52 protein-coding genes and 1 pseudogene (1 of these 53 only partly in view) are annotated in these 55,461 nt (G+C 71.6%); 27 read left to right on the top strand and 26 right to left on the bottom strand.

Features of this window, described 5'->3' with window-relative positions:
- Positions 1-172: 172 nt before the first annotated feature.
- Positions 173-547, top strand: a complete 375-nt coding sequence (locus AB0J40_RS16445; RefSeq protein WP_364453683.1) for an HAD-IA family hydrolase — start codon at positions 173-175, stop codon at positions 545-547.
- Between the two features lie 3 nt (positions 548-550).
- Here AB0J40_RS16445 and AB0J40_RS16440 read toward each other — a convergent pair whose 3' ends face one another.
- Positions 551-1,312 carry an RNA methyltransferase gene (locus tag AB0J40_RS16440; RefSeq protein WP_364453216.1) on the bottom strand — a complete coding sequence of 254 codons (762 nt, stop codon included), beginning with the start codon at positions 1,310-1,312 and terminating at the stop codon, positions 551-553.
- Positions 1,313-1,346: 34 nt separating this feature from the next.
- Here AB0J40_RS16440 and AB0J40_RS16435 point away from each other — a divergent pair, with 34 nt between their 5' ends.
- From AB0J40_RS16435 to AB0J40_RS16420, 4 genes and pseudogenes are all read left to right on the top strand, one after another.
- Positions 1,347-2,753, top strand: a complete 1,407-nt coding sequence (locus AB0J40_RS16435; protein WP_364453214.1) for a wax ester/triacylglycerol synthase family O-acyltransferase — start codon at positions 1,347-1,349, stop codon at positions 2,751-2,753.
- Positions 2,750-3,241: a hypothetical protein gene (locus AB0J40_RS16430; RefSeq protein ID WP_364453213.1), complete on the top strand. Its 492-nt coding sequence runs from the start codon at positions 2,750-2,752 to the stop codon at positions 3,239-3,241. The genes AB0J40_RS16435 and AB0J40_RS16430 overlap by 4 nt, the downstream gene beginning before the upstream one ends.
- A 152-nt stretch (positions 3,242-3,393) precedes the next feature.
- Positions 3,394-3,952 (top strand): annotated as a pseudogene (locus tag AB0J40_RS16425) (IS110 family transposase).
- Complete coding sequence (locus AB0J40_RS16420) at positions 3,949-4,500, top strand: transposase (protein WP_364453208.1); 552 nt, start codon at positions 3,949-3,951, stop codon at positions 4,498-4,500. Before AB0J40_RS16425 ends, AB0J40_RS16420 begins: the two are co-directional and overlap by 4 nt.
- Positions 4,501-4,752: 252 nt before the next feature.
- Here AB0J40_RS16420 and AB0J40_RS16415 read toward each other — a convergent pair whose 3' ends face one another.
- From AB0J40_RS16415 to rsgA, 3 genes are all read right to left on the bottom strand, one after another.
- Positions 4,753-5,496, bottom strand: coding sequence for a hypothetical protein (locus AB0J40_RS16415; RefSeq protein ID WP_364453205.1), 744 nt, complete (start codon positions 5,494-5,496; stop codon positions 4,753-4,755).
- Between the two features lie 63 nt (positions 5,497-5,559).
- A complete protein-coding gene (locus tag AB0J40_RS16410; protein WP_364453203.1) occupies positions 5,560-6,453 on the bottom strand; it encodes a hypothetical protein in 894 nt (297 codons plus the stop codon).
- Positions 6,454-6,556: 103 nt separating this feature from the next.
- Positions 6,557-7,579 carry a ribosome small subunit-dependent GTPase A gene (rsgA, locus tag AB0J40_RS16405; protein WP_364453200.1) on the bottom strand — a complete coding sequence of 341 codons (1,023 nt, stop codon included), beginning with the start codon at positions 7,577-7,579 and terminating at the stop codon, positions 6,557-6,559.
- Positions 7,580-7,693: 114 nt separating this feature from the next.
- On the opposite strand from rsgA, the gene AB0J40_RS16400 reads away from it, so the two are divergent.
- Both AB0J40_RS16400 and AB0J40_RS16395 read left to right on the top strand, forming a co-directional pair.
- Entirely contained in the window at positions 7,694-8,452 is a 759-nt protein-coding gene (locus tag AB0J40_RS16400) for an SOS response-associated peptidase (RefSeq protein ID WP_364453198.1), read from the top strand.
- Positions 8,449-9,057: an alpha/beta family hydrolase gene (locus tag AB0J40_RS16395; RefSeq protein WP_364453195.1), complete on the top strand. Its 609-nt coding sequence runs from the start codon at positions 8,449-8,451 to the stop codon at positions 9,055-9,057. The genes AB0J40_RS16400 and AB0J40_RS16395 overlap by 4 nt, the downstream gene beginning before the upstream one ends.
- A 1-nt stretch (position 9,058) precedes the next feature.
- Here AB0J40_RS16395 and ybaK read toward each other — a convergent pair whose 3' ends face one another.
- The gene (gene ybaK, locus AB0J40_RS16390; protein ID WP_364453192.1) at positions 9,059-9,535 is read right to left on the bottom strand and encodes a Cys-tRNA(Pro) deacylase; all 477 of its coding nucleotides are present in this window, start codon (positions 9,533-9,535) and stop codon (positions 9,059-9,061) included.
- A 193-nt stretch (positions 9,536-9,728) separates the two neighbouring features.
- On the opposite strand from ybaK, the gene AB0J40_RS16385 reads away from it, so the two are divergent.
- From AB0J40_RS16385 to AB0J40_RS16370, 4 genes are all read left to right on the top strand, one after another.
- Positions 9,729-10,352 (top strand): sigma-70 family RNA polymerase sigma factor, encoded by a 624-nt coding sequence (locus AB0J40_RS16385; RefSeq protein WP_125312718.1) that lies wholly within the window; start codon positions 9,729-9,731, stop codon positions 10,350-10,352.
- On the top strand, positions 10,349-10,669 hold the full coding sequence (gene rsrA / locus AB0J40_RS16380) for a mycothiol system anti-sigma-R factor (RefSeq protein WP_003059781.1): 321 nt from the start codon (positions 10,349-10,351) through the stop codon (positions 10,667-10,669). The genes AB0J40_RS16385 and rsrA overlap by 4 nt, the downstream gene beginning before the upstream one ends.
- A gap of 238 nt (positions 10,670-10,907) precedes the next feature.
- Positions 10,908-11,120, top strand: a complete 213-nt coding sequence (locus AB0J40_RS16375) for a biotin/lipoyl-binding carrier protein (protein WP_364453189.1) — start codon at positions 10,908-10,910, stop codon at positions 11,118-11,120.
- A 3-nt stretch (positions 11,121-11,123) separates the two neighbouring features.
- Positions 11,124-12,644 carry a histidine kinase N-terminal domain-containing protein gene (locus AB0J40_RS16370; protein ID WP_364453187.1) on the top strand — a complete coding sequence of 507 codons (1,521 nt, stop codon included), beginning with the start codon at positions 11,124-11,126 and terminating at the stop codon, positions 12,642-12,644.
- A 490-nt stretch (positions 12,645-13,134) separates the two neighbouring features.
- On the opposite strand, the gene AB0J40_RS16365 is transcribed toward AB0J40_RS16370, so the two are convergent.
- Positions 13,135-13,389 carry a WhiB family transcriptional regulator gene (locus AB0J40_RS16365; protein WP_072481920.1) on the bottom strand — a complete coding sequence of 85 codons (255 nt, stop codon included), beginning with the start codon at positions 13,387-13,389 and terminating at the stop codon, positions 13,135-13,137.
- A 274-nt stretch (positions 13,390-13,663) separates the two neighbouring features.
- Positions 13,664-14,650: a diacylglycerol kinase family protein gene (locus AB0J40_RS16360; protein WP_364453186.1), complete on the bottom strand. Its 987-nt coding sequence runs from the start codon at positions 14,648-14,650 to the stop codon at positions 13,664-13,666.
- Between the two features lie 311 nt (positions 14,651-14,961).
- Here AB0J40_RS16360 and AB0J40_RS16355 point away from each other — a divergent pair, with 311 nt between their 5' ends.
- The gene (locus AB0J40_RS16355; protein ID WP_364453184.1) at positions 14,962-15,432 is read left to right on the top strand and encodes a hypothetical protein; all 471 of its coding nucleotides are present in this window, start codon (positions 14,962-14,964) and stop codon (positions 15,430-15,432) included.
- Here AB0J40_RS16355 and AB0J40_RS16350 read toward each other — a convergent pair.
- Entirely contained in the window at positions 15,429-15,911 is a 483-nt protein-coding gene (locus AB0J40_RS16350) for a GNAT family N-acetyltransferase (protein WP_364453181.1), read from the bottom strand. The two genes, AB0J40_RS16355 and AB0J40_RS16350, sit on opposite strands and share 4 nt — an antisense overlap.
- 1 nt (position 15,912) lies before the next feature.
- Positions 15,913-16,503 (bottom strand): acid phosphatase, encoded by a 591-nt coding sequence (locus tag AB0J40_RS16345; protein ID WP_364453179.1) that lies wholly within the window; start codon positions 16,501-16,503, stop codon positions 15,913-15,915.
- Between the two features lie 83 nt (positions 16,504-16,586).
- Here AB0J40_RS16345 and AB0J40_RS16340 point away from each other — a divergent pair, with 83 nt between their 5' ends.
- Complete coding sequence (locus AB0J40_RS16340; protein WP_364453176.1) at positions 16,587-17,060, top strand: hotdog fold domain-containing protein; 474 nt, start codon at positions 16,587-16,589, stop codon at positions 17,058-17,060.
- Here AB0J40_RS16340 and AB0J40_RS16335 read toward each other — a convergent pair.
- On the bottom strand, positions 17,057-17,713 hold the full coding sequence (locus AB0J40_RS16335; RefSeq protein ID WP_364453174.1) for a hypothetical protein: 657 nt from the start codon (positions 17,711-17,713) through the stop codon (positions 17,057-17,059). The two genes, AB0J40_RS16340 and AB0J40_RS16335, sit on opposite strands and share 4 nt — an antisense overlap.
- Positions 17,714-17,849: 136 nt before the next feature.
- Between AB0J40_RS16335 and AB0J40_RS16330 the strand changes: the two genes are divergently transcribed.
- The gene (locus AB0J40_RS16330) at positions 17,850-19,460 is read left to right on the top strand and encodes a GMC oxidoreductase (RefSeq protein WP_364453172.1); all 1,611 of its coding nucleotides are present in this window, start codon (positions 17,850-17,852) and stop codon (positions 19,458-19,460) included.
- Here AB0J40_RS16330 and AB0J40_RS16325 read toward each other — a convergent pair.
- The 3 genes from AB0J40_RS16325 to rfbC are packed head-to-tail and all read right to left on the bottom strand — an operon-like array spanning position 19,450 to position 20,953.
- Entirely contained in the window at positions 19,450-19,884 is a 435-nt protein-coding gene (locus tag AB0J40_RS16325; RefSeq protein WP_364453169.1) for a MarR family winged helix-turn-helix transcriptional regulator, read from the bottom strand. The two genes, AB0J40_RS16330 and AB0J40_RS16325, sit on opposite strands and share 11 nt — an antisense overlap.
- The gene (locus tag AB0J40_RS16320; protein WP_364453167.1) at positions 19,881-20,294 is read right to left on the bottom strand and encodes an SRPBCC family protein; all 414 of its coding nucleotides are present in this window, start codon (positions 20,292-20,294) and stop codon (positions 19,881-19,883) included. Before AB0J40_RS16320 ends, AB0J40_RS16325 begins: the two co-directional genes overlap by 4 nt.
- Before the next feature lie 53 nt (positions 20,295-20,347).
- On the bottom strand, positions 20,348-20,953 hold the full coding sequence (gene rfbC / locus AB0J40_RS16315) for a dTDP-4-dehydrorhamnose 3,5-epimerase (protein WP_364453165.1): 606 nt from the start codon (positions 20,951-20,953) through the stop codon (positions 20,348-20,350).
- Between the two features lie 362 nt (positions 20,954-21,315).
- Between rfbC and AB0J40_RS16310 the strand changes: the two genes are divergently transcribed.
- Positions 21,316-22,497 carry an NADP-dependent malic enzyme gene (locus AB0J40_RS16310; RefSeq protein ID WP_364453162.1) on the top strand — a complete coding sequence of 394 codons (1,182 nt, stop codon included), beginning with the start codon at positions 21,316-21,318 and terminating at the stop codon, positions 22,495-22,497.
- A 51-nt stretch (positions 22,498-22,548) separates the two neighbouring features.
- On the opposite strand, the gene AB0J40_RS16305 is transcribed toward AB0J40_RS16310, so the two are convergent.
- Entirely contained in the window at positions 22,549-23,961 is a 1,413-nt protein-coding gene (locus tag AB0J40_RS16305) for a bis-aminopropyl spermidine synthase family protein (protein ID WP_364453159.1), read from the bottom strand.
- A 92-nt stretch (positions 23,962-24,053) separates the two neighbouring features.
- On the opposite strand from AB0J40_RS16305, the gene AB0J40_RS16300 reads away from it, so the two are divergent.
- The 4 genes from AB0J40_RS16300 to AB0J40_RS16285 are packed head-to-tail and all read left to right on the top strand — an operon-like array spanning position 24,054 to position 27,365.
- Entirely contained in the window at positions 24,054-25,139 is a 1,086-nt protein-coding gene (locus tag AB0J40_RS16300) for an ATP-binding cassette domain-containing protein (RefSeq protein ID WP_364453156.1), read from the top strand.
- Positions 25,136-25,804, top strand: coding sequence for an ABC transporter permease subunit (locus AB0J40_RS16295; RefSeq protein ID WP_364453155.1), 669 nt, complete (start codon positions 25,136-25,138; stop codon positions 25,802-25,804). The genes AB0J40_RS16300 and AB0J40_RS16295 overlap by 4 nt, the downstream gene beginning before the upstream one ends.
- Positions 25,801-26,484: an ABC transporter permease subunit gene (locus AB0J40_RS16290; protein WP_364453152.1), complete on the top strand. Its 684-nt coding sequence runs from the start codon at positions 25,801-25,803 to the stop codon at positions 26,482-26,484. Before AB0J40_RS16295 ends, AB0J40_RS16290 begins: the two co-directional genes overlap by 4 nt.
- Complete coding sequence (locus tag AB0J40_RS16285; protein WP_364453151.1) at positions 26,481-27,365, top strand: ABC transporter substrate-binding protein; 885 nt, start codon at positions 26,481-26,483, stop codon at positions 27,363-27,365. Before AB0J40_RS16290 ends, AB0J40_RS16285 begins: the two co-directional genes overlap by 4 nt.
- On the opposite strand, the gene AB0J40_RS16280 is transcribed toward AB0J40_RS16285, so the two are convergent.
- Complete coding sequence (locus tag AB0J40_RS16280) at positions 27,362-27,967, bottom strand: LysE family translocator (protein ID WP_364453148.1); 606 nt, start codon at positions 27,965-27,967, stop codon at positions 27,362-27,364. The genes AB0J40_RS16285 and AB0J40_RS16280 overlap by 4 nt on opposite strands.
- A 571-nt stretch (positions 27,968-28,538) precedes the next feature.
- Positions 28,539-29,648, bottom strand: coding sequence for an NAD(P)/FAD-dependent oxidoreductase (locus AB0J40_RS16275; RefSeq protein WP_364453146.1), 1,110 nt, complete (start codon positions 29,646-29,648; stop codon positions 28,539-28,541).
- A 69-nt stretch (positions 29,649-29,717) separates the two neighbouring features.
- Between AB0J40_RS16275 and AB0J40_RS16270 the strand changes: the two genes are divergently transcribed.
- Positions 29,718-30,398, top strand: a complete 681-nt coding sequence (locus tag AB0J40_RS16270; RefSeq protein ID WP_364453144.1) for a TetR/AcrR family transcriptional regulator C-terminal domain-containing protein — start codon at positions 29,718-29,720, stop codon at positions 30,396-30,398.
- Between the two features lie 3 nt (positions 30,399-30,401).
- Here AB0J40_RS16270 and AB0J40_RS16265 read toward each other — a convergent pair whose 3' ends face one another.
- Together AB0J40_RS16265 and AB0J40_RS16260 are read right to left on the bottom strand one after the other, a co-directional pair.
- Positions 30,402-31,367 (bottom strand): LLM class flavin-dependent oxidoreductase, encoded by a 966-nt coding sequence (locus AB0J40_RS16265; RefSeq protein ID WP_364453141.1) that lies wholly within the window; start codon positions 31,365-31,367, stop codon positions 30,402-30,404.
- An 11-nt stretch (positions 31,368-31,378) separates the two neighbouring features.
- A complete protein-coding gene (locus AB0J40_RS16260) occupies positions 31,379-31,897 on the bottom strand; it encodes an N-acetyltransferase (protein ID WP_364453138.1) in 519 nt (172 codons plus the stop codon).
- 89 nt (positions 31,898-31,986) lie between these two features.
- Between AB0J40_RS16260 and AB0J40_RS16255 the strand changes: the two genes are divergently transcribed.
- Both AB0J40_RS16255 and AB0J40_RS16250 read left to right on the top strand, forming a co-directional pair.
- Positions 31,987-33,033 (top strand): hypothetical protein, encoded by a 1,047-nt coding sequence (locus tag AB0J40_RS16255; RefSeq protein ID WP_364453136.1) that lies wholly within the window; start codon positions 31,987-31,989, stop codon positions 33,031-33,033.
- Complete coding sequence (locus AB0J40_RS16250; RefSeq protein WP_364453134.1) at positions 33,030-36,287, top strand: CHAT domain-containing protein; 3,258 nt, start codon at positions 33,030-33,032, stop codon at positions 36,285-36,287. Before AB0J40_RS16255 ends, AB0J40_RS16250 begins: the two co-directional genes overlap by 4 nt.
- 56 nt (positions 36,288-36,343) lie before the next feature.
- Here the strand turns inward: AB0J40_RS16250 and AB0J40_RS16245 are convergent, their stop codons facing one another.
- The gene (locus AB0J40_RS16245; protein WP_364453133.1) at positions 36,344-40,039 is read right to left on the bottom strand and encodes a multifunctional oxoglutarate decarboxylase/oxoglutarate dehydrogenase thiamine pyrophosphate-binding subunit/dihydrolipoyllysine-residue succinyltransferase subunit; all 3,696 of its coding nucleotides are present in this window, start codon (positions 40,037-40,039) and stop codon (positions 36,344-36,346) included.
- A 258-nt stretch (positions 40,040-40,297) separates the two neighbouring features.
- On the opposite strand from AB0J40_RS16245, the gene AB0J40_RS16240 reads away from it, so the two are divergent.
- The gene (locus AB0J40_RS16240; protein ID WP_364453130.1) at positions 40,298-40,570 is read left to right on the top strand and encodes a hypothetical protein; all 273 of its coding nucleotides are present in this window, start codon (positions 40,298-40,300) and stop codon (positions 40,568-40,570) included.
- On the opposite strand, the gene AB0J40_RS16235 is transcribed toward AB0J40_RS16240, so the two are convergent.
- The 4 genes from AB0J40_RS16235 to AB0J40_RS16220 form a co-directional block, all read right to left on the bottom strand.
- A complete protein-coding gene (locus AB0J40_RS16235; RefSeq protein ID WP_364453681.1) occupies positions 40,567-41,172 on the bottom strand; it encodes a DUF4291 domain-containing protein in 606 nt (201 codons plus the stop codon). The two genes, AB0J40_RS16240 and AB0J40_RS16235, sit on opposite strands and share 4 nt — an antisense overlap.
- Positions 41,173-41,580: 408 nt before the next feature.
- Positions 41,581-45,327, bottom strand: a complete 3,747-nt coding sequence (locus AB0J40_RS16230; protein ID WP_364453128.1) for an ABC transporter ATP-binding protein — start codon at positions 45,325-45,327, stop codon at positions 41,581-41,583.
- 96 nt (positions 45,328-45,423) lie between these two features.
- Positions 45,424-46,305 carry an ABC transporter permease subunit gene (locus AB0J40_RS16225; protein ID WP_364453126.1) on the bottom strand — a complete coding sequence of 294 codons (882 nt, stop codon included), beginning with the start codon at positions 46,303-46,305 and terminating at the stop codon, positions 45,424-45,426.
- A complete protein-coding gene (locus tag AB0J40_RS16220) occupies positions 46,305-47,327 on the bottom strand; it encodes an ABC transporter ATP-binding protein (RefSeq protein ID WP_364453123.1) in 1,023 nt (340 codons plus the stop codon). Before AB0J40_RS16220 ends, AB0J40_RS16225 begins: the two co-directional genes overlap by 1 nt.
- A 345-nt stretch (positions 47,328-47,672) precedes the next feature.
- Between AB0J40_RS16220 and AB0J40_RS16215 the strand changes: the two genes are divergently transcribed.
- The 3 genes from AB0J40_RS16215 to AB0J40_RS16205 are packed head-to-tail and all read left to right on the top strand — an operon-like array spanning position 47,673 to position 50,850.
- A complete protein-coding gene (locus AB0J40_RS16215) occupies positions 47,673-48,350 on the top strand; it encodes a response regulator transcription factor (protein WP_364453121.1) in 678 nt (225 codons plus the stop codon).
- Positions 48,343-49,695 carry an ATP-binding protein gene (locus tag AB0J40_RS16210; RefSeq protein WP_364453119.1) on the top strand — a complete coding sequence of 451 codons (1,353 nt, stop codon included), beginning with the start codon at positions 48,343-48,345 and terminating at the stop codon, positions 49,693-49,695. Before AB0J40_RS16215 ends, AB0J40_RS16210 begins: the two co-directional genes overlap by 8 nt.
- A gap of 45 nt (positions 49,696-49,740) precedes the next feature.
- On the top strand, positions 49,741-50,850 hold the full coding sequence (locus AB0J40_RS16205; protein ID WP_364453117.1) for an acyltransferase: 1,110 nt from the start codon (positions 49,741-49,743) through the stop codon (positions 50,848-50,850).
- A 1-nt stretch (position 50,851) separates the two neighbouring features.
- Here the strand turns inward: AB0J40_RS16205 and ald are convergent, their stop codons facing one another.
- Entirely contained in the window at positions 50,852-51,967 is a 1,116-nt protein-coding gene (ald, locus tag AB0J40_RS16200; protein ID WP_364453116.1) for an alanine dehydrogenase, read from the bottom strand.
- Between the two features lie 173 nt (positions 51,968-52,140).
- On the opposite strand from ald, the gene AB0J40_RS16195 reads away from it, so the two are divergent.
- A complete protein-coding gene (locus AB0J40_RS16195) occupies positions 52,141-53,076 on the top strand; it encodes a zinc-binding dehydrogenase (RefSeq protein WP_364453113.1) in 936 nt (311 codons plus the stop codon).
- A 54-nt stretch (positions 53,077-53,130) separates the two neighbouring features.
- Here the strand turns inward: AB0J40_RS16195 and AB0J40_RS16190 are convergent, their stop codons facing one another.
- Positions 53,131-54,048: a zinc metalloprotease gene (locus AB0J40_RS16190; RefSeq protein WP_364453111.1), complete on the bottom strand. Its 918-nt coding sequence runs from the start codon at positions 54,046-54,048 to the stop codon at positions 53,131-53,133.
- A gap of 164 nt (positions 54,049-54,212) precedes the next feature.
- A protein-coding gene (locus AB0J40_RS16185; protein ID WP_364453109.1) for a helix-turn-helix domain-containing protein crosses the window boundary here: on the bottom strand, positions 54,213-55,461 show its 3' portion. Its footprint extends 299 nt past the window's final position; the window shows 1,249 of its 1,548 coding nt (coding positions 300-1,548); its start codon lies beyond the right edge, outside the window; its stop codon occupies positions 54,213-54,215.

Below are 55,461 nucleotides of genomic sequence, written 5' to 3'. Positions count from 1 at the left end.
TTAGAGGCGGGAACCGGCCGGAAAGGCGACGGGAATCGCCCGATTCGGCAAAGAACCGCCGAAGCTGTGGATTCGCGCGAGCACGTGCGGTAAGCGCGACGTCGCGTTGTTGCGCTATGCGAGACAACGCGTCGCCGCCCCGGCTATGGTGTGCCGGGTGCTGAAGGGGTTATTGGTCGATTTCGCCGGAGTTCTCACGGATCCCGACGCCGGCCGCTTCTACGACTACCTGGCCGCGGCGCGCGAGCGAGGCGTCCGCACCGCGCTGCTGTCCAACGCCCCCGGGGCGTCGGACGAGGTCAAGAACACGATGTTCGACTATTTCGACGCGCTCGTGTTTTCCGGTGAGGTCGGGGTGGCCAAACCGGATCCCGCGGTCTACCTCATCGCGGCCGAGCGGCTCGGCGTGCCCGCCGTGCGCTGCGCGTTCGTCGACGACTCCGCCGCGAACATCCGCGGCGCCGTCCAGGCGGGCATGGTCGGCGTGCACCACCGGTCGGTGGGGGAAACGCTCACGGAGCTCGACGTGCTTTTCCCGGACCGGTAAGTGTCAGCGGGCGCGGCGGACCAGTTCGAACGACAGGACCGCCGCCGCGGCTGAGACATTCAGCGACTCGACGTCACCGGGCATGGGAATCGACACCCATTCCGTGACGAGCTCGCCGACTTCGGCGCCGACCCCGGCCGTCTCGCCGCCGAGCACGAACGCGGCGCGCTGCGGCAGGTCGACGTCGAACACGGTCGTGCGCGCCGACGCGCCCAGCGCGTAAAGGCCGTAGCCGGCTTCGCTGAGCATTTCGGCGGCTTCGCGCGCGGAGCCGCACCGCAGCACCGGCGCGCGGAAGGCGACGCCGGCCGAAGCCTTGACCACCAGCGGGTCCAGCGCCGCGACGCCGCGCCGCGGCACGATCACGCCGTCGAGCCCGGCGGCGGTCGCCGTCCGCAGGATCATACCGACGTTCGCGGGCGTGGTGATGCCGTCGAGCAGCAGCACCCGCGACGGCGGCCGTCGATCGGCCAGCGCCGCCGAAAGCGCGCGCATCCGCGGCGCGACGACGTCGGCGAGCACGCCCTGGTCCTGCTTGCCGTTGCCGGCGAGCACCTTGACGCGGTGCGCGCTGGCGCGCTGCACCGGCACGCCGGCGTCCTTCGCCGCGCGCTGGATCTCCGCGGCGCCAGGGCCGCGGGCGGTGTCGGCGAGGATCACCTTGTCCACGCGCAGGCCGGCGTCGGCCAGCGCTTCGAGCACCGGCTTCCGGCCGTACACCGTAAGAAAGCGGTCTTTCGGCGAGATCGTCGACTCATCACCCACACCGGGCAGTCTCGCACTGTGTAAGGATCGGTTCATGCCCGACCGCCTTTCCGCGCTGGACGCCTCGTTCCTCTACCTCGAGGACCACGCGACGCCGATGCACGTCGGCGGGGTGGCGATCTTCGAGCGCCCGCGGTCCGGGTTCGGCTACGCGCAGCTGCTCGACCTCATCGGCGCGCGGCTGGCGTACCTGCCGCGCTACCGCCAGCGCGTGGCGGAGGTGCCGGGTCACCTCGCGCGCCCGGTCTGGGTGGACGACGTCGACTTCGACCTGAACTACCACGTCCGGCGCTCGGCGCTGCCCCAGCCGGGCAGCGACGAGCAGCTGTTCGACCTGGTCGCACGCCTGATGTCGCGGCGGCTGGCGCCGGAGCGGCCGCTCTGGGAGGCGTACTTCATCGAGGGTCTGGCCGGCGACCGCGTCGCGCTGGTGACGAAGACGCACCAGTCCGTTGTGGACGGTGTCGGCACGATCGAGCTCGGCCAGCTGATCCTGGACCCGACGCCGGCCGAGCCGGAGCCGTTCGAGGACATCTGGACGCCGCGCCGTGAGCCGAGCCGCACGCAGCTGGTGCTGGACGCGGTCAGCGAGGGCGTCCAGCGGCCGGGCGAGGTCGTGGAGAACGTCCGCTCGGCGGCGAACGACGCGTTCGCGGCGGCGGGCAAGTTCGCCGAGACCGTCGGCGGGGTGGCGACGACACTGCGCACGCTGGTGCGGCCGGCGCCGACCGGGCCGCTGAACGTCCGGGTGTCCGGCGGGCGCGTGTTCTCGGTGGTCCGCACGCGGCTGGAGGACTTCCGCAAGATCCGCGCGGCGCACGGCGGCACGGTCAACGACGTCGTCCTCGCGGCGATCACGGGCGCGCTGCGCGAGTGGCTGCTTTCGCGCGAGGAGCAGCTGACCCCGACGACGACGATCCGCGCGCTGGTGCCGCTGGCGGTCCGCGACGCGGAGACGGCGGAGTACTCGACCCCGGCGCTGGTCGGCAACCAGGTGGCGGCGTACCTGGTGGACCTGCCGGTCGGCGAGCCGAACCCGGTGCTGCGGCTGCAGCACATCGGGCACGCGATGGCCGAGCACCTCGACTCGGGCCGCCCGGTGACGGCGCGCGGGCTGCTCAAGGTGGGCGGTTTCGCCCCGGCTACGCTCCATTCGCTCGGCGCGCGGGCGGCGGGGTCGCTGTCCGGGCGGATCTTCAACGTCATGGTGACGAATTCACCGGGCCCGCAAGTGCCGATGTACGCGGGAGAGGCCAGACTGGTCGAGATGTTCCCGGTCATGCCGCTGATGCGCACCCAGGCGCTGGCGATCGGGGTGACGTCCTACCACGGTGGCGTCTACTTCGGACTGAACGGCGACCGCAAGGCCGCCTTCGACGTGGACCTCGTGGCCGGGATGATCGAAGAGTCCCTGGAAGAGCTGAAGGGTGCGCACTGGTGAGGGTCTATCTGCCTGCGACCATCGCGATGCTTCGCGACCTCGAATCCTCGGGGGAGTTCCGCGCCCGCAGCGGAACGGCGTTCGCGCTGACGCCGGCGTTGCGCGAGGCGTACGTGAGCGGTTCGGACGAGGAGCTGGAGTACGCGGCGCTGCTGGACGCGGCCCGGGCCTCGCTGCGCTTGATCGCGGCGGAGGAGAAGGGCGAGCCGCGCCGGGTGGTGGTGTCGGCGGACGTCGAGGGCGTGACGTTGCGCCCGGACCTGGACGCCCCGGTGGTCCGGATCGGCGGCCCGATCCCGATGTCGGCGGTGGCGGCGATCCACGTGGACGCGGCCGAGGCGGCGGACGCGGTGGCGGCGGCCGCGGCGGTGATCGACGCGGCGGACCTGGGTGATCCGGACGCGGAGTTCACGCTGGGGGATGCCGAGGACCACGAACTGGCTTGGTACGCGCCGCAGGAACTGCCGTTCTTGCTGGAGTTGCTCTGAGTTGTCCACAGGTGGGTCGGTCTGTGGACAACTCGGCTTGGGCGGGGCTTTGCGTCGCGGCCACCTGCTTGGTAGGTCTGGTCGTAACGTGGGTGCCGGCGCTCGATGCCTGACCCGGTGACCACGTCGCGGCGAACGAAACGGCGTGGTGGATGAGCAGCAGCTTCAGCGTGTTTCTCGGCTTGGACGTCGGCAAGGACGCCCACCACGCGGTCGGCCTGGACCCCGAGGGCAACCGGCTGCATGACGGGCCCCTGCCCAACACCGAACCCAAGCTGAAAGCCCTGTTCGCCAAGCTCGCCGCCCACGGGCCGCTGCTGGTGGTGGTCGACCAGCCCGCCACGATCGGGGCACTGCCGGTCGCGGTCGCCCGCGCCGCCGGAGACCAAGTCGCCTACCTGCCCGGCCGACCTCTACCCCGGGCGGGCGAAGACCGATGCGCGGGATGCGTTTGTCCTCGCCGACGCCGCCCGCTCCCTGCCCCACACACTCCGGCCCGTGGATGCCGGGGACGAGGCCCTGGCCGAGCTGGAGGTGCTGGTCGGGTTCGACGACGACCTGGCCGGTGAGGCCACCCGGATCAGCAACCGCATCCGCGGCCTGCTCATCGGCATCCACCGAACACGCCATCGGCCCCAAGGTCAGCCATCCCGCGGTGCTGGAAATCCTCTCCCGCTGCGGCGACCCGGCGGCTGGTCGAGGCGATCATGACCGCACTCGGCGAGCAGACCGTCACCGTCCCCGGCACCGCAGCCGCGGACACCGTGCTCCCGCGGCTGGCCGACAGCCTGAAAACCGTCCTCCAGCAACGCAAAGCCGTCGCTGAACAGGTCGAGGGGATACGTGATGCGCACCCTCTTGCCGGAGTCCTGACCTCGCTGCCCGGCATCGGCGTCAGGACCGCAGCCCGCATCTTCCTCGAAGTCGGCGACGCCTCCAACTTCGCCAGCTCGGGGCATCTGGCGGCCTACGCCGGCATCGCCCCGGTCACCCGCAGCTCCGGCACCAGCAGCAAAGGCGAGCACCCCGCCCGCACCGGCAGCCGCCAGCTCAAACACGCATTCTTCCTCGCCGCGTTCGCGGCGCTGTCCGACCCGACCAGCCGGGCCTACTACGACCGCAAACGAGCCGAGGGCAAGAAACACAACGCCGCGCTGACCTGCCTCACCCGCCACCGCTGCGACGTCCTCTACACCATGCTCCGCAACCGCACCCACTACCGCCACCCCGAACCCACCCCGGCCCCAGCCGCGGCTTGACAACCACATAGGGACACCCCCCAGGGAAGGGCGGGGGCTGTCTGGTGGGTCCGAGGGGTCGGCGCATCAGTCCTCGGGTGAACCAGTCCGCTCCCGGCACCGGCCGCTCGCCCTTCCATCCGGTCGCCGCCGTCAGCTTCCCGAGTCCATTCGGTGTGACCGTCAGATCGGCTCCGCCGACGGGAAGCCACTTCGGCACCGCTCGGGCCTCGCCGCACCCAGGCCTGGACGACGCAGCGAACCGAATCGTGATTACCCCACTTCGCCCGGAGGCGGCGGCTGGACGTCGACAGGCGCGCCCCAGTCCGAATACCGCGTCGTGATCCGGGCCTCCGAGCCCGGCAGGATCGGCGAAAGGTCCAGCACGATCTGCAGCGGCCGGTGGGCGTCGTCGAGCCACAGCTCCACCGGGAACTTGCCCAGTGCCGAGTCCGGGGGCAGGCCCGCGGGCAGGTCCGTGCCCAGGCGCGAAAGGTCCAGCTCGACGCGGTAGTGCTCCGCCGTCACCCCGTCGAGCTGCCCGCGCTCGGCCGAGACGATCGAGCCCGCCGTGCGGATCTCGCCCAGCGTGTGCGCCGGGTCGTTCTGGGCCGCCAGCTGCGCCAGGCTGCCGCCGAGGACCTGGGAAAACGGGTCGGTCCCGTCCGCCGCGACCGCCACCCACGGCTTGCCCGCGCCGACTTCGTCGCGCGAGCCCTCCGGCACCTTCGCGTACAGCTTCCCCGTCACCTGCCGCACCTCCATCGGCTCGCCGATGACGTCGGTCGTCAGCACCTGCGCCGTCCCGCCCGCGCCGAACTTCGCCTGGCCCTGGCTCTTGGACCGGACCTGACCGACCGCCACGTCGGTGCCGAACTTCGCCGAGCCGCCGCTCGTGGTGGCCGCCGTCGCGGCGTCGGCCAGCGCCCGCGCGTCGGCGAACGCCGGTGGCGGTGACGGGGTCGTGCACGAGCCGGCGAACAGGGCGAGGACCAGCACGACGGCGGCTTTGCGCATGGCGCAACAAAAACACAGCGGCTCCCCCGAACCCGTTCGGGGGAGCCGCTTTTACTCAGAGTCTCAGCGACCGGCCTTCTTCATCAGCTCGCCGAGGTCGACGACCTGTTCGGCGGGCGGCGCCGCCACGTCGACCGTGGTGCCCCAGTCGCTGTACTTCATCGTGAACTTCGCGTCCCCGGCCGGCGCGCCCAGCGCCTGCATCATCGGACCCTGGTCCATGGTGACCTGCACCGGCAGGTTGTCCTTGTTCAGCCACAGCTCGGCCGGGATCTTGAGGTCCTTGCCCTTGAGCTTCTCGTTGATCTGGTCACGCGCCGCGGCCGGGACCTGGCCGGTGAACTGGTCGATGGCCTTGGCGACGTCGAGCTCCACCTTGTAGTGGTTGACCTGCTCGCCGTTCAGCTCGGTCTGGTCGGACGAGACGATCCGGCCCGCCTTCGAGACCTGCTCGAGGATCTTGCTCGGGTCGCTCTGCTCCGCCGACTGCGACATCGCGGCGCCCATCGCCTGCGAGATCGGGTCGGTGCCGTCGGCCGAGATCTTGGCCCACGACTTGTCGGTGCCCATCTGCTTCTGCTGCGCGGCGGGCAGCTTGATGTACATGACCTTGTCGACCATGCGCATCTCGGTGGTCTCACCGGCGGTGGTGGTGGACATCGAGAACTTGGTGTTCGCGCCGTCGAAGGCCATCGCGCCGGTGGCGCTCACGGTCTGGCCGGCAGCCGAGCCCTCCATGGTGAACTTCGCCGACTTGGACTTCTCGGTGCCCTGCTTGGACGCCGAAGCCAGCTGGATCGCGTCGGTGAACGGCGACGCGAGGCCGCTGCTGCCGTTGGCCTGGGACTGCTGCTCGCCGGCCGGAGCCGCGGTACCCGAAGTCGAGTTGCCGCCGCACGCCGTGAGCGTCAGCGCCAGCACGGCGGCGCTCGCGGCGACCAGGGTGGTCTTGCGCATCGAAATTCCCCTCAGAGTCGGATCGGTCCGATCGGCATATCGCCCGAACGGGCGAATAATTACATCTCTGACGGTGACGATCCGCAGCCGGTTCCCGGTTGTCTCAGGATTCTGTGGTGCGGGTCACTTCGTGGCCGCCGCGAGAGGCCAGCAGGCGCCGCAGCGACGCGAGCCGTTCCGCGCTCGCCCGGCCTTCGGTGACGACGTCGTCCAGGGCGCAGTCCGGGTCTTCGGGCGGCCCGAGATGCCCGCAGCCCGACGGGCACTCTTCGGCAGCTTCGGCGAACTCCTCGAAGGCGTCGACGATGTCGTCCGCGGTGACGTGGGCCAGGCCGAACGACCGCACGCCGGGCGTGTCGATCACCCAGCCGCCGTCCGGCAGCGGCAGCGCGACCGCCGCGACGGACGTGTGCCGCCCCTTGCCGACTCCGCTCACCACGCCGACGGCCAAGTCCGCGTCCGGGACCAGCCGGTTGACCAATGTCGACTTGCCGACACCGGAGTGGCCGACCAGTGCCGTCACACGGTCTTTCAGCAGCTCGTCGAGGCCTTCGGGCTCCTCGTCGTAACGGCTGACGATGACCGGGATGTCCAGGCCGGCGTAACCGGCCAAGAGCTCGTCCGGGCTGGCCAGGTCGGCCTTCGTCAGGCACAGCACCGGCTCGACGCCACCGGCGTAGCAGGCGACCAGGCAGCGGTCGATGAAGCCGGTGCGCGGCGGCGGGTCGGCGAGCGCGGTGACGATCAGCAGGCGCTCGGCGTTGGCGACGACCAGCCGCTCGTACGGGTCGGTGTCGTCGGCCGTGCGCAGCAGCGAGCTGGTGCGTTCGTCGACGCGGACGATCCGGGCGAGGGTGTCCGGCTTGCCCGAGACGTCGCCGACGATCCCGACCCGGTCGCCGACGACGACCGGGGTGCGGCCCATTTCCCGGGCGCGCATCGCGGTGACCACCCGGCCGGGATCGGCGTCGATCGCGCAGGTCCAGCGGCCGCGGTCCTTGCCGATGACCATGGCGGTGACGGCGTCGGCGTGCTCGGGACGGCGCTTGCTGCGGGGGCGGGTGCCCTTGCCCGGACGCACGCGGACGTCGGACTCGTCCAGCTTGCTCCAGTCGTTGCGCGCCAAACCCTCGTCCTCTCGTGCGCCGATGCCACCCGAATGATCCCACGTCGCTCGCCAGCGCCCTGGCCAGCGTGTAACGATGGCGTCCCGGACGTATCCGGCACTAGGAGGTTGGTCATGTGCGGGCGCTACGCCGCCACGAAGGACCCGGCGAAGCTGATCGAGGAGTTCGACGCGATCGACCTCACCGAAGGCCACGCGCGCGCGGACCACAACGTGGCGCCGACGAAGAACGTCGTGACGGTCGTCCAGCGGCACCCGCGTGACGAAGACGGCCAGGTCCTCGAGGACGAGCCCGCCGAGCGCTCGCTGCGGATGATGAAGTGGGGGCTGGTGCCGTTCTGGGCGAAGGACCCTTCGGTCGGCTCGCGGATGATCAACACACGCGCCGAGACGGCGGCCGAGAAGCCCGCCTTCCGCCGCGCGCTGGTGTCCCGCCGCTGCCTGGTGCCCGCCGACGGCTGGTTCGAGTGGCGCCGCACCGGCAAGGAGAAGGAGCCGTTCTACATGACCGAGCCGGACGGCTCCTCGCTCGCCTTCGGCGGGATCTGGGAGACGTGGCGGCCGAAGGACGACGACAACGCGTCGCCGCTGATCACGTTCTCGATCATCACGACCGACGCGGCGGGCCAGCTCACCGACATCCACCACCGGATGCCGCTGATCGTGCCGCGCGCGCACTGGGACGGCTGGCTGGACCCGGACCGCGAGGACGTCAAGGACCTGCTGGTGCCGACGCCGGCGGACATCGTCGAGTCACTGGAGCTGCGGCCGATCTCGACGCTGGTCAACAACGTCCGCAACAACGGGCCGGAGCTGCTGGAGCGGGTCGAGCCGGCGCACGAGGGCGCGCTGTTCGACGTGCCGAAGTCATGACCGCCGTCGAGATCGACACCGCCTACGGCCCGGCCCGGGTGTACCTGCACTGCGCCGAGGAGGGCGAGGCGGTGCTGATGCTGGGCCACGGCGCGGGCGGCGGCCTCGGGGCGAAGGACCTGGTGGCGGTGACGCGCGCGGCCCAGGCGGCGGGCGTGCACGTGGCGCTGGTCGAGCAGCCGTACCGGGTGGCGGGCCGCCGCGCGCCGGCCCCGGCGAACCAGCTGGACGCGGCGTGGCTGACGGTCGCGGACGAGCTGTCGGCGCGCTTCGACGGGCTGCCCCTGGTGTTCGGCGGCCGGTCGTCGGGGGCCCGGGTGGCCTGCCGGACGGCGTCGGCGGGGCAGGCGGTGGCGGTGCTGTGCCTGGCGTTCCCGGAGCACCCGCCGGGCAAGCCGGAGAAGACCCGGCAGCCGGAGCTGGACGCGGTCGAGGTACCGGTTTTGGTGGTGCAGGGGGAGCGGGACCCGTTCGGACGGCCCGCGCCGGGGCCACACCACGAGATCGTGGTGGTGGACGGGGACCACAGCCTGTCGAAGGATTTGGAGACCGTGTCCCGGGCGGCGACCGAGTGGTTGTCGCGGGTGCTGCGCCCGCTGGCCTGACTCAGGCCGCGATCGGTGCCACTACCGCGCCGGTCAGCCGGATCAGCTCACCCGGGGCCAGCTCCACTTCCAGCCCCCGCCGCCCGGCCGAGCAGAACACCGTCTCGAACGTCGACGCCGTCTCGTCGATCACCACCGGCAGCCTGCTCCGGTGGCCCAACGGCGAGATCCCGCCCAGCACGTACCCGGTCGCCCGCTGGGCCGCCGCCGGGTCGGCCATCTTCGCCTTCTTGCCGCCCGCCGCGGCCGCCAGGGCCTTCAGGTCCAGCTGGCCCGTGACCGGGACCACGCCCACCACCAGCCGGCCGTCCACCTCCGCGACCAGCGTCTTGAACACCCGGGCGCGATCCAGGCCCAGTGCCTCCACCGCCTCCAGCCCGTACGACTCCGCGCGCGGGTCGTGGTCGTACGCGTGCAGCGTGTGCGCCACCTTCTGCTTCCCCAGCAACGCCGTCGCGGGAGTGCCCTTGCCTGCCATGCGGCGGAGTCTAGGGAATGCCCGCGTGACCCGATCGGTTGTACGGGGCGTGACCACAACGCTCGCTACCACACGCTCTCGCAGCCGCCGTCGCCCCGAGGCACCGGCGAACCGCGGTGTGCCCGGCCCCCGCGTAAACTCGGGTCCGCCGTATGCGCGTACGCGCATCGACGCCGAGCGGGAAGGGAACGGTTTGCCGAGCACGCAGAACTCAGCGCCGGAAGAAGCGACCGAGGCCGAGCGCGCCGAGCGCTTCGAGCGGGACGCCATGCCGCTGCTCGACCAGCTGTACTCGGCCGCGATGCGGATGACCCGCAACCCCGCCGATGCCGAGGACCTGGTCCAGGAGACCTACCTGAAGGCGTACGCGGCCTTCGCCTCCTTCAAGGCGGGCACGAACCTCAAGGCGTGGATGTACCGCATCCTCACCAACACCTACATCAACGGTTACCGCAAGCGGCAGCGGCAGCCGGTGCAGCAGCCCACCGAGGAGATCACCGACTGGCAGATCGCCAAGGCGGAGAGCCACACCTCCAGCGGGCTGCGTTCGGCCGAGGTCGAGGCGATGGACAACCTGCCCGACACCGACGTCAAGGCCGCCCTGCAGAAGCTGCCCGAGGAGTTCCGGCTGGCCGTCTACCTGGCCGATGTCGAGGGCTTCGCGTACAAGGAGATCGCCGAGATCATGGACACGCCCATCGGCACCGTGATGTCCCGCCTGCACCGCGGCCGCGCGCAGCTGCGCGACCTGCTCGCCGACGTCGCCCGCGAACGCGGCTTCATCCGGGGTGCCAAGGAGGAGGTGGCGGGGCGATGAACGACATGTGCGAGGGCGCGTCGGACAAGGTCCGCTGCGAAGAGGCGCTGGCCGACATCTACCTGCTCCTGGACCGCGAGTGCAGCCCCGAGCGCGACGCCGCGCTGCGTGCCCACATCGAGGACTGCCCGCCGTGCCTCGAGGAGTACGGCATCGACGAGCACATCAAGCAGCTGCTGGCCCGCAAGTGCGGCGGCGACCACGCCCCGGCCGAGCTGAAGAGCCGGCTGCGCGCGTCGATCCGCCAGACCGTGGCCACCCGCGGTGGCGTCACCGTGGAACGCACCGAGATCACCCTCGAGCAGCGGTCCGAATAGCGCCCGAGCACGACGAAGGCCCCCACTCGATCGGGTGGGGGCCTTCGTCATGCCGGACGCCGGATCAGGCGTTGGGCTTCTTGCCGTGGTTCGCGCCGTTCTTCTTCCGGTCGCGACGCTTGCGGGCGCGCTTCGACATGCTCACTCCTCGTCGTCAAAGCTGGTCAACCTCTCAAGTGTGTCATGACGTCCCGTTCTGGTTGGATGGGGTGGTCGGGCGAGCGCGAGGAGGGTGTCGATGGCGGAGATCAGGGCCGAAATGGTCGGCACCGTGCTCGAGGTCGTCGCCGAGCCGGGTGCCGCGCTGAACGCCGGGGACACCGTGCTGATCCTGGAGTCGATGAAGATGGAGCTGCCCGCCGTGAGCGAGCGGTCCGGCACGCTGACCAGCCTCGCCGTGGCGAAGGGTGACCGGGTCCAGCAGGGTGACGTCCTCGGGACGGTCGAGTAACCCGTGTCCACCCTCGCCGAACTGCTCGCCGACAACACCGGCCTCCCCGGGGAGGCGGCGGACCACCTGCAGACCGTCGTCGCCGAGTGGCAGCTGCTGGCCGACCTGTCCTTCGCCGACTTCCTGCTCTGGGTCCCGGTGACCGAGGAACTGCAGCCGGACGGCGGCGACTTCGTCTGCGTCGCGCACGCGCGCCCGACGACGGCGCCGACCGCGCACCCCGAAGACGTCGTCGGCACCCGGTTCACGGTCGAGGAGCACCCGCAGCTGGCCAAGGCCATGCGCGAGGTGCGGATCTGCCGCGAAGAGGACCCGCACTGGTACCGCGACCTGCCGATGCGGCGCGAGGCGATCCCGGTGCGCTTCCACGACCAGGTCATCGCCGTGATGAGCCGCGAGACGAACCTGGCGGCGCCGCGCGTGCCGTCGCCGCTGGAGATCGCCTACCTGGGCAGCGCCGGCGACCTGTGCCAGATGATCGTCGACGGCACGTTCCCGCCGAGCGGCAGCAACGCGACCGACACGCACACCTCGCCGCGGGTGGGTGACGGCCTGATCCGGCTCGACTCGAGCGGCACGGTCGTGTTCGCCAGCCCGAACGGCCTGTCCGCCTACCACCGGATGGGACACGAGTCCGACCTGGTCGGCACGCGGTTGGCGCCGTTGACGCGGTCGCTGATCCGCGACCCGTTCGACGCGACCGAGGTGTCCCACCGGATCATCGAGGCCCTCGACGGGAAGCCGTCGAGCCGCACCGAGGCCGACTCGCGGCGCGGCGCGGTGGTGCTGTTCCGCGCGCTGCCGCTGCGGCCGGCCGGGCAGGCGGCGGGCGCGCTGGTGCTGGTCCGCGACGTCACCGAGGTGAAACGGCGGGACCGCGCGCTGCTGTCGAAGGACGCGACCATCCGTGAGATCCACCACCGGGTGAAGAACAACCTGCAGACGGTGGCGGCGCTGCTGCGCCTGCAGTCGCGCCGGACGTCCTCGGAGGAGGCGCGGCTCGCGCTGGCGGAGTCGGTGCGCCGGGTGACGTCGATCGCGCTGGTCCACGAGGCGCTGTCCATCTCGGTGGACGAACGGGTCGACCTCGACAAGCTGCTCGACAACGTGCTGCCGATGGTCGGCGAGGTGGCCACGGCGGAGTCGCAGGTCGGGCTGGCCCGGAAGGGCTCGTTCGGGGTGGTGGTCGCGGAGATCGCGACGCCGCTGGTGATGGTGCTGGCCGAGCTGGTGCAGAACGCCGTCGAGCACGCGTTCCCGGCGGGCCGGTCGGGCAAGGTCGAGCTGGTGGTGGAGCGCTCGGCGCGGTGGCTGGACGTGGTGATCCGCGACAACGGGCGCGGCCTGCCGTCGGGGTTCTCGCTGGAGCGCTCGGACGGGCTGGGCCTGCAGATCGTGCGGACGCTGGTGGAGTCCGAGCTGCGGGGGTCGCTTTCGCTGCGGAAGGTGCGGGCGGAGACGTCGTCGACCCGGGTGACGGGCACGGAAGCGGCGCTGCGCATCCCGCTGTCCCGGCGGCTTTAGGTCGGCCGGATCCGGCTTTCGCGGCGGCGGACCTCGGGCCTGCCGGCTGGGCGTGGTTCGGGGCGGGAGTTTTCCACGCGCCGGCGGGCGCGATCGGCCAACGCGGGCGACCGGAGGCGCGCGGCCATCCACTGGGCATCCAGCTGTCCCGGCGCCTTTAGCTCAGCCGCATCCGGCTTTCGCGTCGTCTTTGGACAGTCGCGTTTGGACTCGGTCGCCGCCGGGCATGTTCGGTGCGGCGGGAGCGATTGGGGGCGGGTCGCTGGCGGGACCAACGCTGAAGGCCCGGCACCTGGTGCGTGGTGCCGGGCCGTTCAACGTTTTGCGGGAGGACTTGAAGTCCTCGTGAGGTTTCAGCACACCCGTCGTCAGGTGGTTTCGCCTCGGTTGTTAAGCTCGAACCGGGTAGGTATCGCCCCAGACGGCGTGGGCACAACAGTGCTCCGCCGGGAGAATTCCTCGCGGTTCCGGTACTGCTCTTGGAGAAACGTCAGGCGTTGGTACGAGTGCCGATGTGCGTACGGCGGCGCTTGAGCGCGCGTCGCTCGTCCTCGCTCATGCCGCCCCACACGCCGGCGTCCTGGCCGCTGGCCAGAGCCCAGGCCAGGCAGTCGGAAGCGACGGTGCAGCGGTGGCACACGGCCTTCGCCTGAGCAACCTGCGACAGAGCCGGCCCGCTGGTTCCCACCGGGAAGAACAGCTCGGGGTCCTCGTCTCGGCAGGCCGCGTCGTGGCGCCAGTCCATGTTCGTGAGCTCCTTCACATGGCGCGGGAGGGCCGCGCCACAGTCGTCAATGGCGGTCGTGTTCTTGGGTGCTTGTGAATGCTTTCACGAAGCACCGCTTTCGACAAGGGTTTCCGGAAGATCGGTGAGTCAGCTCACCCGGCCGAGCGACGCGTCTGACCTGCGGTTTCTCTCCGAAACAGCCACTCGAAGGGAAGGCTGATGCGGTGAGTGGAGCTTCTGCGTCGACGAACGGCAGATTGCACTTTGCCGCAGGCGATCAGCGGTCCCGTCGTCACACGATTACCGTGAGTGCGTTCGGGACGCTGAAGAACTCCACCCTGGTCCGCTGGCCGACGAGGTCGCCGTCCACCTGGAAGTTTACCGGTTCAGCTGCGTCGATGCGGATCATCGGCACGTCGTCGTGACGCACGAGACGTTTGCCCTTCTGGTTGCTCTTCGTAGCCAAAGCACGGCGTACATGCTTGAACACCGTGGGCAACCCGAGACCGTTCAACGCGAACAGGCCCAATCCCGTCTCGAACGAGCAACCCGGGTTGAGGTGGACCGGACGCTCGCCCAGGTAGCTCCACGGATCGGTGTTCGACACGAAAGCGGTCAGCGCCTCGGCGGGTTCCTCGCCCGGGACCCGGATGGTGAGGGCGGGCCGGCCCAGCGGCGGCCGGAAGTAGGAGCGGACGGCGGCCCGCATGTAGAGGCCGGCGGTCGTCTGCTTGCCGCGGCGCTTGGCCACGCGGCCGACGACGTCGGCGTCCCAGCCGAGGCCGGAGTTGAAGGTGAACCAGTGCCCGTCGGCCAGGCCGAGCCCGACCCGGCGCGAGCGGTCGTTCTCCAGCGCGTGCAGCAGCTGGTGGGTGGCTTCGACGGGGTCGGACGAGATGCCGAGGGCGCGCGCGAACACGTTGGCCGAACCGCCGGGCACGACACCGAGCGCGGGAACCCGCCCGATCTGCGTCGGGTCGCCCCACCCTCTTGCGGGGGTCCGGGTGGCGGAGCCCCCGGCCTGGGGCGAAGCCCCGGATGTCGCTGCGTCGGCCAGCAGGCCGTTGACGACCTCGTTGACCGTGCCGTCGCCGCCGTGCGCCACGACCAGGTCGATGCCGTCCCGCGCGGCCGAGCGCGCGACGGCCATCGCGTGGCCGCGGTAGTCCGTCTCGACCACGTCGAGCTTCACCTGGCTGGCGAGCGCGTGCGCCAGGACGTCCCGGCCACCGGCGGTGGTCGAGGTGGCCTGGGGGTTCACGACGAGGATTGCGCGCACCACCGCAGGGTAGGTGACTTCCGGCGGCCCGAGAACCTTCCGGACCCGCATGGTGACGGGCGCAACCCTGACGAACAGCACCTTCGAGACCCTGTGCCGGGCGGCCCTCCTTCACGTGCGAGTGTCCGCTCGTCGTGACAAGTGCACCCGGGCCGACCGCCCGCTCATCGACGACTCCTGAATTCTCAGCGCCCGGGCGGTCCCGCGAAAACGGCCGACCGGGTGGCATACGATCGAATCAGCTCACGCACGGTGACCCGCCCTGGTGGAGTCCACTGTGCTCCCGCAAAGGACCCCCGGAAGGCCCCGCCGTGAAGCTCTCGCCCGCTCCCCGTGAGGTCCGGCTGGCCGGCGCGGTCACCGCGGTGCCGTCGCTCGCCCTGCTGGTGTTCGGGGTGGTCGTGCTGGTGAACGGACTGGGCTCGCCCGCGCAGCCGGGCAACAACGTCTACGTCGAGTCGGGCACGTTCATCGTGGTGGCGCTGGCGTTCCTGGCCGCGTCGGCGGGGCTGGTCCTCGGGCAGACGTGGGCGCGTTCGCCGGGCGTGGTGATCGCGCTGATCGTGATCGGCCTCGGCTGGTACCTGCTCGGCCCTTCAGGTGAGCCGGCGTGGGGCGTGCCGGTCGCGCTGTTCGGCATCGTGGCGCTGGTGCTGCTGTTCCGCGCGCCGTCGCGGGCCTGGGCGCTGGGCCTGCGTGAGGGCGAGACGGAGACCGAAGCCGCCGAACGCGGCGGCCTCGCCGGCCGCCGCGCCGAGCGCGAAGGCCACGAAGACGACTAAGCCTGGGCGGCCAAGGCGCGAAGGGGTTCGTCCGTGAGCCGGTTGACCGTCCACTCGTCCATCGGGACCGCGCCGAGCGCCTTGTAGAACTCCGTCGCCGGGTTCCAGTCCAGCACCGACCACTCGAGCCGCGCGTAGCCCTTCTCGCCGCACTCCGCCGCCAGCGCGGCCAGCAGGGCCTTGCCCAGGCCGGAGCCGCGGTGGGACGGCAGGACGAACAGGTCCTCCAGGTAGATCCCGTGCACCCCGCGCCAGGTCGAGTAGTTGAGGAACCACACCGCGAAGCCGGCGATCTCGCCGTCCACTTCGGCCACGTGCCCGAACAGCTTCGGCGCCTCGCCGAACAGCGCCTCGTGCAGCTGCGGGACCGTCAGGTGGCACTCGTCCGGGGCGCGCTCGTACTCGGCCAGCGCGTAGGCCAGGCCGACGGCGGCCTCGACGTCGTCGGGGCGGATCCGGCGAATGCGGTCGTCGGGCACGTCAGTCCTCCAGTGCGGGCGGCAGGTTGAGGTGTTCGATCTGGGGTTCGCCGCGTTCGTCGCCGAGCACCGCGATGCCGGCCGCGTCGAGTCCGAAGTGGACGCCGGACGTCGCGGGCAGGCCGAGCCAGCGGGCCACCAGCACGCGGCTGAAGTGCCCGTGCCCGACCAGGATCACGTCGCCGGCTTCGATGTCGCGCCGGGCGCGCGTCAGCACGCGGTCCGCGCGCTCGGACACCTGCGAAGCGCTTTCGCCGCCGGGGATCGGGTGGGTCCAGACCGTCCAGCCCGGCACGGTTTCGCGGATCTTCGGCGTGGTGACGCCCTCGTACTCGCCGTAGTCCCACTCGGCGAGGTCCTCGGTGACCTCGTCGACGCGCAGGCCGGCCAGCGCGGCCGTCCGCAGCGCCCGGGTCCGCGGGCTCGACAGCACCAGCGACGGCCCGCCGACCAGGCTGCGGAGCGTGCCGCCGGCGGCCAATGCCTGGCCCTCGCCCGCCGGCGTCAGCGGGATGTCGGTGTGGCCGGTGTGCCGCCCGTTCACCGACCATTCGGTCTGGCCGTGCCGGAGGAGGAAGAGACGGTTCGCCACACCGGCGAATATATCCGGCGGTTTGCCCGGCGGCCGGTCGTCTGCTTAGCTACTGAACAGTAGCTTAGTTCGAGGAGACGCCGATGTCCGAGACGCCGACGTTCGCGCTGTGGCGCAAGCTGGCCGCGAAGCCGGGTGGGAAACAGCTGTTCAGCGCGGCGATGTGCCTGCGCGTGCCGTACTTCCGCACGGTGCTGCCGTCGGTGCGCGAGCTGCGGCCCGGCCACTGCGAGGTCACCGCGCCGAAGTGGTGGGGTGTCCACAACCACATCCGCACGTTCCACGCGATCGCCGCGTGCAACCTCGCCGAGATCGCGATGGGCATGCTCGCCGAGGCGACGGTCCCCGGCACCCACCGCTGGCTGCCGAAGGGCATGAGCGTCCAGTACGTGGCCAAGGCCGAGACGGGCCTGCGGGCGGTCGCCTCGCTGCCCGAGCTGCCGGAGTTCGGCGACGAGGGCTTCGAGCTGCCCGTCCCGGTGACCATTTCGGACTCGGGCGGCAAGCCCGTGGTCACCGGGACGATCGCGATCTGGGTGACGCCGAAGAAGCGTTAGAGCGCCTTGTACTGCACGTACGTCGTCTGGTGGAACGTGTTCTCGCCGGACGGCGACGGCAGGCCCAGCCGCCGGTCGACGAGCTTGCCGAGCGGGCCGCAGCCGGTGGTCGCGGGTACGGCCAGATCCGGGTCCACGACACCGAAGTGCATGGTCGGCGGGGTTTTCGAGATGACGGTCGGCGGCACGGCCGGGTCGTCGTGGACGACCGTGTGCAGGACGCCGAGCCGGCAGTCCTTGCGCAGCAACGGGTGCTGCAGCACCGCGTAGACGTCCAGTTCGCCGCGCCGCTCGTCGTTGCCCTGGAAGTCCGAGTACCCGCCGTAGCGCAGCTGCAGCGTCGCGCCGGGAACGCCCGGCAGGCTCACCGGCTCGTGGCGCAGCGCGCCGAAGACCTGCGCGTACTGGCCGTCGACCCTGCCTTCGCTGAAGGTCAGCCGCATCTCCCCGAGCGGCACCTCCCGGTCGTGGATGGTCAGTTTCCCTTGCGAGACAAAGGCTTCGCAGCGCCACGTGCCCGGGTCGGCGTTCGCGGGCGGTGCCGGGCAGTCGGTGAAGTCGAAAGCCGGCAGCTCGTCCGCGGACGCCGTCCCGGGCACGACCCCCAGCGCGGCCACGGCGGCCGCGGCCGCCCCCAGTGCGAGAAGTTTCATGCCGGTGAGCTTGCTCGCGCGGCCGGGCGCGGACATCCGGGATCGCCCCCAGGGGGAGTCCGGAATTTCCCTCGACCGGGTGAAACACATTCTGAATAGTTAACGCCGTTTACCGAGTTCGGGCATGCTCGGACCCATGTCTGCCTTCTCCCGCCGCCGGTTCCTCGGCCTCGCCGCCCTGAACTCCGCCGCCGCCCTCGGGCTGACCACGGTCTCGACGCGGCCCGCGGCCGCGGCCCCGCTCCCCGAGTACGCGCCGGCGGTGGTCGTCGGCACCGGTTACGGCGCCGCCGTCACGGCGTTGCGGCTCGGCGAGGCCGGGATCCCCACGCTGATGCTCGAGATGGGCAGGCTGTGGACCACGCCCGGCGCCGACGGCAAGGTCTTCTGCTCGATGCTCGCGCCGGACGAGCGCGCGATGTGGTTCAAGGACCGCACGCAGGCGCCGCTGGCGTCGTTCCTCTGGCTCGACCTGGCCAACCGCGACATCGGGCGGTACGCAGGTGTGCTCGACCGGGTGGACTTCGGCGACATGGCGGTGTACCTCGGCCGCGGCGTCGGCGGCGGGTCGCTGGTCAACGGGGCGATGGCGGTGACGCCGAAGCGGTCCTACTTCGAGGAGATCCTGCCGCGCGTCGACGCCGGCGAGATGTACGGCAAGTACTTCCCGCGCGCGAACGCGCAGCTCGGCGTGAACGTCGTCGACCCGGGCTGGTTCGAGACGTGCCGGTCGTACCAGTACGCGCGCGTCTCCCGGAAGGCCGCGCGCAAGGCCGGGTTCGGCACGGTGTTCGTGCCCAGCGTGTACGACGTGGACTACCTGCGCCGCGAGGAAGCGGGTGAGGTCCCGCGCTCGGCGGACGCGTCCGAGGTCATCTACGGCAACAACCACGGGAAGCGCTCGCTCGACCGGTCCTACCTGGCCGCCGCGCTCGGCACCGGCAACGTGACCATCGAGACGCTGCGGGAGGTCCGCGAGATCCTTCGCCAGCCCGACGGGACGTACACGCTGGTCGTGCGCGAGATCGACGAGCACGGCACCGTCCTGGGCACGCGGCACGTGACCACGAAGTACCTGTTCCTCGGCGCGGGCAGCGTCGGCTCGACGGAACTGCTGGTGCGCGCCCGCGAAACCGGGCGGCTCCCCGAGCTGAACGACGCGGTCGGCCAGGGCTGGGGCACGAACGGGAACGTCATGTGCGGGCGCGCGAACCACGTCTGGGACACGACCGGCAGCCTGCAGTCGGGCATGCCCGCGCTCGGCATCGACAACTGGGCCGACCCGGTGCACCCCGCGTTCGCCGAGATCGCGCCGGTGCCCGCCGGCCTCGAGACGTGGGTCAGCCTCTACCTGGCCATCACCAAGAACCCCGAACGCGGGCACTTCGCCTACGACGCGGCGACCGACTCCGCGAAGCTGCACTGGACGGCGTCGCAGGGGCAGCCGTCGATCGATGCCGCCAAGGCGCTGTTCGACCAGGTCAACCGGGCGAACAAGACGATCTACCGCTACGACCTGTTCGGCGACACGCGCACGTTCGAGAACCGCTTCACCTACCACCCGCTGGGCGGCCTGGTGCTCGGCGAGGCGACCGACGACTACGGCCGGGTGAAGGGTTACCGCAACCTGTACGTCACGGACGGCTCGCTGATCCCGGGCAGCACCGGCGTCAACCCGTTCGTGACGATCACGGCGCTGGCCGAGCGCAACATCGAGCGCGTCCTGGCCGAAGACCTCAGGGGCTGAGCTTCGCGAGCGAGTCGGTGAAGCCGTCGCCGACGCCTTCGAAGAACGACGCGTCGGCGGCTTCGACGTCCTTCAGCGCCCTCGCGACCAGCTCCAGGCCGTCCGGGGTGATCCGGAGCCGCTTCGCGCGGGCGTCCGCCGGGTCGTCGGCGCGGGCGAGCAGTCCGCGGTCGGCGAGCTTGCGGACGACCTGGCTGGTCATCATCGTGTCCGTGCCGGCCCGCTCGGCCAGCTGCCGCTGGGTCGGGAGCTCGCCCGCGCGGGTGAGCCACCACGTGGTCGTGAGCAGCACGAACTGGACGTGCGTGAGGTCGTGCGGGGCCAGCGCGGCCCGCATCGCCCGCTGCCAGGCCAGCGTCACGCGCCACAGCAGGAAGCCGGGGCTGCGCTCGGGGCCGGGCAGGCGGGACTGTGGGGCGCTCATACTCGCAAGCTTGCCTCGGCAAGGCGTGCCAGCGCGCGCATCGCGTCCGGGGTGTCCGACGTGACCTGCTCGCCGAAGCCCTCCGGACCGTCGATGGTCACGCGGTAGGTGATCCGCGTGCCGCCGTCGACGTCGGTCAGGACGTGCTCGAACCGCAGGAACGCGTCCGGCAGGCGGGTCTCGTCGGTGAAGCTCCTGCCTTCGGTGATCTCGGTCAGCGTGAACGGGATCGGTGGCATCCCGTCCATCGTCATGGTCCCGCTCGTCCCGACGGTGAACGGCCCGTCCAGGACCACCGAGCGGACGCCCGCGTCCCACTCGGGCCAGCGGCCGGTGTCGGCCCAGAGCGGCCAGATCGCGGCGGCGGGGGCGGTCGAGGTCTCGCTGTGCTCGTACTCGTAAAGTGCCATGCGCGCATACTATATGTGCGCAGTCTATCTGCGCCAGTGGTACTTCCGGTGCTTCAGTGCGCCGAGCGCAGCTTGTCGTAGTAGGCGACGCAGTCCTGGTACGACGGCAGCAGGCCCTGCTCGAGCGCCTCCGCCAGCGTGGGGGCGGTGCGGTCCTTCTCGGACAGGATCGGCTCGATGTCCGCGGGCCAGGGCAGGCCGAGCGCCGGGTCGAGCGGGGTGATGCCGTGCTCGCCCGCCGGGTTGTACCCCTCGGAGCACAGGTAGGCCATCACCGTGTCGTCCTCGAGGGCGATGAAGCCGTGCCCGAGGCCTTCGGCGAGGTAGGCGGCGTTGTACCGGGCCGAGTCGAGCTGGACGGCGTCCCAGGTGCCGAAGGTCGGCGAGCCGACGCGGATGTCGACGACGACGTCGAGCAGCGAGCCGCGCGCGCAGTAGATGTACTTCGCCTGGCCGGGAGGCGTGTCGGCGAAGTGGATGCCGCGGATCGCGCCGCGGCGGGACACGCTGTGGTTCGCCTGCGCGAGCCGCAGGGGGTGGCCGGTCGCTTCGCGCAGGACTTCCTCCTGGAAGGGCGCGACGAACAGGCCCCGCTCGTCGGGGAACGCCCGGGGGGAGAACTCGAAGGCGTCCGGGACGCTCAGCCGGCGGAATTCCATGGCGTCACCTTATCGGGCGGCTAAAAAACCGAACGGACGTCTTGGCAATTGCCGGAATAGGGGTCCGGTGTGACATCAACCGCACCGAGGGGTCCCCTGCCGGACCGGACCTGTCACAATGAGTGGACCGCCGCGTCCGCGGCCATCGCCAGACCCACGGCACCGATGGCCGACGTGACGCCTCGCCGACAGGCCGGCGCTACCGCGCTGGGCTGCCGTGCCGGAGGACCAAACCACGGTTTCCCCGTTGCTGCCGTGGTCCCCCGCTCGCATGCCCAGGAGAAATTCCAGTGACCCAAGTCCGATCCGCGAGTTCCGTCATTCCCACTGGGGGAATGACGGAAACGACGACAGGAATCCCCATGAGCGACCCCACCGGCGCGCCCGCGCCGGTCACCGACGAAGAGATCTTCACCGGGCACGAGGGCGGCAAGCTCTCGGTGGCGGCCACCCGCCCGATTTCCAGCCCGCGTGACCTTTCGATCGCGTACACCCCGGGGGTGGCGAAGGTCAGCCGCGCGATCGCGGAGGACGCCGCCAAGGCCAAGCGGTACACGTGGGCGGACCGGCTCGTCGTCGTGGTGAGCGACGGGACGGCGGTGCTCGGCCTCGGCGACATCGGCGCGAGCGCGTCGCTGCCGGTCATGGAGGGCAAGTCGGTCCTGTTCAAGACCTTCGGCGGGCTCGACTCGATCCCGCTGGTGCTGGACACCACCGACGTCGACGAGATCGTCGAGACGCTGGTGCGGCTGCGGCCGTCCTACGGGGCCGTCAACCTGGAGGACGTCTCCGCGCCCCGGTGCTTCGAGCTGGAGGACAAACTCAAGGAGGCGCTCGACTGCCCGGTCATGCACGACGACCAGCACGGCACGGCGATCGTCACGCTGGCCGCCCTGCGCGGCGCCAACCTGGTCCTCGACCGGGCGATCGCCGACCAGCGCGTCGTCGTCTCCGGCGCCGGCGCGGCGGGGGTCGCGTGCGCCCGGATCCTGCAGGAGGCCGGCATCGGCGACGTCACCGTCCTCGACTCGCGCGGCATCATCCACGCCGGGCGCGACGGCCTGAACCCGGTCAAGGAACGCCTGGCGGCGACGACGAACAAGACCGGCCTGAAGGGTGGCCTGGCGGAGGCGCTCGAGGGCGCCGACGTGTTCCTCGGCCTGTCCGGCGCGACGATCGACGAGTCGCTGCTGGGCCGGATGGCGGGCGGCGGCATCGTGTTCGCACTGTCCAACCCGGACCCGGAAGTTCACCCGGACGTGGCCGCGCGGTACGCGTCGATCGTGGCCACCGGGCGCAGCGACTTCCCGAACCAGATCAACAACGTGCTGGCGTTCCCCGGCGTGTTCCGCGGCGCGCTGGACTCCGGCGCGCGGGCGATCACCGAGGGCATGAAGCTGGCGGCCGCCGAGGCGATCGTGTCGGTGGCGATGGACGACCTCGGCCCGGACCGGATCGTCCCCTCGCCGCTCGACCCGCGCGTGGCCCCCGAGGTCGCGGCGGCGGTGGCGAAGGCGGCGGAAGCCGACGGCGTCACGGGCTGACCGCCTCGAAACGCAAAGCGCCGCTTTCACGTGAAAGCGGCGCTTTGCGTTTCAAAGGCCGAGCAGGGCGGGGAGGCGGTGGCGGGGGACGTCGACCAGACGCAGGTTGACCAGGTCCGCGGGGACGTCCAGCGAGACGTTCGCCAGGCGGGCGTGCGCGCGGGTCAGGATCTCGTCCTGGTGCTCCACCGCGTCCGCGACCACCACCGCGTGCCGGTTGTCCGGCGTGCTCCGCAGGTACCGCAGCGTGTACTTCGCCCGGACGAGGGACGCGAGCGCCTCCTGCGACGCCTGGTCAGCCAGGTCCGGGTGCGCGTTCGGGACCAGCAGCGCGAGCCGGCGGGCGTTCGTGCCCAGCAAGGTGCGCAGCAGCCACGGGCCCGGGTCGGCCGAGAGGTCCATCGCGACCGCGTCGCCCTCCGGCCCCGAGATCGACCAGTCCACCGGCCGTGACTCCAGCGCGAGCCCACCGGCGCTCGCGATCTCCTTCAGCTTCTCCAGCAGTGCCGGCTTCGTCCCGGCCGCTTCCACCGACTGCGGCCCGTGCGTGTAGATCGCCTTGCCGGCGCGGACCTTCTTGGCCTTCGCCGTCGGCTGGCAGACGTACAGGTCCGCCGCGCTGCCGATCGCCTGCGCGCCGAAGTAGCGGTTGAAGTCCGGCAGGATCGCCTCGAACGTCAGCCCGAGCGTGGCCAGCGACCGCTGCACCTGCGCGCCCAGCGCCGGGTGGCGGGGGCTGTAGCCGTAGGCGAACAGCAGCCGTCCCTCGCTCGGGTTCCGCAGCGCCTGCACGCCGCGGGCCGCGAACAGGCCCATGCCTTCCGGCGTGTACGGCGGATCGCTGAACACCAGGTCGAAGCCGCCGGTCACGGCCGGCGGGAGGCCGACGCGCAGGTCCGCGTGCGCGGTGGCGATCTCGCGTCCGCCGCGGTCGTCGAGGTGGGCCAGCACGCGCTCGTCGAGGTCGACGACCGTCAGGGACGCCGCCGGGCAGACCGCCCGCACGGCCAGCGACGTCAGGTCGTGATCGCCGAGGAACAGCAGCCGCGCCGACGCGAGGTCGTACCGCGCGTCCAGCCACAACGCGCGGCGCAGCACCGTCTCCGGCGTCGCCTGCACGTGGTCGAGGGCGGCCAGCGGCGGCGGCACCTCCGCGACCCACTCCGCGACCTGCGGAAGCAGCTCGTGGTTCGCGACGGCCTCGTCGAGCGGGTCGGCGTAGCGGGGCGCGCTGTACTGCAGGTAGGACGCGGCGACGCCGGGGGAGATCCGCAGCCGGTCGCCGCTGCGGTCGAGGTCGTCGCCGAGCGCGGCGAGGACGTCTTCCACGCTGCGGCGCGGCGCCGTGGACAGCCGCACCAGCTCGCCGAGGTCGTGGTCGCCGGTGCGCAGCAGGTCGATGACGCGGTGCAGCGGGCGGACGCCGACGCCGTGCGCGGCGAGGACGTCGTCGAGTGCCTTCACGGGCCTTGAGCCTAGTCACCACCTGTCGGAACGCCGTGCCAACGGGCGCGGACTCGGCTACGGTCGGTTCCACCGGACATGGGGAGTGGGCAGTGACCATCGAATTCCGCGACGTGACCAAGCAGTATCCGGATGGGACGGTCGCCGTCGACAAGCTGAACCTGACGGTCGAGGACGGCACGATCACCGTGTTCGTCGGCCCGTCCGGCTGCGGGAAGACGACGTCGCTGCGGATGATCAACCGGATGGTCGAGCCGACCGGCGGGCAGGTGCTGCTCGACGGCAAGGACGTCGCCGAGGGCGACCCGGCGCTGCTGCGCCGCGGCATCGGCTACGTCATCCAGCACGCCGGTCTCTTTCCACATAGGACGGTGCTGGACAACATCGCCACCGTGCCCCTGCTGTCGGGCTGGGACAAGGCGAAGGCGCGCAAGCGGGCGGCCGAGCTGCTGGAGACCATCGGCCTGCCGGTCGAGCTCGGCAAGCGGTACCCGGCCCAGCTTTCCGGCGGCCAGCAGCAGCGCGTCGGCGTCGCCCGCGCGCTCGCCGCGGACTCGCCGGTGCTGCTGATGGACGAGCCGTTCTCCGCGGTCGACCCGATCGTGCGCGAAGACCTGCAGAACGAGCTGCTGCGCCTGCAGTCGCAGCTGGGCAAGACCATCGTGTTCGTCACCCACGACATCGACGAGGCCGTCCGGCTCGGCGACAAGGTCGCGGTGATGCGCGTCGGCGGCAAGCTCGCCCAGTACGGCACCCCCGCCGACGTGCTGCGCCACCCGGTGGACGACTTCGTCGCGTCGTTCGTCGGCCGCGACCGCGGGTACCGCGGCCTGTCGTTCCTCTCCGCGGACGGCGTCGAGGTCAAGGAGATCGAGCTGGTCGAGATCGGCGCCCCGGTGTCCGCGGGCGACGGCTGGCGCCTCGCGGTCAACGCGGACAAGCAGCCGCGCGGCTGGCTGCCGCCGAACTCCACTGTGGACGGTGCACTGTCCGAAGACGACCTGGTGGCCGGCGGCTCGCTGTGGATCCGGGGCACGCCGATCCGGGGCGCGCTGGACGCGGCGCTGTCGTCGCCGGCCAGCCTCGGCGTGGTCGTCGACGAAGACCACCGCGTGCTCGGCGGGGTGGTCGCGAGGCAAGTGCTGGACGTGATCGAGGCGACGCCCCAGGCGTCATGAGCTTCTTCGACGAGCTCGGGCAGTACCTGAGCAGCGGGAACACGCGCGTCGAGATCCTCGGTGACCTGGGCGACCACGTCTACCTGGCGCTGCTCCCGCTCGTAGTCGGCATCGTGCTCGCGATCGCCGCGGGCTGGCTCGGCCACCGGTGGCGGCCGGCCCGACGCGTGCTGACCGTGCTCGCCAACCTGCTCTACACGATCCCGTCGCTGGCGCTGTTCGTCGTCATCCCGGGCCTGATCGGGTCGAAGATCCTCGACAGCGTCAACGTCGTCGTCGCGCTGACGATCTACACCACGGCGCTGCTGGTCCGGCCGGTGCTCGACGCGCTGGACGCCGTGCCGCCGCCGGTGATCGCCGCCGCGACCGCCGTCGGGTACAAGCCGGTGCGCCGGTTCTTCGCCGTCGAACTGCCGCTGTCGGTCCCGGTTCTGGCGGCGGGGGTGCGGGTGGCGTCGGTCAGCAACATCAGCCTGGTCAGCGTCGGCGCGCTGATCGGCACCGGCGGCCTCGGCGTGCTGTTCACCGACGGCTTCCAGCGCGAGTACTTCTCGCCGATCGTCGTCGGCATCGTGCTGACGCTGCTGCTCGCGCTGGTCGTGGACCTGGTCCTGATCGGCTTCCGGAACCTGCTGACGCCGTGGACCCGGGTGGGGGCCGCATGATCACCGATCTCTTCCGCTGGTTCGGCGACCCGGCGCACTGGTCCGGGCCGGACGGTGTCCCCCAGCGGTTGCTGGAGCACCTCGGCTACACGGCTTTGTCACTGGTGATCGCGTTGGTCGTGGCTGTCCCGTTGGGACTGTTCGTCGGCCACACCGGACGCGGCGGGGTCGTGCTGGTGGGCGCGGGCAACGTGATCCGCGCGCTGCCGACGCTGGGGCTCGTGACGTTCCTGTTCCTGCTCTTCACCGAAAGCGTCACCTCGACGATCATCGGGCTCGTCGTGCTGGCGGTGCCGCCGATCCTGGCCGGCACGTACGCCGGGCTGCAGGCGACCGACCACGGCGTGGTCGACGCCGCCCAGGGCATCGGGATGACCGGCTGGCAGCGGCTGTGGCAGGTCGAGGTGCCGATCTCGCTGCCGCTCGTGCTCGGCGGCATCCGCAACGCCGTGCTCCAGCTCGTCGCGACCGCCGCGGTGGCCGCGTACGTCGGACTCGGTGGCCTGGGCCGGTTCCTGCTCGACGGACTCGCCATTTTGGACTATTCCGAGGTCATCGCGGGCGCGGTGCTGACGACCCTGCTCGCGATCGTCCTGGACCTGCTGTTCGCGTTGCTCAACCGCGCTCTGGTGCCGCGGGGCGTCCGGCTCGCGGCGGCCGTGAAGAAGGTGACGGCATGAAACGGCTGGTGGTGCTGGTCGCTTTGGTGCTGGCGGCCGGCTGCGGCAACCCGCTGGCGGGCGGCGGCGAGGGCGGCGCGTCCGGCGACATCATCATCGGCGCGTCCGACGTCGGGGAAAGCCTGCTGCTGGCCCAGATCTACGCCGGAGCGCTGCGCAACGCGGGTGCCTCGAACGTGACGGTCCGGCCGCCGGTCGGCAGCCGCGAGGTCGTCGTCAAGGCGCTGCAGGACAAGTCGCTGTCGGTGGTGCCGGACTACAGCGGGAACCTGTTGCGCTACTTCGACAAGGACACGACCGCGACGACGCCGCAGGACGTCTACGCGCAGCTGCGGCAGAAGCTCCCGGCGGGGTTCGAGGTGCTGGACCAGGCGCCCGCGGAGGACAAGGACCTGCTCGTCGTCGGCCCGCAGCTGGCGTCGTCCGGCGTCAAGACGTTCTCCGATCTGGGGCCGCGCTGCCGTGACCTCGTGTTCGGCGGGCCGGGGCAGTGGAGCAGCCGCTGGAAGGACAAGATCAAGGCGCTCTACGGCTGCGAGTTCAAGGAGATCCGCACGACGGACACGGGCGGCCCGGTGACGGTGGCGGCGTTGAAGTCGGGTGACGTCCAGGTCGCGGACCTGTTCAGCACGTCGTCGACGATCGCGGCGAACGGGTTCGTGCCGCTGGTCGACGACAAGAACATGTTCCCGGCGCAGAACATCGTGCCGCTGGTGGCGCGTGGCACGCTTTCGCCGTCCGAAGTGGCCGCGCTGAACCGGGTTTCGGCGGTGCTGACGACTTCGCAGCTCACCCAGCTGAACGTCGAGTTCACCGAGCGGAAGCGGAACCCGCTGGACATCGCCGAGGAATTCTTGGCGCGCAACAACTTGAAGTCTTAGCTGTCGGTCGCCAGCTTGATGCCGAGGCCGATGAAGACGCCACCGGTGGCGACCTCGATGCGGCGCTGGTTCTTCTTCCGCCGGACCCACCCGCCGACGCGGCCGGCGAGGACGCCGACCGCGCCGTCGACGAGGAACTCGAACACGATCATGATGGCGCCGAGGATCGCGAACTGCAGCCAGACGTGGCCTTTCGCCGGATCGACGAACTGCGGGAGGAACGCGATGGTGAAGGTGACCATCTTCGGGTTGAGCAGGTTGGTGAGCAGGCCGCTGAGGTAGGCGCGATCGCTTTTCCGTTCGACGAGCGGCTTCCGGTTCCGGATGGCCTGGACGCCGAGGTAGATGAGGTAGGCGGCGCCGGTCACGCGAACGACGGTGAAGGCGACGGGAACGGCGGCGAAGAGGGCGGCGAGCCCGGCCGCGGCCACGGCGACGTGGATGGCCTCGCTGGTGGCGACCCCGGCGGTGGCGAGCAGGCCGGCTTTCGGACCGCCGCGCATGCCGCAGCCCAGGATGAAGAGCATGTCCGGACCGGGGGTGACCATCGCGATCATGGTGGTGACGAGGAAGGCCAGGAGGAGGTGCGGATCGACCGGCATGGGCCGATCCTGACACGCGGCCGGGACTGGGCGAACTGCTTTTCGGCGGGGGTCGGCCGGTGCCCGCAACACGCCCGGGCCTCGGCGCGTCCCGAGCAGCGCCGGCCCTCTGAGCGGCGCTGGCCCTCTGAGCGGCGCTGGCCCTCTGAGCGGCACCCGCCTCCTGCGGCGCGCGGCCTCCGGAGCGGCTCCCCGCCCCCCGGAGCGGCTCCCCGCCCCCCGGAGCGGCGCCCCGCCTCCGCGCGGCGTTCGACCCGTGCGCAGCGCCCGCCCTCCCGCGCGGCGCTCGCCGCTGAGCGGCGCCGCCCTCCTGAGCAGAGCCCGCCCCACCCCGAGCAGAGCCCGCCCTCCCAGGGGTCCGTCCCTGTTCCAGCGTATCGAGTGCGCCCGACAGAACGGCCTGAAATGACCGCCGCGCGGCCGGGTTGTCCACATCTCGGCCGGGTTGTGCACAACTGGGCTTCGGCGTCTGCGCAACCGGCTTCGTCGTCAGCACACTGCCTTTGGTGTCAGCACAACTGGCTTCGGCTTCAGCACCCTGCCTTTGGCGCCAGCACAATTGCCTTCGGCCTCACCTCGGCTGAAAGAACTCGAGCAACCTCTGCGCCGCGTCCGGGGACCTCAGCAGTTCCTGCATGTCCGCCGACATCCGGGCCGCCGCGCCGGTGCGGTCGAACATCTCCGCTTCGTACTCCCTGATCGCCGCCGGGTGGTCGTCCGGGTGGGTTGCCACCGCGCGGGCGAGCGTTGCGCCGTCGATCAGTGCCTGGTTCGCGCCCTCGCCCACCGCCGGCATCAAGTGTGCCGCGTCGCCGAGCAGGGTCACGTCCGGTTTCGACGGCCACTTCAGCCCGATCGGGAGCGTTGTCATCGAGCGGCGGGCGATCGTGTCGTCGCAGGCCTCGATCAGTGCCGTGAACCGGGGGTGCCAGCCGGGGAGTAGCTCGATCAGCCGCGCCCGGGCGGCGGCCGGGTTGTCGAACGGGATTCCGCTCGTCGCGAACCAGTCTTCGCCCGTGTTGTAGAAGCTGATGCCGATGCGGACGCGGCCGTCGCCGTTGCGCTGCGCCGCCAGCGATGTTCCGTTGCCCATCACCCAGTAGGTGCCTCGCCCGACCATCGCCGCCAGGTCCGGGTGCGTGCGGTCGATGTCCGGGATGCCGACCTCGACGACGTTCTGGCCGGTGTGCGCCGGGCGGGCGTCGGTCACCAGCGGGCGGACCCGGGACTGCGCGCCGTCCGCGCCGACCAGGAGGTCGTACGTCGCGCTGCTGCCGTCCGCGAAACGCACGACGCCGTTGCCCGCGGACTCGAACGCCCGCCCCCACTGGACCGTGCCGGCGGGCAGTGAATCCAGCAGCAGGTCGCGCAGGTCCGCGCGATCCACTTCGGGACGCAGCATGGGAGCGTCGTCCGGTGTGTCCTCCTGGAGCAGCAACGTGCCGTCCGGCTGGAGGAGCCGCATGTCCTGGCCCTCGCCGCGCGCGATCGCGAAGAACTTTTCGAGCAGGCCGGCCTCGCGCAACGCCCGCTGCCCGGAGTGGATGTCGAGCATGCCGCCCTGCCCGCGCGCGTCTCGCGAGGTCTCCCGCTCGTACACGACGGATTCGATGCCGTGGACGTGCAGCACCCTGGCCAGGGCCAGGCCGCCCGGCCCGGCTCCGATGATGGCGATGGTCATGAGGCCCCCAATCGATACGCTGTATCTCTCGATACACTGTATCGCACCATGCACTGTATGGTCTGCGGCGTGACGGTGTGGGAACGGCCGGAGCCGCCGGAGAGGCCGACGCCGGCTCCGCTGAGCCGGGAGCTGATCGTCCGCGCGGCGATCCGGCTGGCGGACGCGGACGGCCTCGCCGCGGTTTCGCTGCGCAAGGTCGCCGGCGTGCTGGACGTCGGGCCGATGCGGCTCTACGGCTACATCGCGACCAAGGAAGAGCTGCTCGACCTGATGGTGGACGACGTCTACGCCGGGATCCGGCCGTCCGGCGACAGCTGGCGCGAGGTGCTGCTGTCCCTGGCCGAACTGACCCGGCGCATCGCGCACCGGCACGAATGGTTCGCCGACCTGCTCGGTGGACGGCCGCAGCTCGGGCCGAACGCCCTGGCCAGGGGCGAAGCCGTCGTCGCCGGGCTGAAGGGGATCGACGTCGACGCCGTGATGCCGGTGGTCAACGCCGTCAACGCGTACGTGGCGGGCGCGGTGCGCCGGGAGATCACCGAGCGGCGTGCCGAGCGGTCCACCGGGCTGAACGAGGCCCAGTGGCAGCGCACGCACGGGCCCTACCTGGAGCGCACCTTCGCCACGGGCCGGTACCCGGCGCTGGAGAGGGTCATCCGCGACGCCGTCCACCGGAACGTCGACGAGACCTTCCGGATCGGCCTCGACTACCTCCTCGACGGCATCGAAGCGAGCCTCTCCCGCTGACCCTCAGGCTCGCAGGGCCGCCGCGACCTTGCCCGCGTCCTCGATGCCGCGCTCCGGCGGCTCCTCCGGCAGCGGGAGCAGCACCACCGAACCGCTTCCGGCCGCGTGGAGCGCGCGCACCGACGCCACGCACTGGTCGAGGTCGCCGCAGATCGCGAGCCGGTCGAGCCACTCCGGCCGCAGGCCGGCCGCCAGTTCGTCCACTGTGGACGCCGAATCCACCAGCGCCAGCAGCTCGGCGGCGAACGGCAGGTCCTCGACCTGCACCCGCGCGCCGGGCGTCAGGGACTCCGCCACGGTGAGCCGCGCGCGTTCCCGGTCGCCCAGCGCCAGCCAGTTGTACGTCACCACAGCGTGCTCGGCGGGCTTTCCGGCGGCGATCCCGGCCAGCGCCGTCCGCACGAACTCCGGCGGCGACGGCTCGGCCAGGATCGTGCCGTCCGCCGAGGAACCCGCCACCGCCAACGACTTCGGGCGCCGCACGCCCGCCAGCACCGGCGGCACCGAAGCGGGCGGGAACACCAGCTCGACCTCGTCCAGGGTGACGTGCCGGCCGCGCACCGAAACCCGGTCGCCCGCCAGCAGCCGGCGGACCGCCACCAGCGTCTCGTCCAGCGCCGCCAGCGGCGACTCGGGGTACGCGCCGATCTGGCGCATCCACGACGCCACGCCGTGGCCCAGCCCGCCGATCAGCCGGCCGGGGTGCAGCTCCGCCAGCGCGGCCAGCTCCATCGCCGCGATCGCCGGGTTGCGGGCCACCGCCGGCAGCACGCCGATGCCCACCTTGATCGTCGACGTCACCGCCAGCGCCGTCGCGACCGTGGCGATCCCGGCCGCCCAGAAGCAGTCCTCGACCAGCCAGACTTCGTCGAGGCCAGCATCTTCCGCCTGCCGCGCCAGGTCGACCAGCTTCGACGGGTGCTGTTCACGGTTGATGCGGACACCGACGGACGAGCTGGGTGCGTACATGCCAGGGCTCCTCAGATCCGGGAGAACGCCGGCGCGTACTCGAACGCGCCCGCTTGCGTGGGTTTGTAGCCGGTGAGCGTGCGCGCCTGGAAGTGCTTGCCCCAGGCGGGATCGGGCGAGGCGACCGAGAGCGTCGACGCCGTGACGAAGCCGAACCGCGAGTAGTACTCGGGGCTGCCGAGCAGGACGACCATGCCGTACCCCAGCGCGTCCGCCGCGCCGAGCACCGTGTGCACCAGCGCCGAGCCGACGCCGCTCGCCTGGTGTGCGGGCAGCACGCCGAGCGGCCCCAGCCCGACCGCCGACGTCGTGTCCTCGCCGACGCGGGCCCGGCTGCAGCAGACGTGCCCGACGACCGCGCCGTCGCGCACGGCCACCAGCGACAGCGCGTCGACCAGGTCGCCGTCCGCGCGCAACTCGTCCACCAGCGGCGCCTCGACCGGGGTGACGCCGGGTTCGCGCCGGAACGCCTCGCTGTGGATCGTGTGCACGGTGGTCCGGTCGGCGGGCGTCTCGCGACGGATCAGCATGGTCGCCACCTTGCCGCGAACCGGCCGCGGGCGAAAGCCGATTTCGCCGCCGCACCCTAAACTCGAAGCGATCCGGACGAGGGGAAGCGATGGGGATTCGGGAACTGGTCGACCGCGTCGTCAAGCGGGAGGCCGAAGGCATCGTCGCCGTGGAAGTCCCCTCGGTGGACACCGGGCCCGCGCCGGAGTTCGCGCCCGGCCAGGTCTACCTGGAGGTCCGGCTCCGGCAGATGTGGCTGACCCGCGCCCGCGAGCTGTGGCGCGAGTACCTGCCCTTCGGGACGGTCGTCACCGAGTTCGTCCACAAGGGCACGACGGTCGCGGTGCCCACCGTGCTCAGCAGTGCGGAGCTGACCCGCCGGTTCCAGGTCACCGGGGCCGACGACGCCGTCGAGATCGCGAACGTCCGGGTCGCCGGGCCGGTCCCGTACGAAGGCGACGAAGTCAGCCTGCTGGTCGCGCTGTTCCGGGCGAAGACGACCGACTGGATCGCGCGCTCGCTGAAGGTCGTCGAGGACGTCACCGCGGCGGTCGGGTTCGGCGGGCTCGCCGGGGCCGTGCCGCTGGCGGCGTCGCTGATCCGCGGCATCGAGTCGTTCCTCGAATCGCCGGACGTCGAACTGCGCGTCGGCGCCTACCGGTCGTGGCAGAAGGGCTTCCGGCCGCTGAACTACGTCGTGATGCGCCGGCCGAGGACCACGACTTCGGCGGCGGAGCTGGCCTCGCTGCGCGTCGCCGGCGGGCGGCTGCACCGGCTGCTCGACGACGGCGTCACCCTCGTGCCCTACACCGAGCACGACTTCATCGTGGTCGGTGTGGAGGCGAAGACCGAGCGCGACGACTACCGCAAGCTCGCCTTCTACCCGTTGTGGGAACGGACGAAGGAGCAGGTGATCGCGGGTGAACTCGGCGCCGCGCAACGCAGCTGGCGCAAGACGGCGGGCGCGATCTTCACCGACGACCTGACGCGGCCGCAGCAGGAAGTCCTCTTCGCCGAGTACCAGCGGCTCTACGGCGAGCTGGTCGAACGCTTCTCGGACCTGGAAACGGCCGAATACCGCGGCACGACGGCCGAAGCCGCGGCGGCGGAGCTCGTCGACGACCCGGCCGCCATCCTCCGGGCGGCCGGGGCGTGACCGAGCCGACGGAGGCCGACCTGCGGCTGCTGGGCCTGATCCAGCACGTCCACCGGCTCCTCGGCGAGGGCCGCCACCAGGACGCTTACGGGGCACTGATGAGCGGGCTGGAGCTGGCGGAGGCCGAGTCGGCCGATCGGCTGGCCGTGTTCGCGTTCTACCGGCTGCTGGGCCAGGCCGCGCGTCAGGCCCGGCAGTTCGACGACGCCCGGCAGGCGTACGCGCTCGCGTTCGGGATCGCCCGGGAACTCGAGGACCTCAACGCGGTCAGCGCCGCGCTCGAAGGGCTCGGCCTGGTGGAACTGGCCGACGACCGGCTGCCCGAGGCCGACGAGTACCTGGCCGAAGCCGTCAAGGCGGCCCAGGCGTCCGGGGACGCCGAAGGCTACCGGGCCGCGCTGCAGAACCACGCGATGGTGCTGTCCCGGCGCGGGGACCCGCGGGCGGCCGAACGGTACGAGGAGGCGCTGGCCGTACCGGGACAGGCGCCGGTCGTCCGGGCGATCACCACCGACAACCTCGCCGAGGAGCTGCAGCGGCAGGGCCGCCTCGAAGAGGCCGTCGCCAAGACCCGCGAAGCCGCGGCGATGTTCCGCGAGGCCGGTGCGGGCTACGACGAGTTCGTGGCCCGCTACAACCTCGCTGTCCGAGCCCGCGAGATCGACGCCGAAGCCGCGACGCAAGCCTTCGTCGACGCCCACGACCTCATCCACCGCTTGCACGCGGACGTCGACGTCGAGCGCTACACGACCGGGCACGAGCAAATGGTGCGCCGGATCGAGCAGCGGACCGAGGCGAAGTTCGCCGGCGAGCACCCCGCCGACGCGGCGCTCGAGATCGGGCTCCTCGCGAAGACCGCGTCCGACGCCACCGAGGAGGGGGAACGGCTGCTGGGCGGGCACCGGTACGCCGACGCCGAGCGGCTCCTCAGGCGGGCCGAGGCGGCGTGGGACCACCTCGGTGCCGTCCACTGCCTGCCGCGCGTCTGGAACGGCCTCGGCTACCTGTACATGGAGACCGGCGACCACGAAACGGCGTGGCAGTACCTGGAGCGCGCGAAGCAGTACGCGAACCAGCTCGGCGACGCTCGGCGCGAACTGACCGCCCTGGTCAACCAGTGCAGCCTGAGCCAGCGGTTCGAGCACGTCCCGCCGCAGCGGGCGCTGGAACTGCTGGCCCGGGCCCGCGGCCTGCAGGCGTTCGTCCGCGACCGGCAGGCCGAGCGGCTCGCCGGCGTCGAGTTGACGGAGGCGCAGCGCGAAGAGCTCGCGAGCATCGCCGACAGCGGCGTCCTCGACGGGGTCGCCGCCGGGATCGCGGGCGAGCACGGTGCCGTCGAGCTGGAGGAGCGGTACCTGCGGCGGTTCGTCGCCGCCGGGCAGCGGATGGCCGAGGACATGCCGGGACGGCTCGCCAGCCGGCGCGCCCGCTTGATGCACTTCCTGTTCCGGCAGGGCCGGGCCGACGAGGCCGCGGAGATCGCAGCGCAGCTGGAAACCTCGCTCGAAGCCACTCCGGACGTCGCGCCGGCGTTCGTCGTGAACACCGTGCTCGGCGGGCTCGCCTTCGCGGACGGACGCTGGACCGAGGAAACGCTGCAGCGGCTCGAACGGGCCTGCGCGGCGCACTCGGAGCTGCGGCGCAACGCGGTCGACGTCGGGGCGACCGGGCAGTTCGGCGTGTACGTCGAGCCGCCGTACGCCGAGGCGGTCGAGGTCGCGATCGACCTCGGGCACCCCGAGCGCGCCTTCGAGCTGCTGCAGGCCGCGAAGTCCCGGTCCCTGATCGAGGCCGTGCGCGACCGGCCGCCGGTCGTCGACGATCCGCGCGCGGCGGAGGAGGAGCAGCTGTGGCGGCGGCTCGCCGGGCTGCGCACCCGCTCGCTCGGCGAGGACCTCACCCCGCGTCAACGCGTCTCCCGGCTCTTCGCCGTCGACCAGGAGATCGAGGAGGTCCGCGCGCGGCTCGAAACGGTCTGGGAGCAGCTCCCGCCCGATGTCCGATTGCACCGGCTGGCCACGCCCTCCACCGCGGCGGACGTCCGCGCGCTGCTCTCGCTGCGCGGGTCCCGCACATTGATCGAGTTCTTCTCCGGCAAGAAGGGCATCTACGTCTTCACGGTGGCCGCGGGCGAGATCGGGGTCCGGCTGGTCGTCCCGGCGGACGACCCGGACCTCGCCGAGTTCCGCCTGCTCCTGAACGACGACGACCCGCGCGGCCTCGACCGCCTGCTCGCCCAGCCGGTGTACCAGCGGCTGGCGCGGCTCGTCGCGGACGTGCGCACCGACGTGTACATCGCGCCCTACGGCGTACTGCACCTGGCGTCGCTGCACCTCGTGCCGCGCGCGGACGGAGGTGTCGAGCCGCGCCGCGGGACGTTCGTGGTGCCCAGCGCGTCGCTGCTGCGCGCCGCGCACAGCGAGTCGTGGACGCGGCGGGAGTCGCTGGTCATCGGCGGCGACCCGCTCGGCGACCTGCCGTTCGCGCGGGCGGAGGCGGCGGGTGTCGCCGCCCGGCTCGGCGGGGAGGCGCGGCACGGCGGCGACCTGACGTTCGACTGGCTCGCCGAGGCCCTCGACGGCACCGCGCGCCTGGTGCACCTGGCCTGCCACGCCGTGTTCGACGACGCCCGGCCCGAACGGTCGGGTCTGCTGCTGGCGCACCCGGACGGCGGACCGGACCGGGTGACGCTGCCGCGGCTGGCGTCGCTGGACTGGTCGGGCGCGCTCGTGGTGCTCGGCTCGTGCCAGAGCGGCAAGCACCGCGTCCGGACCGGCGACGAGCTGACGGGCATCGCGAGCACGTTGCTCGCCGCGGGCGCGACGGCGTTGATCAGCACGTTCCGCCCGGTCCCCGACCTGGCGACGGCGGTGCTGATGCTCTGGTTCCACGACCGGCTCGCCGCCGGGGGCGACTGGTCGCTGGAAGCGGTGAGCACGGCGTTGACCGACGCCCAGCGCCGCGTCGCCACCGCGAGCGCGCGGGAGCTCCTGACGTGGGTGGCCGACCGGGTGGCGCTCGGCGAGCTGGACCTGGCGCTGGCCTACACGCTGCTTTCGGTGGCGCACCGGGCGGCGGGGAACGTCGAGGAGTTCGCCGCCTGCCGGCACCGGCGTCAGCAGCTCGGGACGACGTCCGCGGCGGAAGCGGCGGCGGACATCGCCCGCCAACGCGCGCTGGGCCCGGGGTACGCGGAGCGCCCCTTCCGCGCGGCGGTCAACTGGGCGCCGTTCTCGATCACCTCGGGCGGCTGACGACGAAGGCCTCCTCACCGGCGAACCGGGAGGAGGCCTTCGTCGTGTTCAAGCGATCAGTCGAACGCCTTCGAGATCAGCGCCTTCTGCTCGACCTCGTGGACCTTCGACGAGCCGGCCGACGGGGCCGCCATCGGGCGCCGCGACACGACTTCCAGCTTCGAGAACAGCTCCGGGAACTTCCGCGGCAGGTTGAGCCCGAAGAACGGCCACGCACCCTGGTTCTCCGGCTCCTCCTGGACCCACGCGACCTGCGAAGCGTTGCTGTAGCGCTCGAGCGCCGCCACCAGCTTCTTCTTCGGCAGCGGGTAGTACTGCTCGATCCGCACGATCGCGACGTCGTCCGCCTCGCGCTTCGTCCGCTCGGCCACCAGCTCCCAGTACAGCTTCCCGGAGGTCAGCAGCACCTTGCGGATCTTCGCCGGGTCCGGCGTCGTGTCGTCGATGACGGACATGAAGCGGCTCTCGCCGGTGAAGTCCTCCACCGCCGACGTCGCGGCCTTGTTGCGCAGCATCGACTTCGGCGTGAAGACGATCAGCGGGCGCTGGATGCCGTCGAGGGCGTGCCGGCGCAGCAGGTGGAAGTAGTTCGCCGGGGTGGACGGCACCGCCACCGTCATCGAACCCTCCGCGCACAGCGAGAGGAACCGCTCGATGCGGCCGGAGGTGTGGTCCGGGCCCTGGCCCTCGTGGCCGTGCGGCAGCAGCAGGACGACGTCCGAGCGCTGGCCCCACTTGGCCTCGCCCGAGGAGATGTACTCGTCGATGACGGTCTGCGCGCCGTTGACGAAGTCACCGAACTGCGCTTCCCACATCACCAGCGACTCGGGGTTGGCCACCGAGTAGCCGTACTCAAAGCCGACGGCCGCGTACTCCGACAGCGCCGAGTCGTAGATCATCACGCGGCCCTGGCCGTCGGCCAGGTTCTGCAGCGGCGCGTACTCCTGGCCGGTCTTGCGGTCGATGAACACCGAGTGCCGCTGGGTGAACGTGCCGCGCCGGGAGTCCTGGCCGGACAGCCGGACCAGCCGGCCCTCCATCGCCAGCGACCCGAAGGCCAGCAGCTCGCCGAAGGCCCAGTCGATGTCGCCCTCGCGCGACATCTTGTGGCGGCGCTCCATGACCGGCTTGACGCGCGGGTGCGGCGTGAAGCCCTCGGGGACGTTCACGAACGCGTCGCCGATGTGCTCGATGACCTCGGTGGACACCGCGGTCGGCACCTTGGCCGGCACCTGCTGCTCCTCCTCGACCGAGGGGCTGGCCTTCGCCGGGTGCTTCTCCAGCTCGCGGACCTCGTTGAAGACGTGCTCCAGCTGGCTCGAGAAGTCGCGCAGCGCGGCCTCGGCCTCCTCGACGGAGATGTCGCCGCGGCCGATCAGCGACTCGGTGTAGGTCTTCCGGACCGAGCGCTTGGTGTCGATGATGTCGTACATCGCCGGCTGGGTCATCGACGGGTCGTCGCCCTCGTTGTGCCCGCGGCGGCGGTAGCAGATGAGGTCGATGACGACGTCCTTGTGGAACGCCTGCCGGTACTCGACGGCCAGCTTGGCCACCCAGTGCGCGGCTTCCGGGTCGTCGCCGTTCACGTGGAAGATCGGCGAGCCGATCATCTTGGCGACGTCGGTGGCGTACTGGCTCGAGCGCGAGTGCTCCGGCGCGGTGGTGAAGCCGACCTGGTTGTTGACGATGACGTGCACGGTGCCGCCGGTGCGGTACCCGCGCAGCAGCGCCAGGTTCAGCGTCTCGGCGACGACGCCCTGGCCCGCGAAGGCCGCGTCGCCGTGCATCAGGACCGGCAGGACGGTGTAGCCCTCGCCGCCCTTGTCGAGGATGTCCTGCTTGGCGCGGACGATGCCCTCGAGGACCGGGTCGACCGTCTCCAGGTGGGACGGGTTCGCGGTCAGCGACACCTTCGTCTCGCCGTCGCCGAACATCCGGAAGTACTTGCCCTCGGCGCCGAGGTGGTACTTCACGTCACCGGAGCCGTGCGCCTGGCCCGGGTCGAGGTTGCCCTCGAACTCCTGGAAGATCTGGCTGATCGGCTTGCCGACGATGTTGGCCAGGACGTTGAGGCGGCCGCGGTGCGGCATGCCGATGACGACCTCGTCGAGCTCGTGCTCGGCGGCCTTGTCGAGGATGGTGTCGAGCAGCGGGATCGCCGTCTCGCCGCCTTCGAGGGAGAACCGCTTCTGGCCGACGTACTTGGTCTGCAGGAACGTCTCGAACGCCTCGGCGGCATTGAGCTTCGAGAGCACGTACTTCTGGACCGCGGGGTCCGGCTTCTCGTGCGGGATCTCGACGCGCTCCTGGATCCAGCGGCGCTCCTCGGGGTCGAGGATGTGGGTGTACTCGATGCCGACCGTGCGGCAGTAGGAGTTGCGCAGCACGCCCAGGATGTCGCGCAGCTTCATCCGCTCCTGGCCGGCGAAGCCGCCGACCGGGAACTCGCGGTCGAGGTCCCAGAGCGTGAGGCCGTGGGACAGGACGTCGAGGTCGGCGTGGCTGCGCTGGCGGTAGTTCAGCGGATCGGTGTCGGCCATCAGGTGGCCGCGCATCCGGAACGCGTCGATCAGCTCGATGACGCGGGCGGTCTTGTCGACCGGGCCGTCCGGGATGTCGGCGACCCAGCGGATCGGCTCGTACGGCAGGCGGAGGCTGGTGAAGACGTCGTCGTAGAAGCCGTCTTCACCGAGCAGCAGCTCGTGGATGCGCTTGAGGAACTCGCCCGACTCCGCGCCCTGGATGATGCGGTGGTCGTAGGTCGAGGTCAGCGTCATGATCTTGGAGACGCCGAGGTCGACCAGCGTCTTCTCGCTGGTGCCCTCGAAGGCGGCCGGGTACTGCATGGCGCCGACGCCGATGATGGCGCCCTGGCCGGCCTGCAGGCGGGGCACCGAGTGGTTGGTGCCGATGCCGCCGGGGTTGGTCAGCGAGATCGTGGTGCCGGAGAAGTCGTCCGCGGTGAGCTTGTTGTTGCGGGCCTTCTTGACGATCTCCTCGTACGCCTGCCAGAACTGCAGGAACGTCATGTCCTCGCAGCCCTTGATCGAGGCCACGACGAGCGTGCGGGAGCCGTCCTTGCCCTTCATGTCGATGGCGAGCCCGAAGTTGACGTGCTCCGGCGTGACCGCGAACGGCTTCCCGTCGATCAGCTGGTAGTGCCGGTTCATGTTCGGGTAGGCCTTCAGCGCCCGCACCATGGCGTAGCCGATGAGGTGCGTGAAGGAGATCTTGCCGCCGCGCGTGCGCTTGAGGTGGTTGTTGATGACGATGCGGTTGTCGGCCATCAGCTTGGCCGGGACCGCGCGCACGCTGGTCGCGGTCGGGACGCTCAGCGAGGCGTCCATGTTCTTCGCGATGGCGGCCGCGGCGCCGCGCAGCTGCTTCGACTCCGGCTCTTCCTTCTTCGCCTCGGCCTTGGGCTCGGCCTTCGCGGCCGCCGGCTTCGGGGCCGCCTTCGGCTGGGCCTTGGGGGCCGGCTTGGCGGGCGCGGCCTGCTTGGCCGCCGACTCCGCGTTCTGCACGGCCTTCGGCGACGGCTGGGCGGCCTGGCCGTTGGTGGCGGGCTTGGCGTCGGCCTGCTGCCGGGCGTTGTCCGCCTTGGCCTGCGCGTTCTGCGTCGGCTTGAAGTCCGCGAAGAAGTCGTGCCATGCGGCATCGACTGAGGAAGGGTCGGCGAGGAACTGGTCGTACATCTCTTCGACCAGCCACTCGTTGGGGCCGAACTGTGACGCAGGGCTGCTGCTGGACACGGCTGGGGCTCGCCTCTATCCGTCTCGATCTCGATCATGAATCCGCTGATGCGCCTACCAGGCTAACCCCCTCGGTGACCGCGATGTGATGGAACCGGCCTGTGTGAGGCGTGGCGCACTAGGGGATCGGTCACTGACTCGATCAAGATGTGCTAAGGGAACCTTAAGCGCTGGACCCGGTACAGGGTTCGCGGGCTCTTGTCCTCCGGTTCGTCCTTCGGTGTGAGGCCGTTCACCGCCGCGGGTTCCACTGGAGGGATGTGGCTGGTCGAATGTCCGTCGTTCTGGGACCAGGGCCTGGTGCGGCCGCTGGTGACGGAGTCCGGCACGGTCGTGCTGACGTGCGATTCGTGCTCGGCCGTGTGGCCGACGCTGGCGGACTTCGAAGAGATGGAGTGGGTCGAGCCGGACGAGCCGGACTGGCTGGTCGGAGCCGGGGTGCACGTGCGGCCGGGGACGGTCCGGTGGGCATCCCGCCCCGACGTCGAGGCGGCGGGGATGGGTTCGCTGAAGTGGCGGGCGCTGCCTTAGCCGGTGGCGTCGATGGCCTTCGCGAGGTCTTCGCTGAGTTCGTACGGCGGCTCGTGGGGGACGAGCTTGACCGCTTTGTGGAGCTGGTCGGTGGCCAGCAGGCCGGAGATGTCGCGCATCACCCGCGTGACGTCGGTGATGGCGGTGATCCACTCGTCGACGTAGCGGTCGACCGCCTCGCCGCTCAGGCCGACCTGGATGGCCCGGAAGTTCTGCGCGGTGTGGTGGAGGTCTCGCTCGGGATCCCACTGGATGCGCACGGGCCTCGTCTTGAGCTCCTGCTGCCAGGCATCCTTGGGCTGGTCGCGACGCGGGTGGCTGAGGGCCGCGTGCGCCAAGGCCCACTCGAAGCCGGCGCGGGTGATGTCGATCGCGAGGATCCGCTCCTGGCCCGGCTTCTTGCCGTAGCCGCAGCGGTAGGCCATCCACCGGAACGAGGGCTTGATCCACGTCATCCGGTCGCGCTTGAACGGCTCGACGAAGGTCTGCTTCTCGAGCGCGGCGTCCGCGATCGCGGGTGAGTAGGCCTGGTAGACCCGCAGGGTGGTCTCGGTCTGCGCGGCCCGGATCTGCCGGTCGGGCACCCGGTGCTCTTCGAACATGTCGGCCATGGTTCCAGGGTGGGATGTCCTCGGCCACGGACTTTCGGCGTTCAGCCGGGGCGGCGGCCGGGGGTGGTGTGGTGGGGGCCGCGCTGGTGGAGGTTCGGTTGGCTGGGCTGGATGGGGGTGGTGGCGGGCGCGGGTCGGGGTTTCGCGAAGGCCGGGTTGCCGGGCTCGCCGGCGCGGTTGCCGCGGGCCAGGAGGTCTTCCTCAGCCCAGGCCCAGAGGTGGGCGTAGTTGGCCGGGGATGGTGGCGGGCGCGAGTTGCCGGGCTCGCCGGCGCGGTGGCCGATGGCACGGGCGGCCGCGGTGGATTGGAGATGGCTTCCGGCACTTGCCTTCAGACTCGGCCCCCGGCCCCCGGCCCCCGGCCCTCGACCCGCGCCGGCCGCGGGCCGGCCGTCCTCCTCAGCCCAGGGCCCAGAGGCGGGCGTAGTGGCCGTTGGCCGCCAGGAGTTCCTCGTGCGTTCCCGTCTCCGCTATCCGGCCGTGGTCCAGCACCACGATGCGGTCCGCCCGTGCCGCCGTGGCCAAGCGGTGGGCCACCACGAACGTTGTTCGGCGGCGGGCCACCGTCTCCGTTGCCCGCAGCACCGCCGCCTCCGTCGAGGGGTCCAACGCCGCCGTTGCCTCGTCCAGCAGCAACACGTCCGGGTCCACCAGCTCCGCCCTCGCCAGCGCCACCAGCTGGCGCTGGCCCGCCGACAGCGAGCGGCCGCGCTCGCCCACCGGCTGCAGGAAGCCCGCCGGCAGCGCCGCCACCCCGTCGAACGCTCCCACCGCGCGGACCGCCGCCTCGACCTCCGCGTCCGAGGCCTCCGGGCGGCCGTAGCGGACGTTGTCCGCCACCGTGCCCGAGAACAGGTGCGCCTCCTGCGGCACCACGCCCATCCGGCGCCGCAGCCCGGCCAGCTCGTACTCGCGGATGTCCGTGCCGTCGATGCGGACCTCGCCGCCGGTGACGTCGTAGTAGCGCGCCACCAGCTTTACCGCCGTCGACTTGCCCGCGCCCGTCGCGCCGACCAGCGCGATCGTCTCGCCGGCCGCGACGTCCAGGGAGAACTCCGCCAGCGCCGGTGCGTCCGTTCCGGCGTAGGCGAAGTCGACCTCCTTGAACGAAACCTCGCCCCGCAGCCGCTCGGGCACCGCGACGGCGTTCTCCGCCGCCGGCACCGACGTCGGCGTCCGCAGCAGGTCGCCGATCCGGTTCAGGCCGACGCGGGCCTGCTGGTAGCCGTCGAACACCGACGACAGCTGCTGGATCGGCGAGAAGAACTGCTGCAGGTACAGCAGGAACGCCAGCAGCACGCCGGCCGACAGCGTTCCCGCCGAGACGCGGTTGGCGCCCGCGACCAGCACCGTCGTGGTCGCCAAATCGGACAGCAGCGCCACCAGCGGGAAGTACGTCGCGACGTACCGCTGCGCCCGCAGCCGCGAGCGCCGGTAGTCGTCGCTGCGCGAAGCGAACGCCTCCGCGGAACGGTCTTCGCGCGTGTACGCCTGCGCGACGCGCAGCCCGCTGACGTTCTCCTGCATGTCCGCGTTGACGACGCTGACCCGCTCGCGGGCCTCGTTGTACGCCTTCGACGCCGCCCTCCGGAAGATCACCGTGGCCACCGCCAGCACCGGCACCATGGCCAGCGCGAACAGCGCCAGCCCGGCGTCGGTGACCAGCAGCGCCGCCGTGATGCCGGCCAGCGTCAGCGCGCTGACCACCGCGGTGGCCAGGCCGGTCTGCAGGAACGTCGAGAGCGCGTCGACGTCCGTCGTCATCCGGGTCATGATCTTCCCGGACAGCTCCCGCTCGTAGTAGTCGAGCCCGAGCCGTTGCAGGTGCGCGTAGCTGCGGACGCGCAGCGCGTACAGCACCGTCTCACCGACTCGCGAGGTCAGCCGCGTCTGCGCGAACACGACCAGCCAGTCGGCCGCGATCACCAGCGCGCCGATCCCGGCGGCGAGCCACACCATCCCTTCGACGCCGGCGCGAACACCGTGGTCGACGCCGAACTGGTACAGCCCCGGCAGCGCGATCGACGCCAGCGCGTCCGCCGCCACCAGCCCGATCACCACCGCCAGGGGCCAGCGGACCGGCCGCAGCAGCCGGGCCAGCCGGAAGCCGGGGTCCGGCGCGGTGACGTCCACATCGGACAGCCGCGGCTCGTCGACCGCGGCCGGCAGCTTGCGCACGCCTTCGATCAGCTCCGGCGTCGGCGGCACGTCGAGGCCGCCGCCCCCGCCGACGAAGCCGCTGCTGTTCGGGTCGCCGCTGCGCTGCCGCGCCGCGTCGGCCAGGTCGTCGACCTCGTCGCGGTTCTCGTCCCGCGGCCACAGCGCCGGCGTGATCCCGTCCTGGCCGCAGTCGAGGCCCTCGCAGCGGTGCTTCTCCTCGACGTCGTCGCCAGGGCCCGCGACCAGCTCGCGGAACAGCGGGCAGCGCGCCATCAGCTCGGCTTCGGTGCCGACGTCGACGACGCGGCCCTCGTCCAGCACCGCGATCCGGTCGGCCAGTGCCAGCGTCGAACGCCGGTGCGCGATCAGCAGCGTCGTCCGGCTCGCGGTGACCGAGCGCAGGGTCTCGTGGATCGCCGCCTCGGTGACGGTGTCGATGGCCGACGTCGCGTCGTCGAGGATCAAGATCCGCGGGTCGGTGATCAGCGCGCGGGCCAGCCCGAGCCGCTGCCGCTGGCCGCCCGAGAGCGTCAGCCCCCGCTCGCCGACCAGCGTGTCGTAGCCCTCCGGGAGGGCGCGGATGAACTCGTCGGCTTCGGCCGCGCGGGCAGCCGCGACGATCTCCTCCTCGCTCGCGTCCGGGCGGCCGTAGGCGATGTTCTCCCGGATCGACGAGGAGAACAGGAACGCCTCTTCGAACACGACGCCGATCGCCTGCCGCAGCTGCCGCAGCGGAACGTCACGCACGTCGAGGCCGCCGACCCGCACCGCCCCCGCGTGCACGTCGTAGAACCGGGGCAGCAGCAGGGAAATCGTCGACTTCCCGGATCCCGCGGTGCCGACCAGCGCGAGGGTCTCGCCGGGGTTCGCGGTGACCGAGAGCCCGGCCAGCACCGGTTCGGTGCGCGTGTAGCCGAAGCGGACGTCGTCGAGTTCGACCCCGAGCGGGCCGGCGGGCAGCGGCCGCGCGTCGGGGGAGTCGACGACCTCCGGCTGCGCGTCGATCAGCTCGTAGACGCGCTCGGCGCCCGCGCGGGTCAGCTGGGCCTGCACGACCAGGCCGGACAGCATCCGGGCCGGCCCGATCAGCGTCGCGAGGTAGGTCGCGAAGGCGAGGAACGTGCCGAGCGTGATGGAGCCGTTCAACGCGAGGACGCCGCCGATGCCGAGCACGGCGACCTGCCCGGCGGCGGGCAGGGCCGCGGTGGTCGCCGTCGGCACCGCCGACAGCTTCGCCGCGCGAAGCCGCTCCGCGAACAGCTTCCGCGCGGTCCCTTCGAGCTTCGAGACCTCCCGCGCCTCCTGGCCGAAGCCCTTGACCACCCGGACGCCGGTGACGGTCTCCTCGACCTGCTGCGCGACGTCCGCCGCGCGCTGCTGCGCCGACCACGTCGCCGGGAAGAGGCGCTTGCGGCTGCGGGCGATGACGATGCCGACCGCGGGCGTGACGAACAGCGCGATCAGCGTCAGCACCGGCGACATCCACAGCATCGCCGCGAACGACAGCACCGCGAAGATCACCGAGCCGAACGACAGCGGGATCTGCATCAGGATGCCGACGACCAGCTGCAGGTCGGAGATCGCGCGCGAGACGACCTGGCCGGTGCGCAGCGCGTCCTGCTTGCCGCCGTCCAGCCGCGAGACCGCGTTGAAGACGCGCTGGCGCAGGTCGTGCTGGACGTCGAGGGCGAGCTTCCCACCGAAATACCGGCGCAGGAACGCGGTGCCGAACGCGACCAGCTGCAGCGCCACCAGGAAGACGGCGATCCCGGGCAGCGCCTCGGTGCGCCCCGCCACGGCGTCGTCCACCGCCGAGCGCACCAGCAGCGGGCTCGCGGCCTGCACGCCGACGCTGAACACGGCGGCCAGCAGCGACAGCACGACGATGGCGCGGTGCTCCCAGGCCGCGGCGGACAGCCGGCGGACCCAGCCGACGGTCTCAGCGGGTGGGAGCTCTTGACGGGAGCGGGGCGGAGCAGTGGTCACGTTGCAACACTAAGCGCCGCCACCGACAAAATATTTCCCGGAAAGCCGAGGAGGCCGTCTCGACGTCGTCGAGCCGGCCTCCTCGGACGGGTGAACCTACGTGATGTCGCGCTTCTGGTTGCCCAGCCAGCCCAGCCCGAAGAAGAGCATCGTCCAGGCGAAGAAGATCAACGCCGAGGCCCACCACGAGATGACGCCCGGAGCGCCCGCGGCCAGCTGCAGGCCCAGCTGCGACCAGTGGTCGACCCCGCCGGGGATGTTCAGCGTGTTGATCCCGAACGCGTCCGCCGCGATCCCGCCCACGATCCCGTTGGCGGTGCCGTTCGGCAGGATCCCGCCCAGGAGGTCGGTCTGCCCCCAGAGCGCGATGACCAGGACGTTCTCCACGATCAGGAACCACACCAGGAAGAGCACGACGGCGAGCGGCACGTTGCGCAGCACCGCGCCGAACCCGATGCCGAAGAGGGTCACCAGCGCCGAGGCCAGGATCGTCCCGCCGAGCGCGGCCAGCCACTGCCCCGCATTGGGCCACCGGCCGGAGTCGACCGACGCCATCACCGCGATCGCCGAGACGCCGAAGCTCACCAGCCCGTAGATCGCGCCCCACGCGAGGTAGGTGAGCATCTTCGCGGTCAGCGCCGAAACCCGGTTCGGCGCGGTGAGGAACGTCGTCGTGATCGTCTTGCTGCGGTATTCACCGGCCAGCGCGAACACCCCGAAGAGGCCGGGGACGAGCTGCGCGATGTTGACGCCGTGCGCGAACGCCAGCAGCCCGACCGGCAGCTTGCTCGCGTCGAGGCCGACCGCGCCGGCGACCTCGCGGGCGTCGCTCGAACCGATGAAGTCGGCGAAGTCGTTGGTGATCTTGCCCCACGCGAACGTCAGCCAGAACGCCACGAGCGCCAGCGGGATCAGCAGCACCCACCACGTCTTCAGCGAGAGCGTCTTGCGGAACTCCGCCTTGATCAGGTTGCCCATCACCGCTGCGGTCCTCCCCAGTACTGCTGCTGTTGCTGCGGCCCCGACGGCGGGTAGCCGGGCGGCGGCGGTCCCTGGTACTGCGGCTGCGGCGGGTAACCCGGCGCGCCGCCGGCGTACTGACCCTGCGTCAGCTGGAAGAACATCCGCTCCAGGTCGGCGTGGTCCTCCTGCATCCCGTAGACGGCGATCCCGGCCTTCGCGGCGATGTCCCCGATCTGCTGGACGCTCGACCCGGCGACCGCGACCCGGCCGTCCGGCGTCGGTGAAACGGCGGTGATGCCGTTCTCCTGCAACGCTTTCACGAGCGCGCCCGGGTCCGCCGGCTGCACCAGCACCCGCGACTGCTGGCTCTTGCGCAGCTGCTCCAGCGGGCCGTAGTAGCGCGTGACGCCCTGGCTGATGATGACCACCTGGTCGATCAGCTGCTCGACCTCGTTGAGCAGGTGGCTCGACACGAGCACCGTCCGGCGCTGCTCCCGCGCGTAGGACCGCAGGAAGTTCCGCAGCCAGAGGATGCCCTCCGGGTCGAGGCCGTTCGTCGGCTCGTCCAGCACCAGCACCTGCGGGTCACCCAGCAACGCCGTCGCCAGCGCCAGCCGCTGCCGCATGCCCAGTGAGAACCCGCCCGCCTTCCGGTCCGCGGCGCTGCCCAGCCCGACCAGGCCCAGCACCTCGTCCGCACGCCGGTCCGGCACGCCGATCGCCGCCGCGTACACCCGCAGGTGGTTGCGCGCCGTCCGGCTCGGGTGGAACCCCTCGTTCTCCAGCACCGAACCCACCACCCGCGCCGGATTGCCCAGCTGCGAGTGCGGACGCCCGTTGATCGTCGCCTGCCCCGCCGAAGGCGTCACCAGCCCGAGCAGCATCCGCAACGTCGTCGTCTTCCCGGCGCCGTTCGGCCCGAGGAAGCCCGTCACCGAACCCGGCTCGACCGTGAAACTGAGGTTCTGCACCGCGTTCACGGTGCCGAACTGCTTGCTCAGGTTCTGCACCACAATCCGGCCACTGCCGTCGTGCATACCGTCCCCTAACGTTCCCGCTGATGCGGCGTCATCCTGCCCTACCGGCGCGGCCCGCGCGCCCGGAACGACAGAACCCGCGCGACGCGACGTTCGTCACGTTCGGCAACCGAACCCGGTGGCTGCGCGTGCACGCGGAAGGCGCTGACCTGAGGTTTCGCCGCGGACACCCGCCGCGGGTCAGATCAACTTGGTAAAGAATTCGTGTGACTTGCCGACCCGGTGCAGCGAACTCCGCGCTAGCCCTCTAAGCTAGACATCGGCGGCCCGCTCCCAGTGACCCCCAGGCTGGTTGAGCGGGTCGCCCCTTTATGTCCCGGGCCCTCTGTGTGACATCGTTGCCCGGTGCGGATCTTGCTCGTCGAAGATGAACGTCGGCTCGCCGAGGCGCTGCGGGCCGGGCTCGGCGCCGAGGGCTATGCCGTCGATGTCGCCCACAACGGGCGGGATGCTCTCTGGCTCGCCGGGGAACACCCCTACTCCGCCATCGTTCTCGACATCATGCTGCCCGGGCTGAACGGCTACCGCGTCTGCCGTCGGCTGCGGGAGCAGGGGAACTCCACGCCCATCCTCATGCTCACCGCCAAGGACGGTGAGGACGACGAGATCGAGGCGCTCGACACCGGTGCCGACGACTTCCTGCCCAAGCCCTTCTCCTATGGCGTCCTGCTTTCGCGGCTGCGCGCGCTCATCCGGCGGGGCGGTGCCACCCGGGCGGGGGTCCTCAGGCTGGGTGATCTCGAACTCGACCAAGCCGGGCGGACCTGCCGGCGCGGTACCGCCGAGATCGCGCTCACCGGCAAGGAATTCGCGCTCCTCGCCTACCTCATGCAACGGCCGGGACAGGTCGTCACCAAGGCCGAGCTGCTCGACAACCTGTGGGACTTCGCCGCCTCCGCGACCGCCAACCTCGTCGAAGTCCACGTCAGTGCCTTACGGCGTAAGATCGACGTCCCGTTCGGCGCGGAGACCATCCGGACCGTCCGCGGTGCCGGCTACCACGTGGTGCCGGCGGGTGCCTAGCTTCTTCCGCGCCACCCGCTTCCGCGTCGCGGCGACCGCCTTCGCCGCCTCCGCCGTCGCGCTCGGTGCCGTCTCCGTCTGGTTCGTGCTCCAGGCGCAGAGCCGCCTCGAGAACGCGGCCACCCAGCTCGCCGACGCCCACGCCGACGCCGTCGTCCAGCTGCTGAACACCGGCGCCCGGCCCGCCGACCTGGCGCTGCTCGTCCGCGACTCGATCTACGAGGTCAAGGACCGGGCCGGCGCGTCGGTCGCGTCCTGTCCGGTCCTGCGTGGCGCGACGCTGGCCGCGTACGACACCGAGGTCACCCTTCGGCCGTACGAATACGACCGGTCCGCGCAGGCGTCCGTCGGCTGCGCGCCCGAGCTGCGCGGGCTGGACGACGACCTCGTCCTGCACGTCGTCCACGCCGACAGCGGCGACAGCGCGTACGACGTGTACGCCGGCGCCCAAGTCGATCCCGAGGGACAGGCGGCGGTCGACTCCGTCCGTGCCGTGCTCACGGCGGGCGTCCCCGCGGTCGCGCTGCTCATCGGCGTCATCGCGTGGCTCGCCGTGCGGCGCGCGCTGCGCCCGGTCGAAGCCATCCGCGGCGAGGTCGCCGAGATCGGCGCGCACGACCTGAGCCGCCGCGTCCCGGACCCGCGCACCGGGGACGAGATCGCGCGCCTCGCCGGGACGATGAACACCATGCTCGCCCGGCTCGACGACGCCGTCACGCGGCAGAGCCGGTTCACCTCCGACGCGTCCCACGAGCTGCGCACCCCGCTCGCGTCCCTGCGGACACAGCTCGAAGTGCTGTTGGCCCACCCCGACCGCCTGGACTGGCGCCATGCCTGCGACAACGCGCTGCTCGACGTCACGCGGCTGCAGGACCTCGTCGCCGACCTGGTGCTGCTCGGCAAGCTCGACCACGCCGGACCGGACCGCCTCGAACCCGTCGCGCTGTCCGAAGTGGTCCGGACGGTCGCGGCGGGCCGCGCGGAGATCGCGGTGCGCGGGACACCCGTGGTGCGCGGCCACCGGTCGCGGCTCGAACGGCTCCTGCGCAACCTCGTCGACAACGCGCGGCGGCACGCGGTGTCCCGGGTGACCGTCGAGCTGTCCGCTGTGGACGGCTGGGCCGTGCTCTCGGTCACCGACGACGGCCCCGGCGTCCCGGAAGCCGACCGCGAGCGCGTCTTCGACCGGTTCGTCCGCCTCGACGACGCCCGCGCCCGCGACGACGGCGGATCGGGTCTGGGCCTGGCGATCGTCGCCGACATCGCGCGCGCCCACGGCGGCACGGCCGCGCTCGACGGCGGCAGCCGGTTCGTCGTCCGGCTCCCGGAGCTGAAGACGCCTTAAGCCGGCTTCAGGCTGCGTTCAGCGTCCGGATCGGACGCTGCGCGCATGATCATCTCGTGGCGGCCCCTCGACCACGCCGGATACCGCTCCTCGTCGTGGTTCCCCGGCCTGACCGGCCTGCGCGCGCTGGCCGCGCTGGCCGTCGTGTTCTTCCACTACGGCGGCCCGGTCGTCGACCGGCTGCAGGGCTGGATCGCCGTCCAGCTGTTCTTCGTGCTGTCCGGCTTCCTCATCACCACGCTGGCGCTGCGCGAAGAGGACCGCACCGGCCGGATCTCGCTGCGCGCGTTCTACGTCCGGCGCGTCTTCCGGATCCTGCCGGTGTACTTCCTGCTGCTCGGCCTGACGGCGGTGGCGGTCACGCTCGCCGGGACGTACGCCAGCAGCAGGCTCGCCGACGCGATGCCGTACTACCTGACGTTCTGCAACGAGGTCGTCGACTTCAACACGCCCTATCCGACGTCGTGGTCGCTCGGTGTGGAGGAGAAGTTCTACCTCGGCTGGCCCGTGCTGCTGGTGCTGACGTCGTTCGCGAAGTCCGGCAAGACCGCGCTGCGGGTGCTGATCGGCGCGGGTGCGCTCGGCTTCGTCCTCGGCGTGCTGCCGCTGGCGCCCGCGCACCAGTGGGCGAGCCTGACGGTGCACTACGGCTCGCTAGTCGTCGGCTGCCTGCTCGCGCTCGCCCTGCACCACCCGCGCGGGTTCGCGGTGCTGCGGCCGCTGACCAGCCCGGCCGCGGCGGTGCTGGTCGCGCTCGGGTTCGGCGCGCTGCAGCTGTCGGTCAAGCCGCTCGGCCAGGCGCTGGGCGGGAACTGGCAGTTCGTCGTGCCGGTCTACGCCGTGGGCGCGGCGCTGCTGCTCGTGGCCGTGCTCGGCCGGGGCCCGGTGCGTCGGCTGCTGTCGAGCCGTCCGCTCGCCTTCATCGGCGACCGGTCCTACGCGCTCTACCTCACCCAGACGGGCGCGGCGGGCGTGACCGGCCTGCTCTTCCCGACCGGGCCGGCGAAGGCCGCGGCGACGTCCGCCGTCGCACTCCTGTTCGCCTGTGCCCTGCGCAAGTGGGTCGAGCTGCCTGCCATCGCGTTCGGGCGGAAGCTGGTGAAAGGGGAGCGGGCCCCTGCCGAAGAACGACAGGGGCCCGCTCGGGTGGGATAGCTCAGGCGAGCACCGTCTCCAGCGCCGTGTGCGGCAGGTCGTGGGCGACCGCGACCGGGCCGTTCGTCAGGGCGCCCGCGTGGGTGTTGAGGCCCTTCGCCAGCGCGGCGTCGGCCTGCAGCGCGGCCTTCCAGCCGTGCTCGGCCAGCTGGACCGCGTACGGCAGCGTCACGTTCGTCAGGCCGTAGGTCGACGTCCGGGGCACCGCGCCCGGCATGTTCGCGACGCAGTAGAAGACGGACTCGTGCACCGTGTAGGTCGGGTCGTCGTGCGTGGTCGGGCGCGAGTCGGCGAAGCAGCCGCCCTGGTCGATCGCGATGTCGACGAGCACGCTGCCCGGCTTCATGTGGGCCACCAGCTCGTTCGAGACCAGCTTCGGCGCCTTCGCGCCGGGGACGAGCACCGCGCCGATGACCAGGTCGGCCTGCAGCACGGACTCCTCGACCGAGAGCCGGTTCGACGTCACCGTGCGGATGCGGCCGCCGAAGTCGTTGTCGATCTGGCGGAGGCGGTCGACGTTGGTGTCCAGGATCTCGACGTCCGAGCCGAGCCCCAGCGCGACGCGGGCGGCGTTCAGGCCGGCGACCCCGCCGCCGATGACGACGACGCGGGCCGGGTGCACGCCGGGGATGCCGCCGGGCAGGACACCGCGCCCGCCGCTGGGCTTCATCAGGGAGAACGCGCCGACCTGCGGGGCCAGCCGGCCCGCGACCTCGGACATCGGGGCGAGCAGCGGGAGCGCGCCGGTCGCGGTCTGCACGGTCTCGTAGGCGATCGCGGTGGTGCCGGCGGCCAGCAGCGCGTCGGTCAGCGGGCGGTCGGCGGCGATGTGCAGGTAGGTGAACAGGACCTGGTCGGCGCGCAGCCGGGGGTACTCCTCGGCGATCGGCTCCTTGACCTTGAGGACGAGCTCGCCCTCGGCCCACGTCTCGTCGGCGGTGGCGAGGATCTTCGCGCCCGCGGCGACGTACTCCTCGTCGGTGATGGACGAACCGACGCCGGCGCCCGTCTCGACGAAGACGTCGTGCCCGCGGCCGACCAGCTCGTGCACCCCGGCCGGGGTCAGCGCGACCCGGTACTCGTGCTTCTTGATTTCACGGGGAACGGCGATACGCACGGTCGGCCTCCTGGGTCGGTCTGCGTCCGGATGCAAAGGCGGTGTTGCCACTCACGGTGAACCACCCGGACGGCGGTGTCATCGTGCTGGGCGGACATTTCTCCGCCGGTTTCGTGGTGCCCAGCGGACAAGTGCGTTGACTTCGACCGGGCTGGAGGTTGCAGCGTGGCGGCATGAGAGCTGTGTGGTTGCGGGAGTTCGGCGGGCCGGAAGTGCTGGTGCCGGGGGACGCGCCCGACCCGGTCCCCGGACCCGGTCAGGTGCTGGTCGAAGTGGCGTTCGCGAACACCACGTTCGTCGAGACGCAGTTCCGGGCGGGCGCTCCGGGGCCGTTCCGCGCGGAGCCGCCGCTGATCCCGGGCAACGGCGTCGGCGGCGTGATCAGCGCGGTCGGCGAAGGCGTGGATCCGGGCCTCGCCGGGCAGCGGGTGGTGACGTCGACCGGGGGCACGGGCGGGTACGCCCAACGCGTCGCGGTGGCCGCGTCGGCGGTGTTCGGAGTCCCGGCCGCCCTCGACCTCGACGCGGCGGTGGCACTGCTCGCGGACGGCCGCACCGCGACGGGCCTGGTGCACGCCACCAGGGTGCGCCCGGGTGATCGAGTCCTGGTCGAGGCGGCGGCGGGCGGCGTCGGCGGCCTGCTGGTCCAGCTGGCGAAGGCGGCGGGCGCGTTCGTGATCGGCGCGGCGGGCGGACCGGCGAAGGTGGCCCGCGTCCAGGGCGCGGACGCCGTCGTCGACTACTCGGCGCCGGAGTGGGCGGCCCGCGTCGGCGAGGTGGACGTCGTGTTCGACGGCGTCGGCGGGGCGATCGGCACGGCGGCGTTCGGGCTGCTGCGGCGCGGCGGCCGGATGGCGGTGTACGGCCTGGCCGGCGGCTCGTGGGCGGAAGTGTCCGAAGTGGACGCTGCGGCACGGGGAGTCACGCTGGTGCGCTCGATCGGGAGCCCGGCGCAGCTGCGGGGGTTCACGGAGTCGGCGTTGGCGGAAGCGGCGGCGGGCCGGCTGGTCCCGGTGATCGGCCAGCGCTTCCCGCTGGAGAAGGCGTCGGACGCCCACGCGGCGATCGAATCCCGCACCACGGTGGGCAAGACGCTGCTGGTCGCCTGAACGCCGGGAAGGGCACCCGCGAAAGCCGTGCGGGTGCCCTTCACCGACCGGGTGTCAGGCGCGGTAGGCCGACCACGAGCTGTTCATCCGCGTGGCCTGGCCCGCGGTGAACTCGTACATGCAGCTGTCGTAGCTGTAGTCCATGAAGTTGTGCACCGGGTCCTTGCCCGTCGCCGTGCAGGTGTCCTTGTTCGTCGGGCACCCGGACGTCGCCGTCGCTTCGGCCGGGGTGTCCGACACGTAGTCGCCCGAACCGGAGCAGCCGCCCTGGAACGTGTGGTAGAGCCCCATCCAGTGGCCGACCTCGTGGGTGGCCGTGTCGCCCTCGTTGTAGTTCGTCGCCGAGCGGCCCGGGAGGGACTCGTCGAGGATGACCACGCCGTCCATCTTGGGCTGGGAGTTGTAGTTCCACGGGAACGTCGCCCAGCCGAGGAGGCTGTCGCCGAGGTTGGCGGTGTAGATGTTCAGCGCGTTCTTGCCGCCCTTGCGCAGCGCGTTCTTCATGTTGCGCTCGGCCGACGTGCCGTCGGTGATGCCGTTGTACCAGGTGGAGTTGTTCGTGTAGTCGGTGCCGGCCAGCGAGAAGCTGAAGCCGCTGGCGGCGTACGCGCTGTTGAGCACCGAGATCTGCTTGGTGATCGTCGACGACGGCAGGTTGCCCGTCGAGCCGCTGGTGATCACGTGGAAGTACACCGGGATCGAGACGGCGGCCGGGGCCTTGAGCGGCGCCGTGCGCTTGCCGGCGAGCTTGCTCTGCATGTCCGCCTCGACGCGGGCGGCTTCGGCGGGCGACAGGCTGTCGGCGTGACCGTCCTTGCTCCGGTCGGCCGACTGGGTCGGGGTGAAGCAGTCGCCCGACGGCGCCGCGACGGCGCTGCCGGTCGTGGTGCCCGGGACGACCAGGGCGACCAGGGAGAGCGCGGACACCGCGCCCAGCTTCACGGCCCTGCGGAACCGCTCCGAACTGCTCATGGAGACTCCTCTGCGACGACCCGGCTACCCCGGGTGCTGCGAAGAAGGTGCGTCAGGCGATCACCGGAATCCACCACCTTTCGGCTGGAAAAGACAATCGGAACGTTCGGCGCGATCCATGCGGAGTAACGCATACGACGCACGCTGGGCCGAACGGCCCAACGTCAGCTCCAGCGCAACGCCACCAGCTGGGTGATCAAGGCCAGCCGGACGTCCGGGTCGTCCAGGTCCATCGGGACCAGTTCGAGGAGCTTGCGCATCCGGTACCGCAGCGTGTTCGGGTGGATCCGCAGCTCCCGCGCCGCCGCGCGCGGGTCGCCGGGATGGCGCAGCCACTCGTACAGCGTCTCGACGTAGCCGGCCTTGCCCGACTCGTCGTGGGCGCGCAACGCACCCAGCGGGCCGAGCTCCGCGACCTTCGCCCCGGCCGCCGCCGTCGCGCCGCGGTGCAGCGTCAACGCCGTCCAAGCCTCGTCGAAGGTGATCACGCGCTCGCCGAGCAGCTCGGCGCGCAGCAGCCCGAGCGCTTCGTCGGCCTGGAGGCGCGACGCCGAGAGGTCGCCGATCTCGCCGGGCGCTCCGGCCGCGGCGCGTGGGGCCCCACCGCGCCGGGACGACGTCGTCGTCAACGCGTCGCGCAGCTCCGCCCAGCCGCCGGGGCCCGGCCGGTCGGGGACCACGGCGTAGAGCAGGCCGCCCAGTTCGGTCGCCACCGGGCGGTGGCCGATGCCCTGGGAGATCCGTTCGAGCAGGGCGAGCCGCAGGCCTTCGGCGTCGCGCCCGTCGCCGCCGGTGACCTCGATGACGACCACGCGGTGCGGCTCGTCGGACAGGTCCAGCTCCGCCATCGCCTTGCGCGGGTTGGCCCGGCCTTCGAGCACCGCGCGCAGCAGCTCGGCCGACGCGCGGCGCTGCGCGTCGGTGTGCGCGCGGCGGCGCAGCAGGTGCAGCGCGACGACCGGGGCGGCGTCGGCGAAGGCCGCCGCGCGCTCGTCGGACACCGGCCCGGCGACCACCGCCCACATCGAGCCGAGCAGCTCGCCGCCCATCCGGATCGGCACGATCAGCCGCGGCAGCGTGCCGTCGCGCTGGGCGGGGACGAAGATCGTCTGCCGGCCGCGGGACAGCTCGCGGAACACGCCGCGCGACCGGAACCGCGCGAGGACGTCGTCGGGGATGCGCCGGCCCATGATCGTCGCGACGCGGGCGGGGTCGGTGAGGTCCTGGCGCGCGGAGTAGGCGAGCACGCGGGAGTTGGTGTCCTCGATGGTCACCGGTGCGTCCACAACGGACGCGACGGCGTCGGCCAGCCGGAACAGGTCGCCGGAGCCGGGGTCGAGGTCCTCGGACTCGTCGGCGAGCGCGTCGAGGACGGTCCGCAGCAGCCACACCAGCTGCGCCCACGACGTCGCG

This window comes from Amycolatopsis sp. NPDC049691, assembly GCF_040675005.1.
Classification (GTDB): Bacteria; Actinomycetota; Actinomycetes; order Mycobacteriales; family Pseudonocardiaceae; genus Amycolatopsis.
This window is presented reverse-complemented; position numbering and strand designations above follow the sequence as displayed.

Excerpts from the sequence above, each read along its gene's own strand:
- AB0J40_RS16335 (WP_364453174.1), bottom strand. The coding sequence starts at position 17,713 with ATGAAACTTCTCGCACTGGGGGCGGCCGCGGCCGCCGTGGCCGCGCTG.
- AB0J40_RS16260 (WP_364453138.1), bottom strand. The coding sequence starts at position 31,897 with ATGCTGATCCGTCGCGAGACGCCCGCCGACCGGACCACCGTGCACACG.
- AB0J40_RS16285 (WP_364453151.1), top strand. The coding sequence starts at position 26,481 with ATGAAACGGCTGGTGGTGCTGGTCGCTTTGGTGCTGGCGGCCGGCTGC.
- AB0J40_RS16240 (WP_364453130.1), top strand. The coding sequence starts at position 40,298 with ATGTGGCTGGTCGAATGTCCGTCGTTCTGGGACCAGGGCCTGGTGCGG.
- AB0J40_RS16275 (WP_364453146.1), bottom strand. The coding sequence starts at position 29,648 with ATGACCATCGCCATCATCGGAGCCGGGCCGGGCGGCCTGGCCCTGGCC.
- AB0J40_RS16325 (WP_364453169.1), bottom strand. The coding sequence starts at position 19,884 with ATGAGCGCCCCACAGTCCCGCCTGCCCGGCCCCGAGCGCAGCCCCGGC.
- AB0J40_RS16290 (WP_364453152.1), top strand. The coding sequence starts at position 25,801 with ATGATCACCGATCTCTTCCGCTGGTTCGGCGACCCGGCGCACTGGTCC.
- AB0J40_RS16415 (WP_364453205.1), bottom strand. The coding sequence starts at position 5,496 with ATGCGCAAAGCCGCCGTCGTGCTGGTCCTCGCCCTGTTCGCCGGCTCG.
- AB0J40_RS16220 (WP_364453123.1), bottom strand. The coding sequence starts at position 47,327 with ATGCACGACGGCAGTGGCCGGATTGTGGTGCAGAACCTGAGCAAGCAG.
- AB0J40_RS16340 (WP_364453176.1), top strand. The coding sequence starts at position 16,587 with ATGTCCGAGACGCCGACGTTCGCGCTGTGGCGCAAGCTGGCCGCGAAG.
- rsrA (WP_003059781.1), top strand. The coding sequence starts at position 10,349 with ATGAACGACATGTGCGAGGGCGCGTCGGACAAGGTCCGCTGCGAAGAG.
- AB0J40_RS16435 (WP_364453214.1), top strand. The coding sequence starts at position 1,347 with ATGCCCGACCGCCTTTCCGCGCTGGACGCCTCGTTCCTCTACCTCGAG.
- AB0J40_RS16280 (WP_364453148.1), bottom strand. The coding sequence starts at position 27,967 with ATGCCGGTCGATCCGCACCTCCTCCTGGCCTTCCTCGTCACCACCATG.
- AB0J40_RS16400 (WP_364453198.1), top strand. The coding sequence starts at position 7,694 with ATGTGCGGGCGCTACGCCGCCACGAAGGACCCGGCGAAGCTGATCGAG.
- AB0J40_RS16205 (WP_364453117.1), top strand. The coding sequence starts at position 49,741 with ATGATCATCTCGTGGCGGCCCCTCGACCACGCCGGATACCGCTCCTCG.
- ybaK (WP_364453192.1), bottom strand. The coding sequence starts at position 9,535 with ATGGCAGGCAAGGGCACTCCCGCGACGGCGTTGCTGGGGAAGCAGAAG.
- AB0J40_RS16235 (WP_364453681.1), bottom strand. The coding sequence starts at position 41,172 with ATGTTCGAAGAGCACCGGGTGCCCGACCGGCAGATCCGGGCCGCGCAG.
- AB0J40_RS16190 (WP_364453111.1), bottom strand. The coding sequence starts at position 54,048 with ATGAGCAGTTCGGAGCGGTTCCGCAGGGCCGTGAAGCTGGGCGCGGTG.
- AB0J40_RS16255 (WP_364453136.1), top strand. The coding sequence starts at position 31,987 with ATGGGGATTCGGGAACTGGTCGACCGCGTCGTCAAGCGGGAGGCCGAA.
- AB0J40_RS16410 (WP_364453203.1), bottom strand. The coding sequence starts at position 6,453 with ATGCGCAAGACCACCCTGGTCGCCGCGAGCGCCGCCGTGCTGGCGCTG.
- AB0J40_RS16330 (WP_364453172.1), top strand. The coding sequence starts at position 17,850 with ATGTCTGCCTTCTCCCGCCGCCGGTTCCTCGGCCTCGCCGCCCTGAAC.
- AB0J40_RS16320 (WP_364453167.1), bottom strand. The coding sequence starts at position 20,294 with ATGGCACTTTACGAGTACGAGCACAGCGAGACCTCGACCGCCCCCGCC.
- AB0J40_RS16225 (WP_364453126.1), bottom strand. The coding sequence starts at position 46,305 with ATGGGCAACCTGATCAAGGCGGAGTTCCGCAAGACGCTCTCGCTGAAG.
- rfbC (WP_364453165.1), bottom strand. The coding sequence starts at position 20,953 with ATGGAATTCCGCCGGCTGAGCGTCCCGGACGCCTTCGAGTTCTCCCCC.
- AB0J40_RS16420 (WP_364453208.1), top strand. The coding sequence starts at position 3,949 with ATGACCGCACTCGGCGAGCAGACCGTCACCGTCCCCGGCACCGCAGCC.
- AB0J40_RS16265 (WP_364453141.1), bottom strand. The coding sequence starts at position 31,367 with ATGTACGCACCCAGCTCGTCCGTCGGTGTCCGCATCAACCGTGAACAG.
- AB0J40_RS16310 (WP_364453162.1), top strand. The coding sequence starts at position 21,316 with ATGAGCGACCCCACCGGCGCGCCCGCGCCGGTCACCGACGAAGAGATC.
- AB0J40_RS16365 (WP_072481920.1), bottom strand. The coding sequence starts at position 13,389 with ATGGACTGGCGCCACGACGCGGCCTGCCGAGACGAGGACCCCGAGCTG.
- AB0J40_RS16295 (WP_364453155.1), top strand. The coding sequence starts at position 25,136 with ATGAGCTTCTTCGACGAGCTCGGGCAGTACCTGAGCAGCGGGAACACG.
- AB0J40_RS16395 (WP_364453195.1), top strand. The coding sequence starts at position 8,449 with ATGACCGCCGTCGAGATCGACACCGCCTACGGCCCGGCCCGGGTGTAC.
- AB0J40_RS16375 (WP_364453189.1), top strand. The coding sequence starts at position 10,908 with ATGGCGGAGATCAGGGCCGAAATGGTCGGCACCGTGCTCGAGGTCGTC.
- AB0J40_RS16195 (WP_364453113.1), top strand. The coding sequence starts at position 52,141 with ATGAGAGCTGTGTGGTTGCGGGAGTTCGGCGGGCCGGAAGTGCTGGTG.